The sequence below is a fragment of the Saccharopolyspora sp. NPDC050642 genome (assembly GCF_040654735.1).
GTDB lineage: Bacteria > Actinomycetota > Actinomycetes > Mycobacteriales > Pseudonocardiaceae > Saccharopolyspora > Saccharopolyspora elongata.
On sequence record NZ_JBFAIN010000002.1, the window covers coordinates 227,366 to 284,015 of the forward strand.

A 56,650-nucleotide genomic window follows, 5' to 3' on the forward strand; every position below is an offset into this window, starting at 1 on the left:
CGGCTCGCGCGGGCAAGCACCTGGTGCTGGAGAAGCCGCTGGCCGCGGATCCGGCCGGTGCCCGCGAGATCGCCGAGGCGGTGGACGAGGCCGGGGTGGCCGCACTGCTGATGCTCACCCGCCGGTTCGCGCCGGAGGTGCAGGAGTGGCTGGCCGGCGTGCACGGGCTCGATGGTGTGCAGGGCGGCACGGGGCGGTGGCTCGCGGGCGGGCTGCTGGCGGGCGACTACGCCGCGTCGGAGTGGCGCCAGCAGCAGGACGGCGCGCTGATCGACGCGGGGCCGCACGCGATCGACCTGCTCGACGCGGCGCTCGGCGAGATCGAGCAGGTGTACTTCGCGCACCGCAGCAGCGACGGCCTCTGGCAGCTCGTGTTCGGCCACGACGGCGACCTGACCAGCACGTTGACCCTGTCGCTGCGGATGCCGGTGCAGCCGGCGATGGTCGACTTCGCGGTGTACGGCGAGCACGGCCAGGCGCCGCTGCTCGGCCGCCGGACCGCCGCGCGCGAGTGCTACGCCCGGATGCTCGACGACCTCCTCGCGATGATCCGCGAGGAGCGCACGGAGCACCCCTGCGACGTCCGCCGGGGCCTGCACCTGCAGCAGATCCTCGCCGACGTCCTGGCGGCGGTGTAGCCGCGGGCCGCGGTTCGCTCACGACGTGGGCGATGACTGGTTCGGAGCGGCGTTCCTGCAGGTGGGCGGCCAGACAAAACGGCGCTCCTGGCGGTTGGCTAGGAGCGCTGCTGCTGGGGCGTGTAGGCCTGGTTGTTGGCCGGCGCCGCGCCGATCGGCGGGAAGCCACCGGTGCCGCCCGGCATGGTGGACGTCCAGCCCTCCTCGCCGTTGTTCGCCCCGTTCTGCCGCCGCGGCCCGCCGGAGCGGTCCTGCTCTCGCTGCGCGAGCTCCTCGTGCAGCTTGCGCAGCAGGTTGCGCTCCCGGTCGGTCAGCTTCGCGTCGACCGCCGGCGGCACCCGCATGGCGTTCGCCTCGGCTTGCGCCTCGGCGGCCTGCGCCAGCGCCGTCTCGTGCTCCGGCTGGCTCACCGGCTGCGCCGGCTGCGGGATCGAGCGCTCCGGCTCCGCCGGCCGCTCCTCCACCGCCCGCCGCTGCGGCTCCGCCGCGCGCTGCTGCTCCGCAGGGCGCTCGACCGGTCGTTCCTCCCGGGCCGGGCGCTCCACCGGCGGCGCGGGCGGTGCGTCGAGGCGGACGCGGTGCGCGGCCGCGAGGGCTTCCCGGTGGTATTCGGGCAGTTCGGCGCCGCTGTCGAAGACGTCGACGGAGCAGTTGATGCCGGCCCGGCGCAGGGCTTCGATCAGCTGGTAGGCCACCGCCGTGGTGGAGCCCTCCGGGCTGACCTCGGCGAGCAGGATGCGCCGGGGCACCGCGCCGTAGCTGACGCCGGCCGGCGTCGTCCGGGAGGCGCACCACAGCCCGCGCACGCCCTGGAGCCGGGCCGCGACCGGCGCGAGCGCCGCCACCAGGTCTCCGTCGTCCTCGGCCGGTTCGCCGAACCGGTGCGCGTCGACCGGCACCGAGTCGACCACGTTCACCCGGTCCGCGAGGACGTGCGTCGAGCGGGTCTCGTCGAGGACCCGGCGCAGGTGGTACTGCTCGCTGGAGCTCACCGGGATGCGGCCGGCCAGCAGGCAGCCGGTGAGGTATTCGGCCGCGGCGCCTGGCTGGCCGATGCCGAGCAGTTCGCGGGCCGAGTTGATCCCGTCGTCGTCCACCCGGCCTGTCATGGCCAGCAAGAGGTTGTGCAGCCGGTCCACCGGCCCGGCCCCCTCAGCCACGTCCACCACGCACGCCTCCTTCAGGATGTCGGCCGCTCAACCGCGGCGGCCGGCGAGTTCTTCGGCCCCCGTGCACACCAGCGCCGACTCGGCGAGCGCGGCGTGGTGGTACGCGGCGGGTTCCAGGTCGGGCGGGAGCACCTCGACGCAGGGTTCGGGTTCGCCGAGCGCCCGCAGAACGCGCTGGATCTCCCCTGTCAGGCCGACGACGTCGGCGGACGCGGTCACCAGCACGACCAGCTTCGCCGCGCCGCCGTCGGCGCGCCGCCAGCTGCTGCGCACCTCGCGGACGCCGGGGCGGCCGCGCAGCGTGGCGCCGAGCACCAGCACCGCGGAGTCGGTGGCGCTGTCCGCCGGCCGTTCGCCGCTGAAGGTGTACTGCGGGGCTTCGGCCGGATCGACCGGGAGGACCGCGTTGACCATCGCGGGGTCGGCGCCCAGCGGGGCCAGCGCGTTGGCCAGCAGCTGGTGTTCGGCGTCGTCGAGCGCGATGCGCTCCCGGACGAGCGTGCCCGGCAGCATCCGCGCGACCACGTCGGCGGCGTCCCCGGCCAGCCAGTCGCGGAAGCGCCACAGGTACCGGTCGGGCAGTCGGCCGGCGAGTCGGAGAAGTAGTTCGTGGCACAGCAGATCGGTTTCGCGCACCGCCACGTCGGCCCCTCCCAAGGCTCGTACTCCATCGACGCGGGTGTCGCTCGCCGCCCCCCGACCAGCTACACCCGTCCAGGTGAACTTTGGCCGCGATAACCGGATCAATCAAGCCCTTGAACGGTCTTTTCGCGACACACTGGAATCGATCTACCCCTATTCGGGTTACGCCAGATCTGACGAACCTGAGCAGGAGATGATCGCAGCGTACTGGTCGAAGGCGGCGCCGCGCGTCCGAGCCGCCGAAATCGGGGCCGGCGGTATTCGCCGACGACCCGCCGTGACGTGTACGAAACGCGGCGTCACCCGAAGTCGGGCAACGCCGCGCAAATGACGTGGCGAGCGGCCGCCTGGCCGCGCTCCGCCTATTCGACCTCGACGATCAGCTCCACCTCGACCGGGACGCCGAGCGGCAGTTCCGCGACGCCCACCGCCGAGCGGGCGTGCTGCCCGGCCTCGCCGAAGATCTCGCCGAGCAGTTCCGACGCGCCGTTGACCACCCCGGGCTGCCCGGTGAAGCCCTCGGCCGAGGCCACGAACCCGACGACCTTGACGATCCGCACCACCGAGTCCAGGCCGACCAGCGCGTCCACCGCGGCGAGCGCGTTGAGCGCGCAGATCGCGGCGTGCTGCTTGGCCTCCTCGGCGCTGATCTCCGCGCCGACCTTGCCGATCCCGGCGGGCTTGCCGGCGACCATCGGAACCTGGCCCGCCGTGTAGACCAGCGAGCCGGTGCGCACCGCGGGCACGTAGGCCGCGACCGGCGGCACCACCTCCGGCAGCGGGACGCCCAGCTCTGCGAGGCGATCCGTCCAGCGCCCCATGTCAGGCCCCCTTCGGCCGCTTCAGGTAGGCCACCATCTGCTCGCCGGTCGGGCCGGGCAGGACGGAGACCAGCTCCCAGCCGTCCTCGCCCCACTGGTCGAGGATCTGCTTGGTCGCGTGGATCAACAGCGGAACCGTCGCGTACTCCCACTTCTGCATGCGTGCAGCTTAGGAGACCGGCCGCCGGCCCTCCGCGCCGCCGCGCTCACGCTCCGGTCTTGACGGGCAAGCCCGCCTCGACCCAGTCCTGGATGCCTTCGCGGTACTTGCGGACGCCGGTGTAGCCGAGCCGCTCCAACCTCGTGGCGACGGCCTGGCTGTTGCCGCAGGCGGGGTTCGAGCAGTAGACGACGATGGCGGCGTCCTTGTCCGGCAGCAGCTCGCCCGCCTTCTCCTCGACGTGGTCCTCGGTCAGCGCGATGGCTCCGGGCAGGTGCTGCTGCTCGTAGTAGGACCCGCCGAGCGCATCGACGACGGTCACCTCCCCGGCGTCGATCCGCCGCTTGAGCTCGTCCCTGCTGATCAGCTCGGTCATGACAACCTCCTCGATTTATCCGGACCGCAGTCCGATTACCCCGCCGAAGCTACCGGACCACGGTCCGGTTGTCGAGTACGATTGCCGCCGTGAACGATGCGACCGACGAGCTGCACCAGATCGCGAGCCGGCCACCGCGGGAGCGCGCCGACGCCGCCCGCAACCGGCAGCGCGTGCTGTCCGCCGCCGCCGGCCTGTTCGCCGAGCACGGCGTGGACGGCGTGACGATGGACGCGGTCGCGCAGGCCGCGGGAGTCGGCAAGGGCACGGTCTTCCGCCGCTTCGGTGACAAGTCCGGGCTGGTGGCCGCGCTGCTCGACGAGCGGGAACGAGCGCTCCAGGACGCGGTGCTCACCGGACCGCCGCCGCTCGGGCCCGGGGCCGCCGACGCGGAACGCGTGCTGGCCTTCCTCGACGCCTACGTCGACTACCTGGCCGAGCACCTGGAACTGGTCCGGCTCTCGGAAACCGCCGCGCCGGGCGCCCGGTACCGCATCGGTTCCTACCGGTTCTGGCACCGGCACCTGACCCTCCACTGCGGCGCCGCAGCGGATCCGGAGTACCTCGCGCACGCGCTGCTGGCAGCGGTCGACGCGGACCTCAACTTCGCCCTGCGGGAGGCGGACTACAGCTGGGAGCGGCTGCGCGCGGGCGTCCGCGACCTGGCAGAGCACGCCCTGCGCTGATCGGCGCCGATCCCGAGGCGTGGCGGGAGTTCGCGGTCGGCAGACATCCGGGGAACGCGGCACTTACGCTGATCGTGTGACCGACTGGGACGGGGAACTGAATCACGCCCGACTGCACGTCGTCAGCGGCAAAGGCGGCACCGGCAAGACCACCGTCGCCGCCGCGTTGGCCCTCGCCCTGGCCACCGGCGGTCACAAGGTGCTGCTGATCGAGGTGGAAGGAAGGCAGGGCATCGCCCAGCTCTTCGACACCGCGCCGCTGCCCTACGCCGAGGAGTGGATCGCCGCGGCGCCCGGCGGCGGCGAGCTCCGCGCGCTGGCCATCGACGCCGAGGCGGCGCTGCTGGAGTACCTGTCGATGTTCTACAACCTCGGTTTCGCCGGTCGCACGCTGCGCAAGATGGGCGCGATCGAGTTCGCCACCACGCTCGCGCCGGGCCTGCGCGACGTGCTGTTCACCGGGAAGATCAAGGAATGCGTCGGCCGGACCGACGAGCGCGGCCGCTACGTCTACGACGCGGTCGTGGTCGACGCGCCGCCGACCGGCCGGGTGGTCAAGTTCCTCGACGTCACCCGCGCGATGGCCGACCTCGCCAAGGTCGGGCCGATCCGCGACCACAGCGACGGCGTGGTGCGCCTGCTGCACTCCAGCGACACCGTCGTGCACCTGGTGACGCTGCTGGAGGAGCTGCCGGTGCGGGAAACCCTGGAGGCGGTGGCCGAACTCGACACCGCCGACCTGCGACCGGGCGGCGTGGTGTGCAACCGGGTCCGGCCCAACCGGCTGCCGGCCCGCTCGGTCGCCGCGGCCGCGAGCGGCCGGGTGGACGCGGAGCGGGTGCGCGCCGGGCTGGCCGCCGCCGGGCTCAAGGTCGACGACGAGACGCTGGACGGGCTGGTGCACGAGACGGTCGAGCACGCCATCCGGACGCAGACCGAGGACGCCGCCCGCGCGCAGCTCGCCGACGCCGACCTGCCGACCGTCTCGCTGCCCGACCTCACCGGGATCGACGTCGCCGAGCTCTACGAACTCGCCGAGATACTCAACGAACACGGCATCCGGAGCCCACGATGAGCGAACCGCTGCGACCCGCGCAGGTCGACGTCGACGCGTTGCTGGACGACCCGAACACGAACATCGTCGTCTGCTGCGGGTCCGGCGGCGTGGGCAAGACGACCACCGCGGCGGCCCTCGCGGTGCGCGCCGCCGAGCGCGGCCGCAAGACCGTGGTGCTCACCATCGACCCCGCCAAGCGGCTGGCCCAGGCGCTCGGCCTGCGGGAACTCAGCAACCAGCCCAAGCAGGTGGTGCTGGAGGACTTCGAACCGGCAGGCGACCTCAACGCGATGATGCTGGACATGCGCCGCACCTTCGACGACATGGTGCTCGCGCACGCCGGCCGGGAACGCGCCGAGCAGATCCTGAACAACCCCTTCTACCAAACGATCTCCACGTCGTTCTCCGGCACGCAGGAGTACATGGCGATGGAGAAGCTCGGCCAGCTCTCCGCCACCGGCACCTGGGACCTCATCGTGGTGGACACCCCGCCGAGCCGGTCGGCGCTGGACTTCCTGGATGCGCCGCAGCGGCTGTCCACGGTGCTCGACGGGCGCCTGATCAAGATGCTGTCCAGCCCGGCGCGGGTCGGCGGCAAGGGCCTGCGCAAGATCGTCGGCGCGGGGTTCGGGCTGTTCGCGAAGGCCGTGTCGACCGTGATCGGCGGGCAGCTGCTGGCCGACGCCGCCGCGTTCGTGCAGGCCTTCGACTCGACCTTCGGCGGGTTCCGGGAGCGCGCCGACCAGACCTACCGGCTGCTGCGCTCCCCCGGCACCGCGTTCCTGGTGGTCGCCGCGCCGGAACCGGACGCGCTGCGGGAGGCCGCCTACTTCGTGGAGCGGCTGGCCGGGGAGGGGATGCCGCTGGTCGGCCTGGTCGCCAACCGAACCCACCCGGTGCTCGCCGGGCTCGCCGGACCCCGGGCGGCCAACGCCGCCGAAGAGGTGGAGCAGGCCGGCTCGACGCCGCTGGCCGCGGCGGTGCTGCGGGTGCACGCCGACCGCGTCGCGGTGGCCGAGCGGGAGAAGCGGATGCTCGCCCGGTTCACCCGGGCCCATCCGGAGGTGTCGCTGATCGGCGTCCCGGCGCTGCCGTCGGACGTGCACGACCTGGCCGGACTCCGGGAGATCGGCCGGCGACTGGCCGGTGAATAGCAGAAGTCGGTTCGGCCAATCCGCCGTGGCGAATTGGCCGAACCGACCTCGAACGGACTAGCTCACTTGGTACTCGGTGATATCGGCGTAATCCTGCCGGGCGGCTTCCAGCAATTCCCGCCAGTTCCGGACGTCGGGCCGGCGCCGCAACAACGCACGCCGCTCCCGCTCCGTCATTCCGCCCCACACACCGAATTCGATCTTGTTGTCTAGTGCCTCACTGAGGCACTCGGTACGGACCGGGCAGCCGAAGCAGACCATTCGCGCCTTGCGCTGCTCGGCGCCCCGGACGAACAATTGGTCCGGATTCTGGTCACGGCATGCGGCGTTGACCCGCCAGTCCCCCTGCTCGAACATAAAGTTCCCCCAGCTCCTCACTGGATCGTCGGCGACCGTTTTCGTCCGGAGCCCCCCGGCACCGGATGTTGTGCTCAGAACTGCTTCAACCACAACAGTGCTGTCGCTGGACGTAGACGGACTGTAGAGCCCGCTGGTTCCACAACCAACCAACGGTTGTCGCTCCGTTATCTTTCTTACTCATCACATCGGGCGGATCTACGCCGTGACACTCCGTCACGAAGCAACCCCGACTTACTCTGGCGAAGTGCGTGTCCGAGACGGCTTGTTGAAGTTGTTCGGCCTGTGTGTGCTGGCCGGGGTCCTGGTGGCCGGCCTGCTGTTCCCGGCGGCGGGGTCACTCGGAGTGGTCTCCAACCGCGCCAGCGACGCGGTCAACAGCATCTCCACCGACCTGATGACCAAGGAACCACCCCTTGTGACGACCGTCACAGACCGGGATGGGTTGCCCATCGCATACCTCTTCGACCAGAACCGGTCCCCGGCCCAGCCGGACCAGATCGCCGACACCATGAAGGCGGCGATCGTGGCGATCGAGGACCGGCGGTTCTTCGACCACCACGGCGTCGACTGGGCGGGCACCCTCCGCGCCGCGGTGACCAACCAGATGTCCGGCGCGATCGCTCAGGGCGGCTCGACGCTGACCCAGCAGTACGTGAAGAACTACATGGTCCACGTGGTCGCCGGCGGCGACCCGGTCAAGCAGGCCAAGGCCATCGAGCAGACCCCGGCGCGGAAGCTCCGCGAGATCCGGATCGCGCTGCAGCTGGAGAAGCAGCTCAGCAAGGAGGACGTGCTCACCCGGTACCTCAACGTGGTGCCCTACGGGAACCAGGCGTACGGGATCGCCTCCGCCTCGCGCACCTACTTCGACACCACGCCCGACAAGCTGACCATCGCGCAGGCCGCGCTGCTGGCCGGCATGGTCAACAGCCCGAGCGCGCTGAACCCGCAGAACAACCCCGGCGAAGCGCTCAACCGCCGCAACCTGGTGATCAAGGCGATGGAGGACCAGCGCCGGATCACGCCGCAGGCCGCGGAGGAGGCCCGCAACTCGCCGCTCGGCCTCGTGCAACCGCTGCGCAGCCCGCCCAACGGGTGCGTCGGCGCCGGGCCGTCGGACGGCTTCTTCTGCAAGTACGTGATCGACTACCTGGAGCGCGCCGGGTTCACCGAGGAGCAGCTCAAGCGCGGCGGCTACACCATTCGCACCACCCTCGACTCGCGCGCCACCGACGCGGCGAAGGCCGCGGCCGAGCGCGGCGTGCCGAAGACGACCAAGGGCGTCGCCAACGTGATGAGCGTGGTGGAGCCCGGCAAGGACAAGCACCGGGTCCGCGCGCTGGTCGCCAACCGCGACTTCGGGCTCGACGCATCCAAGGGCCAGACCGCGTACGCGCTGCCCAGCGGCGTGGTCAAGTTCGGCGCGGGCTCGATCTACAAGGTGTTCACCTCGGCGGCGGCGCTGGAGAAGGGGATGGGCATCTACAACACCATCCAGGCTCCGGGTTCCTACACGTCGTCGGTGTACAAGAACGGCACCGCGCCTTACACCGTCGGCAACGCCGAAGGCGTGCGGCCCGGCCCGCGCACCCTGCAGATGGCGCTGGCGACCTCGCCGAACACCGGTTTCGTGGCTTTGCAGGAACGCGTCGGGCTCGCGCAGACGGTGGACATGGCGGCGCGGCTCGGGATGCGCGAGACGCTGCTCAGCCACACCGCGGGCGGCGATCCGCTGGCGCCCGGCGGTGCCAACGGGCTGTCCCAGGCCGACCAGGTCAAGCAGCGCAACATCGGCGCCTTCACGCTCGGCTACGCGCCGACCAGTCCGCTGGAGCTCAGCAACGTCGCCGCCACGATCATGAGCGGCGGCGTGTGGTGCCCGCCGACCCCGATCGAGCAGATCCTGGACCGCAACGGCAACCCGGTGTCGATCACCGAAGACCCGTGCGAGCAGGCGGTGGACGAGGGCCTGGCGAACGCGATGGCCGTCGGGATGAGCCGCGACGACCAGCCGGGCGGCACCGCCTACGCAGCGGCCAACGGGGCCGGGTGGACCCGCCCGCTGGCCGCCAAGACCGGCACCACCGAGGCCCACCAGTCGGCCGGATTCCTGGGAGCCACCCCGCAGTTCGCGGGCGCGGTGCTGACCTTCAGCGACGGAACCTCGCCGCAGGGCATCTGCGACTCCGATCCGCCGCGGTTGTGCGGGGTCAACGGCGGGAACATCTACGGTGGCAAGGTGCCGGCGCGGACGTTCTTCGACGCGATGAAGGTCATCCACGAGGGCCTGCCCGTGCTGCCGCTGCCGCCGACGACCGGCCGGTACGAGAACGGCGGCGACGAGTTCCAGGTGCCCAACGTCGTCGGCATGGACCGCAAGCGGGCTTCGGAAACGCTGCAGAAGGCGGGCTACCAGGTCCAGGAGCGCTCGGTGAGCAGCACGCGCAAGCAGGGCACGGTGACCAGCCAGACGCCCCGCGGGTTCGCGCTGCCGGGCGAGATCGTGACGATCTCGGTGAGCACCGGGTACGTGCCGCCGCCGTCGCCGGAGAGGCCGCCGCCCGGCCAGCCGCAGCAACCACCGCCGCAGCCGCCGGGCGACCGGCCGCCGCAGCAGCCGGAACACCCCGTGCTGCCGCCGGGCATCTTCCCGCCGTGACCAGCTGCTCGTGACCGGCTGCTTCCGCCGTGACCGGCCGCAATTTCCATTGAAATTGGACCTTCGATTTCAATGGAACTTGCGGATCTCCGGCGTGTCGGGCCCCGACACGCCGGAGGCTGTGGACAACTCCCGCAGTTTCCATTGAAACCTCGGCCGGGGTTTCAATGGACACTCCCGGATCACGGTGCGCTGGGGTCCCGACGCACCGGGGTCCGACGCACCGGAGGTTCCCAGTTTCAATTGAAACTGCGGTCGCGCGATCGGCCGGACCGGCGGTTCTTAGACTCGGAGGCGTGACGAACACGCAGGCGAGCACCAGGCGCGCGCGATCCCGATACCGGTTGCTGGACGTGCGGTCGACCGAGCGCATCACGCCTCGGATGGTGCGCGTCACGCTCGGCGGCTCGGAGCTCTCGGACTTCGTCAGCAACGGCAGCGACCAGCGCATCAAGCTGTGCCTGCCGCAGCCCGGCCAGCCGATGCCGCTGGGCCGGACCCGCGCCGAGGTGTTCGCGCTGCCCCGCGAGCAGCAGCCCCGGCAGCGCACCTACACCGTCCGCTGGTTCGACCCGCAGCGGCAGGAGCTGGCGATCGACTTCGTCGTGCACGACCACGACGGGCCGGGCAGCGCGTGGGCGACGCAGGCCGCGCCGGGCGAGCAGATCGTCACCGTCGGCCCCAGCCCCGCGTACCGGCCGCAGCCGGACGCCGATCCGTTGGTGCTGGTCGGCGACGAGACGGCGCTGCCGGCGATCGCGGCGATCCTGGAGGAGCTGCCCGCCGAGGCCCGCGTGCAGGTGTTCACCGAGGTCGCCGATGCGGCGGAGGAGCAGTCGCTCGGTTCCGCCGCCGACGTCACCTGGCACTGGCTGCACCGCGACGGCGTTCCGGCGGCGGAGAGCACGCTGCTCGTGGATGTGCTGCGGTCCGCCGAGCTGGGCCCGGACCCGCACGTGTGGATCGGCGCGGAGGCGGACGTGGTGCAGCAGCTCCGCGAGCACTGCCAACGGGAACTCGGCCTGGACCGGCGCCGCCTCTACGCCCTCGCCTACTGGCGCCACAACGCCGCAGGCGACTGACGCTCGTCCGTGCTTCTGGGGTCCGCAGTTTCAATTGAAACTGCGGTCCCCGGTGCGGCGGGTGGCTGGCTAGCCTGGTTCGGTGATCGTGGAGTTGACCCTGTTGTCCCGGGTTTCCTTCCGGGGCCGGGAGATCACCGGTCCTCGGCTGCGCGGCCTGCTCGCTCTGCTGGCGAGTGATCTCCGCACCGGCTGCAGCACCGCTCGCCTGCTCGACGGGCTCTGGCCCGAGGAACAGCCGGAGAATCCGGCCAAGGCGCTGCAGGTCCTGGTGTCCCGTGCCCGCACGCAGCTGGGCTCCGAGGTGATCGCGCGGACTCCGACCGGGTACCGCCTGGCGATCGACGAGGACCAGGTCGACGCCTCAGCCGTCCGGCTCTGCGCCGCCGCCAGCGCCAGGCACTCCCGATCCGGCGATCACGCCGCGGCCCTCGCGCACGCCGAGGCCGGACTCGCGTTCTGGGACGAATCTCCGAGCGACGACGTGCAAGACGACCCTGTTTCGGCGCTTCGGGCCGAGCGGGCGTCGGTGCACCGGTCGCTGGCGCGCACCCGCGCTCTTGCCTTGTCGAGGCTGGGCCGCCACGCCGAGTCGGTCGAGCCGCTGGCCGAGCTGTTCCGCGCGAGGCCGAGGGACGAAGAGATCTTGCTGGAGCTGCTGCGCTGCGAGGCGGCGACGGCCGGGCCGCCCGCAGCGCTGTCCAGGTACGAGTCGTACCGCCGGTCGCTGCGCGACGAGCTCGGTTCCGATCCCGGCCCCGCGCTCCAGGAACTGCACCGGCAGCTGCTGCGCGGGCAGGCTCCCGTCGTCCGGCGCGGCGTGCGGCACGAGCCCAATCTGCTGCTGGGTCGCGCCGATGACATCGCCGCGGTGGAGAGCCTGCTGCGCTCGTCCCGGGTCGCCTCGATCGTGGGCACCGGCGGTCTCGGCAAGACGCGCTTGGCGCACGCGGTGAGCCGCCAGGCGCAGCAGCGCGTCGTGCACTTCGTCGCGCTCACCGGCATCACCGCCGATGACGACGTCGTCGGTGAGGTCGCGGCGGCGCTCGGTGTCGGGGCACGGGATGGGATCCTCGGGATCGCCGACACCTTGGACCGCGGTTCGGCGCTGCTGGTGCTGGACAACTGCGAGCACGTGATCGACGGCGTCGCGGAGCTGGTGGGGGCGCTGGTGGCGATGGCCGGGGACGTGCGGGTGCTCGTCACCAGCCGCGCCCCGCTCGGCCTGTCGTCGGAGTCCGTGCACCTGCTGCCGGAGTTGGACCTCCCGACGACCGTCGAGCTGTTCGAGCAGCGCGCGCGGGCGGCTCGCCCCGGCGTCGAGCTGCCGCGGGATGTCGTGGCCGCCTTGTGCCGCCGTCTCGACGGGCTTCCGCTCGCTGTGGAGCTGGCCGCGGCGCGGGTCCGGGCCATGTCGGTCGCCGAGATTGCCCGCCGCCTCGACGACCGCTTCGGCCTGCTGCGCGGCGGGGCGCGGGACGCTCCGCGCCGGCACCGAACGCTGCAAGCCGTGGTCGACTGGAGCTGGAGCCTCCTCGAACCTGCTGGGCAGGCCGCCATGCGCGCGTTGTCGGTGTTCCCCGGCGGATTCACCGCCGACGCCGCGCGGGCGCTGCTCGGCGAGCCCGACGTCCTGGCGGAACTGGTCGACCAGTCGCTGCTCAAGGTCACCGACACCGCTTCGGGCACGCGATTCCGGATGTTGGAGACGGTGCGCGAGTTCAGCGCGGCCCGGTGCGATGCGGCCGGCGAAACCGACCGCGTGATAGTCGATTTCCTCGCATGGGCACGCGATTTCGGTGCAACACAACATGATTCTCTGTTCGGTCCAGATCCGGTGCCGGTTGCCGAGCGGATCCGGGCGGAACGGGACAACCTGCTGCACGCCTTGCACCACGCCGTCGATCGGGTGGACGGGCGCACGGTCTCGGCGACCGCCGCCGTGCTCGCGGGGCTGTGGACCGTCGAATCCAACTACCCGCGGCTCGCCGCGCTGGCTGCGGAAACGGCCCGGGTGCTGTCGCGCTTCGAACCGGAATCCGAGCTCGTCGAGGCCACCCGGACCGCGACAGCTCTTTGCACCGCAAGCACATTCGCCATCGATGGGCCTCGCGCGACCCGCTCGCTGGTGGCGCTGCGCCGACTGCCGGCGGCGCCGCCGGACACCCCGATCCGGGCCCTCGCGGCGGTGTTGACCTCGGATGGCCCGGCGCTGCGCGGGTTGTGCGACAGCGACGAGCCGCTGCTGGCGGGAATGGCCAACGGCATCGCCACCTTCCGCTACGAGAACGAGAACGATCCGCACGGCGCGCTGGCCGCGGCCAACCGGATGATCACCGCGCTCGACGGCGGCAGCCACCCGTGGCTGCGGGCGCTCGCCCACGGCCGGGTCGGATCGCTTGCCATGCAGGTCGAACGGGGCGAGCAGGCGCGGCACCACCTGCGGGCCGCGCTGGGTGCGCTGGAGGAGCTCGGGGCGTGGTCCGACGTGACCCAGCTGCGCTGGGCGATGGTGCTGGCCAACCTGCAGCTCGGTGACGTCGACGAGGCCGAGCAGTGGCTGGCGCTGACCGAGCAGAACCGGGCGGACGACACCGTCGCCGAGCTGGTGCCGGACCTGGCCGGACGGGCGGAGATCTCGCTGGCCCGCGGCGACGTCGACGCGGGCCTGCGCCTGTGGCGGCGGGCCGCCGACCGGCTCCGGACGGCGGAGAGCCAGGTCTTCCGCGACGACCCGCGTGGCCTGCGGCCGTGGACCGTGGAGACCCGGGCCGTCGCGGTGATCGCCCACGCCCAGCACGGGCGGCTCGACCTCGTCGCGGACATCGCCGGGGAACTGCCGCGCACCCTGACCGCGATGCTCGCCGAGCCCCTCGCGAGGACGTCGCCGCACCTGGAGGACTTCCCGATCTGCGGCACGCTCCTGCTGGCCTTGGCCTGGGTGGACGTCACCGGCGATGCGCGGTCGGCCGAGTCCGGGGCTCGGCTGATCGCCCTGGCGGAGCGGTTCCGCTTCCTGCGGGGCTACCAGCCCACCATGTCGACCGCCGGAGTCCGCCGGGCGGTCGAGCTCGCCGGCGAGCCGGCATACGCCGAGGCGGTGTCCGCGTATGCCGGCCTGAGCCGCGACGACCTGCGCGCCGCAGCGCTGGCTGCGCTGCGGGCACGCGATCGGCTCAGCGCAACCGGCTGAGCAGATCCCGGGCCGCTTCGACCACGGCGTCCGGGCGGTCGGTGTGGAGCGTGCTGTGAGCGGCGCCTTCGAGCACGCGGTGCTCGCCGCGCGTGACCGAGTCGGCGAACGCCTGGAAGAGCTTCTGCTTGCTCTCGTTCAGCTCGCGCAGCTCCTCGTCGGACATGAACAGCGCCTGGCCGGGGTCGATCCCCACGCCGGTGAGCGCGATCAGCGGCACGTCCGGCCCGCCTCCCCCGGCCCGGATTTCCGCGGCGAGCTCGGGCACGTTGCTCCGCTGGTGGTTGTTGGAGTGCAGCCACTCGGTGGAGAGGTGGCGTTCGACGAGCAGTTCGCGGAGCTCGTCCGGCCACGTCGCGAACATCTGCGAAAAGTAGCCGCGGAACTGCTGGAGCTGCTCCTCGTCGAGGTCGGGCAGCGGCTGGGTCGAATTCGCCAGGTGCATCGACTCCGGCATGTGGACGTCCCAGTCCTCGTGCAGGCCCTCCAGCCAGAGCAGGCCCGCCACCTCGTCGGGGAACAGCTGCGAGAAGCGTCGGGCGTGGGTCCCGCCGAGCGAATGCGCGGCGAGCACGTAAGGCCCGGGGATCTCGGCGGCGCGCAGCAGATCCCGCAGCTCGGCGGCGGTTTCGGCGGCGGTGCGCGGGAGCGGGAGCGGGTCGCTCCAGCCGGTTCCGCCGCGGTCGTAGATCACGCTGGTGGTGAGCTCGGCGACCCGCTGGTGGACGTTCAGGTAGTCCAGGCCGACGGCGCCGGCGCCGGGCAGGAACACCACCGCGGGGCCGCCGGTGCCCGAGCGGTGCAGGAACAGCCGCCGCCCGTTGACCTCGTACCGGCGCCCCAGCGGTGGCGCGGCGCCCTCGTTCGGTTCGTGCTGCATCGTGACTCCTCTTCGCGTGGAATGGACCGAAGTCCATGACCACGCCGAGGATGCGGACGCGGGTTTCACCGCGGTATCACGACGGTTTCAGCAGGCACGGGGCCGTGAGTGTTCCGGGGCGTTATGCCACCCCGAAACACTCACGGCCCCGTGACCAGCGAAAACATGACCTCGGGAGTCAGTCGGCCAGCTGGGCCTTGACCAGGGCCGCGACCTTGCCGCCCTCGGCGCGGCCCGCCACCTTGGCGTTCGCCGCCTTCATGACCTGGCCCATCTGCTTCATGCCCGGACGCTCGCCGAGCTCGCCCTCGACCTCCGCGACCGCGTCCCGCACGAGCTGCGCCAGCTCGTCGTCGCCGAGCGGCTGCGGCAGGTAGCGCCGCAGGATCTCGGCCTCGCCGACCTCGGCGTCGGCCTGCTCCGCGCGACCGGCGCCGCGGAACGCCTCGGCGGCCTCGTCGCGCTTCTTCGCCTCCTTGTTCAGCACGCGCTGCACCTCTTCGTCGGTGAGCTCGCGCGCCTGCTTGCCCGCGACCTCCTCCTTGCCGACGGCGGCCAGCGCCATCCGCAGGACCCCGGTGACGACGGTGTCGCGTTGCTTCATCGCGGCGGAGAGGTCCGCCCGCAGCTTGTCCTTGAGCTCGGCCATGTGGTGATTATCCCGCTGACGGCCCGGCCGCCCGGCGTCAGGCCGAACGCCACCCGGGCCGGTGTCGTCGTAGGGTTGGTGGGGTGAACAAGTTCGGGCGGATTCTGCTCAGCACGGGCGCCCTCGGCGCCGCCGCGGTCACCTACTCGGCCGCGATCGAACGGCGCCACTGGACGCTCCGGCAGGCGACGCTGCCGGTGCTCGCCGAGGACGCGGCACCGCTTCGCGTGCTGCACATCTCCGACCTGCACATGACCCCGAACCAGCGGTCGAAGCAGCGGTGGGTGTCCGAGCTCGCCGAGCTGGACCCGGATCTGGTGGTCAACACCGGCGACAACCTGGCGCACCCGCAGGCGGTGCCCGCGGCCCTGCGCGCGATGGGCCCGCTGCTGGACAAGCCCGGCGTGTTCGTCTTCGGCAGCAACGACTACTACGGGCCGACCAAGAAGAACCCGGCCCGCTACCTGGTCCCGTCGTGGAAGGCTAAGCGGCTCCACGGGGAGCCGCTGCCGTGGCGCGACCTGCGGGCGGCGATGACCGAGCGCGGCTGGCTGGACGCGACGCACCGCCGGCACGAGATCGAGGTCGCCGGGATGCGGATCCACCTGGCCGGGCTCGACGACCCGCACCTGCACCTGGACCGCTACGACCTGATCGCCGGCCCGGTGCCGTCCGACGCCCACCTGCGCCTGGGCGTGACGCACTCCCCCGAGCCGCGGGTGCTGGACTCGTTCGCCGAGGACGGCTACGACCTGGTGATGGCCGGCCACACCCACGGCGGGCAGCTGCGGCTGCCGGGCTACGGGGCGCTGGTGACCAACTGCGAGCTGGACCGGTCGCGGGCGCGCGGCGCGTCCACCTGGGGCGAGCACATGCACCTGCACGTGTCGGCCGGACTGGGCACCTCGCCGTACGCGCCGCTGCGTTTCGCATGCCCGCCGGAGGCGACCTTGCTGACCCTGCTGCCCAGGGCCCAAAAACCGGCTCCTACCAGCAATGATTCCGCTAAGAGGACCCCGTTCGGAGCGGGTGAAAGCGTCCGCTAGACTATGATCCAGCGGTTGAACGAGCACCCGAGATGTTCACCGCTGGAAGATCGGGGTGTGGCGCAGCTTGGGAGCGCGCTTCGTTCGGGTCGAAGAGGTCGTGGGTTCAAATCCCGCCACCCCGACGCAGAAGAGGGCCTTGGCCGGAGTTTCCGGCCAAGGCCCTCTCTCGTTCTCGCCTACGACGGCCAGGCGGAGCGTCCGGTGATAAGTGCGCGGGCGGCTTCGCGGACGGCGGGCCGGTCGAAGCGCTCGGTCCGCCACATCGTCGACCGCAGGGCGCCGCGGTCGACGTAGGCGCGCATGATCCGCACGTGATCGGGACGTCCGACGAAGCGCCGCAGGGCTTCCTCGTCGCGCCACACCGAGACCGCACCTGAGCGCGGACGCCGGAGGCCGGGCGCCACCCACAGCCACACCCCGACCGCGCCGTCCAGATCCGGCCAGGACCTGCGCAGGACGACTCCCGCCATGCCCACGCCGATCATGGTCCACGGCCGGTGCGGCGCGAACTCGGTGATGCTCACGACGGCCGCACCGCCGGGCTCGGGGCCGGGTCGCCACGACGTGAACCAGATGCTGCCCATGAAGATCTCCTCCGAAGGCGTTGGTCGCGCCCTTCTCAAACAAATAGCACGGTCGTTCGTGCTTATTTACTACAACATCGAACGCACGGTCGTCCACTCTTCTCACTAAGCTCGGATGCGCCATCGACCGATCAGGAAGACGTGGGTACCGACGTGGCAGCACCGCACAACGACCGGCGAGTCGAGCGCGGGAACCGGACCCGCCAACTGGTCCTCCGCCGTGCCGTCGACGTGGCATCCGTCGACGGGCTCGAAGGACTGTCCCTGGGGCGGCTCGCGGGCGAGCTCGAACTCAGCAAGAGCGGCGTGTTCGCGCTGTTCGGCTCCAAGGAGGACCTGCAGCTCGCCGTGGTCCGCGCGGCCACCAAGATCTTCGTCGAGCACGTGATCGAGCCGGTTCGGGATCTCCCGCCCGGACTCGGCCGCCTGTGGCAGGTGTGCGCCGGCTGGCTCGGCTACTCCCGGGAGCGGGTCTTCCCGGGCGGCTGCTTCTTCTACTCCGCGTCGGCGGAATTCGACGCCCGCGAGGGCAAGGTCCACGATGCCCTCGCCGAGGCCCGCACCGGCTGGTTCGCCTTCCTCGAACAGATCGCGCGGGACGCGCAGCAGTCAGGCGGGATGGCCGCCGACGCCGACGTCCCGCAACTGGTCTTCGAGCTCGCCGCGTTCCTGGAGATGGCCAACGCCGAGTCCGTCCTGCACGACGAGATCACCTGCTACGACAAGGCGGCCAACGCCATCCTGAACCGCCTGCGCGGCGTGGCCACCGACCCATCCGCGCTGCCGACCGCGCCGTGACGGCGGCTTCCTGGATGAGGCGGCCGTTTCCCGCCAGATTCCGTCGCGGGCCGCGGCGACGATCGAGGTATGACCTTCCGCGTGTTGCCCATCGAACCTGACGTGCTCGACGAACTCCGCAAGCTCGATGACGCCGGGCGCGAACTTTCCGTCCGCATCGAAGACGCGAAGGACGGCGCTCCGCTGCGCTGCTGCCTGCGGCGCGCCCAGCCCGGCGAACGGATCGCACTCGTCTCCTACGCCCCGCTGCGGCGCTGGGCTCAGGAGACCGGGGCCGATCCGGGCGCTTACGACGAGGTCGGGCCCGTGTTCATCCACGCCGAGTCCTGCGACGGCCCGGCTTCGCCGGAGTGGCCCGAGGAACTGCGCGGCAGCCGACGCGTGCTGCGCGCCTACTCCGAGGACGGTCACATCCTCGGCGGCTGCCTGCTCGACCGGAACACCCAGCTCTCCGAGCGCACCGCCGAGGACCTCCTGATGGACCCGGAGATCGCGCTGGTGCACGTGCGGGCGGTGGAGTTCGGCTGCTTCTTCTTCGAGGTCCGGCGCTGAGCGCCTGCCTGCTCCGCAGTCGGCCGATCCATCGGGCAGTATCGGGGCGTGAGCACCTACCCCGAGGCGAAGATCCCAGAGAAGCTGTTCGACGACCCGGAGCGGGAGGCCCGCTGGCGGGCCCGGTTCAGCGCGCCCCGCGTGTCGCTACCCGACTGGGCGCGGGACGCCCCGCAACGCAGCCTGTACGTGTCGAACTTCAGCGGCACCTGGGAGATCTACACCTGGGACCGCGACGCGGACAAGCACCGCCAGGTCACTGACCGTCCACAGGGGACGTTCCACGGGACGTTGTCCGCCGACGGCGAGCAGATCTGGTGGTTCGACGACACCGACGGCGACGAGTTCGGCAGCTGGGTGGTCGAGCCCTTCGCCGCCGGCGAGTCCCGGCCCGCCCTGCCGGGCACGCACCCCGGCTACCCGGCAGGGCTGGAGCTCGGTTCGTCGGTGATCGGCATCGGGATGTCCACCGACGACGGCGTGACGGTGTGGGTGGCGCGCGACGGCGGGCGGCCGGAGGTGCTCTACGAGCACGAGCAGGACGGCGGGCTGTCCGCGATGTCCTGGGACGAGTCGATGGTGGTGATCTCGCACTCCGAGCACGGCGACAGCCGCCACCCCGCGCTGCGGGTGCTGCGCGTCGACGGTTCCGAGGTCGCCGAGAAGTGGGACGGCCCGGGCAAGGGCCTGGACGCGCTGGCGTTCGCGCCGGTCACCGGCGACCCGCGGCTGCTGGTGCTGCACGAGCGGCGCGGCAAGGAGGAGCTGCTGGTCTGGGACGTCGCCGAGGACACCGAGAGCGAGATCAAGCTCGACCTGCCCGGCGAGGTCTCCGCCGACTGGTACCCGGACGGCAAGGCGCTGCTGATCGCGCACACCCACCACGCGCGGACCACGATGCACCGCTACGACCTGGCCGCGGACACCCTCACCGAGCTGCCGACCCAGCCGGGCACGGTGGCCGGCGCGTCGGTGCGCCCGGACCACTCGGTGGAGTACGTGTGGTCGTCGGCGGCGACGCCGTCGCTGGTGCGCACGGTCTCGCGGGACGGCGACGACCGGGTGCTGCTGACGCCGCCCGGTGAGCGCCCGCCGGGTTCGGAGGCCGTCACCGACGTCTTCGTGGAGGTCCCGTACGGGCCGAACGAGACGGTGCACGCGCTGGTGGCGCGCCCGGCCGACGCCGGCGACGGGCCGCTGCCGACGGTGTTCAACCTGCACGGCGGCCCGCACGCGGCCGACGAGGACCGGTTCTCCGCCTACCGGGCGGCCTGGCTGGACGCCGGGTTCGCGGTCGTGGAGATCAACTACCGGGGCTCGACCGGGTACGGCTCGGCGTGGCGGGACGCCATCGAGGGCCGCCCGGGCCTGACCGAGCTGGCCGACGTCGCGCGGGTGCACGACTGGGCGATCGACGCGGGCCTGACCACGCCAGCGCTGAGCGTCGTCGCGGGCGCGTCGTGGGGCGGCTACCTGACGCTGCTGGCGCTGGGCACGCAGCCGGAGCGGTGGGCGGGCGGCGTCGCCGGGGTGCCGGTGGCCGACTACGTGTCGGCGTACGCCGACGAGATGGAGCCGCTGCGGGCCTACGACCGGGCGCTGTTCGGCGGGTCGCCGGAGGACGTCCCGGAGATCTACGAGAAGGCTTCGCCGATCACCTACGTGGACGAGGTGCGGGCGCCGGTGCTGGTGCTGGCCGGGGACAACGATCCGCGCTGCCCGATCCAGCAGATCCTGAACTACCTGGACCGGCTGGGTCGGCGGGAGATCCCGTTCGAGTTCTACCGCTACGACGCCGGGCACGGTTCCCTGGTGGTGTCGGAGACGCTGCGCCAGGTGGCGGCGGAGATCCACTTCGCCCGCCGCGCCGTCGGCCAGGGCTGACCCCTCCCCCGGCCATCCCACCCCCACTGCTCCCCGGGTCTCGGAGGTCCGCAATTTCAATGGAAATCAGAGGTCCGATTTCCATTGAAATTGCGGAAGTTGTCCACAGCCACCGGGAGTTCTCCACAGGTGTCGGTGTGTCGTGGTCTCGACACGCCGATGGTCCCCAGTTTCCATTGAAACTGGAGATCCGGTTCCAGACGGAGACCTGAGGTGCAGTTTCAATTGAAACCGCACCGGAACGGGACTCGGGTTCCGTGGAGGTGGGATGGCCGGTGAGGGTGACGTGGTGCTCGGGTCAGAGTCGTTCGGCCCGGACCACGTCGAGGTTGTGGAAGGTCGGCTCTTCGTCGCAGAGGTCCCTCATCTTGCGGGACAGCGCATCCGTTTCCGGTAGCCGGGAGTTGCGCATCGCCTCTTCGTAGGACGGGAATTCGACGAGCTCGTAGTAGCTGCCCGGGTGCTCGTGGTCCTGGGTGAGCACCGCTCGCTTCGCCGTGCGCTTGCCGCCGGTGGCTTCCTCCCATTCGTCCAGCAGCTCGTCGAGCTGGTCCAGCTTGCCGGTCTTGAACTCGATGAGCTGCACGAAGTTCATGCCGTCGGGCTCGCCGGCCGGGGTCTCGTCCTCCAGCAGTTCCCGGATCTGCTCGCGCAACTCCGGGGTGTCCTCGTGCCGGTGCACCGCCACCGCGTGTTCGGTGGCGGCGCGCAGCACCTCTTCCTCCTCGCCGCTGATGGTGAGCGAGCAGTCGCTCTCGCTCGGGTACTTGCGGCAGTCCGCTATCTTCCTGACCACGGCGGATCTCCTGGTTTGCGAATCGGATTGCGCAGCCACGCGAGTTCGCGCTCGTACTGCGGGTCCGGGCGGGTGGCGATGCCCTGCACCAGCGGCGCGCGCACGTGCGCGGACGGCCAGTACCAGTCGGCGCGGCGCACCACCAGGCCCGCCCGGTAGAGCTGCGGCATCACCTCGACGTTGAGGCGGCAGCGCCGGCAGCCGCGCAGCATCTCCTGCGCCCGGTCCTGCGCCTGCCCCACGACGCCGGGTGCACGGGTGTGCTCGAGGAACAGCAGTTGGCCGACCGGCCGCAGCACCCGGCCGATCTCGCTCAGCGCCGACTGCGGTTTCTCCGTGCTGCACAAGGCGAACCGGCAGACCACCACGTCGAAGGCGTCGTCCGGGAACGGCAGGTCCGCCGGATCGCCGTCGACGAACTCGGGGTCCAGGTCCGGGCGCTCGCTGCGCAGGTCCGGTTTGGCGCCGAGCATCGCGAGGTAGCAGATGTGGCGGTAGGCCAGCAGGTCTTCGAGGAGGAACGCGCCGATGTCCAGCACCCGCCCGGCGGCCCGCTTCCCGGTCAGCACCCGGAACCGCTCGATCATCTCGATCGGCGGTGCCACCCCGGCCCGCTTGTAGTGGCACACGGTGGCGGAGCGGACGGCGTCGCCCGACGTCATGTCCGCAGCATGGGCACTCGCGGGGACAGATCGCCAGGGGCTTCCGGCCCGTGGTCGCTGGTCCGATCCGGTTGCACCCCTGGCCTCTGGGTGCTCGAAGTTGCAAGAATCTAGGTCGTTTTGCGCAACATCGAAAAGGAGGCCGTGATGGGAAGCGTCAACCGGCGGGGATTCCTCGGCTCACTCGCGCTCGGCGGCCTCGCCCTCGGCATGGTGGGCACCAACCAAGTCGTCGCGCAGGCCCAGCAGCGGTCCGGGCTGACCGTGCGCGGCGACGAGTTCCTGCTCGACGGCGAGCCGTTCCGGATCGTGGCCGGCGAGATGCACTACTTCCGCACCCATCCCGACCACTGGCGCGACCGGCTGGCCCGGATGCGCGCGCTCGGGCTCAACAGCGTCGACACGTACGTGGCCTGGAACTTCCACGAGCCGCGGCGCGGCGCGATCGACTTCACCGGTTGGCGCGACATCGTCCGGTTCGTCGAGACCGCCGCCGAGGTCGGGCTGAAGGTCGTCGTCCGGCCCGGCCCGTACATCTGCGCGGAGTGGGACTTCGGCGGGCTGCCAGCCTGGCTGCTGGCCGACCCGGATCTGCCGCTGCGCTGCGACGAGCCGGCCTACCGCGACCTGGTCGACGAGTGGTTCGGCGAGCTGCTGCCGCGGCTGGCGCCGTTGCAGGCGACGCACGGCGGCCCGGTGCTCGCGTTCCAGGTGGAGAACGAGTACGGCAGCTACGGCAACGACCGGGCGCACCTGGACCACCTGCGGAACACCATGCGCGGCAACGGGATCGACAGCATGCTGTTCTGCTCGAACGGGCCGTCGGAGTGGATGCTGCGCGGCGGGAACCTGCCGGACGAGCTGGCGACGGTGAACTTCAGCGGCGATCCGACGGAGCCGTTCGCCGCGCTGCGCCGGTACCAGCCGAAGGGACCGTTGTGGTGCACGGAGTTCTGGGACGGCTGGTTCGACCACTGGGGCGAGCCGCACCACACCACCGATCCGGTCGAGACGGCCGCGGACGTCGAGAAGATGCTGGCCGCCGGGGCATCCGTGTCGCTGTACATGGCGGTGGGCGGCACGAACTTCGGCTGGTGGGCGGGCGCGAACTTCGATGATGCGAAGGCCGCCTACCAGCCGACGATCACCAGCTACGACTACGACTCGCCGATCGGCGAGGCCGGCGAGCTCACCGCGAAGTTCCACCGGATCCGCGAGGTCATCGCCCGGCACGAACCGGTCCCGGACGACCCGGTGCCGCCGCTTCCGCCACGACTCCCGGCGCAGCGCGTAAAGCCGGAAGCGACCGCCGGGCTGCTGGAGTCGCTCGACGTGCTCGGCGAGCCGGTCCACCGGTCCGCCCCGATGCACATGGAGGCGCTGGGCCAGCCGTACGGGTTGATCCACTACCGGACGCGCGTGCAGGGCCCGCGCGAGACGGCCGGGCTCCGGGTGCGCGGGCTGGCCGATCGGGCGCTGGTCTTCGCCGACGGCGAGCAGATCGGCACGCTCGACCGCAACGATCCGCAGGGTTCGGTGGAGGTGCCGGTGCCGCGCGAGTCGGTGCAGCTGGATCTGCTCGTCGACACCGGGGGCCGGATCAACTACGGCCATCGCCTCAACGACCCCAAGGGCATCACCGACCGCGTCCTGCACGGCTCGCAGGCGCTGTTCGACTGGGAGATCCGGCCGCTGCCGCTGGACGACCTGTCCGGCCTGCGGTTCCGGCCCGGCACCGCGAGCGGGCCCGCCTTCCACCGCGCGACGCTGCGGATCGGCGAGCCCGCCGATGGCTTCCTGGCGCTGCCCGGCTGGGAGAAGGGCATGGTGTGGCTGAACGGTTTCCTGCTCGGCCGCTACTGGTCGATCGGCCCGCAGCGCACGCTCTACGCCCCGAGTCCACTGTGGAGGGCCGGGGAGAACGAGCTCGTCGTGCTGGAGCTGCACCAGCCCGGCGGTTCGATCGAGCTCCGCCCGGAACCCGACCTGGGCTGATCAGGGCCGTGAGGCATTCGGGTCGTTGCAGGGGCCGTGCTTGTCCAACTCGCCGGTGCACCCTGCAGCAGTGGCGGCGATTTCGCACGAAATCGCCGCCCCGACGTCAGTCGGGGCGTTGCCCGGGGAGCACTTCGCCGCGCAGGATCCAGGCGTCGCCGCGGCGGATCCAGTGCAGCGGCTCCGGTTGCGGCGGCCAGGCCAGCAGGTAGCGGTCGTACAGGTCGTTCATCGTCCGCACGTGCTCGACCACCGCGCGCAGCCAGGTTCTGGTCCGCATGGCCGTCACCCCAGTTCGAGGTCGTACCTCAGCTCTTCGAGCCGGTGACCCCACTGCCGGACGGGATTTCGTTCGGTGCAGCGGAATCCCGCATCCAGGTACAGCCGGGCGGCCGATTCCAGCGAGCCGACCGTCCACAGCTTCACGTGCTCGAAGCCCTGGTCGCGCGCGTGATCGAGCAGGGCGTGCAGCAACTTCCGGCCGACCCCGGCGCCTCGCGCGGCCGGTGCGACCAAGAACCAGCGGAGCTGCGCGACGCCGTCGCCCTCGTCGGTCAGCGCGACCGTGCCGACTACCTCGCCGCCGCGCTCGGCGACCCACAGCCGGCCGGGTTCGGTGCCCGGCTCGTCCCGGGCTTCGCCCAGGGCGGCGGCGAAGGCGGCGAGCCCGTGCGCGACGTGCGCCTCGAAGCGTTCGTCGAAGCCGTGCTCGCGCGCGTAGAGCTCGCCGTGCATGGCGAGCACGGCGCCCAGATCGCCGGGGCGCGGGCCGATCCGGATGGTGATGTCGGGCATGCGGAGCTCCAGCCGAGTGAAACAATCGTTTCAGTCGTAGGCTAGCAGCCTGACCAGGAACGGAACAGAGGGCGACGATGACCCAGCAGGACGACGGCCGCCGCGGCGAACTGCTCGCGAAGCTCCTGGACTACTCCGCGACGCACGGGCTCTCCGAGGTGTCGCTGCGGCCGCTGGCGGCGGCGGTCGGCTCCAGCCCGCGGATGCTGCTGTACTTCTTCGGCTCCAAGGAAGAACTGGTGCGGGAAGTCCACCGGCACGCCCGCGACGTCCAGCTCCGGCTCCTCGCCGACACCATCGGCGACTGCGCGGACCGGGCCGAGGTGCTGCGCGCCCTGTGGCGGTGGCTCAGCGATCCGGCGCACCACAACATCATCCGGTTCTTCTTCGAGAGCTACGCGCGCTCTCTGCACTCCCGCGGCGGCGCGTGGGACGGCTTCGGCGAGGCGAGCGTCCGCGAGTGGCTCCCGCGGCTCCGACAGGCGCTCGGCGGCTCCGACACCGAGGCGACGCTGGCGCTCGCGGCGCTGCGCGGCCTGCTGCTCGACCTGCTCGCCACCGGCGACACCGACCGCGTCGAGGCGGCTTTCGAGGATCTGCTGCGCGCGCTCTGAGCGCCCGGATCGTGAGATGGCCGGAGCCTCGGAATACCTCGTTCCGCCAGGGCGTCAAAGCTGGTCGTGAGCCATCTCTTCGAACCGATCAAGCTTCGCGACGTCGTCGTCCGCAACCGCGTGTGGGTCGCGCCGATGTGCCAGTACTCGGCCGCCGACGGCCTGCCCGACGACTGGCACCTGGTGCACCTCGGCCAGTTCGCCACCGGCGGGGCCGGGCTGATCATCACCGAGGCGACCGCGGTGGTCCCGGAAGGCCGGATCAGCCCGCGGGACACCGGGCTGTGGAACGACGACCAGGTCGCGGCGTGGCGGCGGATCAACGACTTCCTGCACGCGCAGGGCGCGGCGACCGGTGTGCAGCTCGCGCACGCCGGGCGCAAGGCGTCCACGACCCCGCCGTGGGAGGGCAGCAATGCGGTGCCGGCGTCCGAAGGCGGCTGGGAGACGGTCAGCTCGACCGGCAACGCCTTCGGCAACCTGCCCGCGCCGCGCGCGCTGACCGAGGCCGAGATCGCCGAGCTGCCCGAGCAGTTCGCCGCGGCCGCGCGCCGTGCCGAAGCGGCGGACTTCGACGTGATCGAACTGCACTTCGCGCACGGCTACCTGGCGCACCAGTTCTACTCGCCGCTGGTCAACGACCGGACCGACCGCTACGGCGGCGACTTCGAGAACCGGGTGCGGGTGCTGCTGGAGATCACCGAAGCGGTGCGCGCGGCCTGGCCCGCGGACCGGCCGCTGCTCGCCCGCCTCTCCGCGACCGACTGGGTCGAGGGCGGCTGGACCGGCGAGGACTCGGTCCGGCTGGCCGGGCTGCTGGCGGAGCGCGGGGTGGACCTCGTCGACACGTCGACCGGCGGCGCGGTGCCGAAGGCGGACATCCCGATCGGCGCGGGCTACCAGGTGCGATTCGCCCGGCAGGTCCGCGCGGAGGCGAACGTCCCGACGGCGGCGGTCGGCCTGATCACCTCGCCGGAGCAGGCGGAGGAGATCGTCTCGTCGGGGTCGGCGGACGCGGTCCTGCTCGGCCGCGAGCTCCTGCGCGACCCGCACTGGCCGCTGCGCGCGGCCGACGCGCTGCACGCGGACAACATCTGGCCGAAGCAGTACGAACGAGCCCGCCGGGTCTGACCCACCGCGGAAGAACCGGTGACCGGGCGCGTGGGTCGCGCCCGGTCACCGGGGTGGGCCGGTGGGGGAATCACCGCACCGGCCCTGCTCGGCCGTTACGTGCGCGGGTGGCGGTCACTCCGTGGCGATCGCCTTCAGGACGTCGGTCCTGGCCGCTCGGCGGGCGGGCCACATCGCCGCCAGCACCGCGCAGATCGCGATGGTCACCAGGGACGCCGCGATGACTTCGGTCGGCATCGTGAAGTCCCCCAGGCGCTGGCCGAACATCGCGTGCTGCATCACCGCCCCCACCGGGACGCCCACCAGCACCCCGAGCAGCGCGCCGAAGATCGACACCACCGTGCTCTCCACCCGGATCGTCCGGCGCACCAGCAGCCGCGTCGCGCCCACCGCGCGGAACACGCCGATCTCGCGGGTGCGCTCCGCGACCGAGAGCATCAGCGTGTTCACGACGCCGAACAGCGCGATGACGATCGCGACGCCGAACATGGCGTACATCAGGGCGAAGGCGAACGCCTGCTGGTCGACGCCGTCCTGGACCATCGACTCGCGGTCGCCGATGGTCACGTCCGGCCGGTCGCGGAAGGCGTCCTCGATGCTCTGCCGCGCGGCGGCGGGATCGGGCCCGGAGGCGTACACCGTCGTGACCTGCTTGCGCAGGGATTCGGGCGCCAGGCCGACGTCCAGGAAGAGGCTGGCGCCCAGTTCCGTCGCGTCGTAGACGCCCACCACGCGCTGCGTGACCGAGGTCTTGGCGTCCAGTTCCAGGGTGACCTCGTCGTTCATCCGCAGGCCCAGCATGTCGGCCTGGTTCTGCGAAACGACCACGCCGCGCGAGAGATCCGCGCTGCCCGCGGTCAGCTTCGGCGTGAGCACTGTGCCCAGGGCGGCGGGTTCGATCGCGGAGATCCGCCGCACCGTCTCGCCGCCCGGGTACGCGAGCTCGATGAGCACGTCGCGGCTCCCCGCCACCTCGGTGACGCCCGGCAGGCCGCTGGCTTTGCGCAGCTCGGCCGGGGTGAGCGCGGATTCGCCGCCGGCGGCGGACTGCAGGACCGTCGTCCGGTCCGGCAGATTCGCGCGGGTCGTCGAGGCGATCAGCGCGGCGAACGTCGAACTGATCGTCGCGAACGAGCACACCAGGGCCAATCCGATGGTGATCGCCGTCGCCGTGCCCGCGGTGCGCCGCGGATCGCCCGCCGCGTTGCGCAGCCCGAGCCGAACGGCCGGCCCCGATCTCGCGAAGGTCCGCGCGAGCGGGCGCAGCACCAGCTCGGCGAGCTGCGGCGCGAGCACGATCACCCCGATCACCCCGACGACCGCACCCACCAGCGCGATGATCCGCGCGGCGTTCGACGAGCTGGGATCCGCCGTGGCGGTGATCATCCCGGCTGCGATGAGGAGAAAGCCGATACCGAGGAAGTTCCTGCTGCGCTTGACTCCTCGCGGCACGACCGCGTCCATGCGCAGTGCCGCGACGGGTGGCACGGCGGCCGCACGCCGCGCGGAGCCGTTGGCGGCCAGCACCGTCACCAGCACTGCGACGGCGTAGCCGAGCAGGACGGCGAACGGGGTGACGGTGAACGCGACCTCGTCGTCCGGGCGCAGCGCCGAGAGCAGCAGCGGGGCGATCGCCACCCCGGCCAGCGTGCCGATCGTGCCGCCCGCCACGCCGAGCGCCACGGCTTCGGCCGCGATTCCCACCCTGACCTGCCGCTTCCGGGCGCCGACGGCGCGCAGCAGCGCGAACTGGCGGGTCCGCTGGGTCACCAGCACCGCGAAGGTGTTGGCGATGACGAACATGCCGACCAGCAGCACGACCGCCGCGAACGGCAGCATCGTCATCCGGAGGTCCTGCACGTCGGAGGCCGACTGCTCGGCGAGCGCGTCGGCCAGGGCGCGACCGGTCGTCACGTGGTGGTCGTCCGGGACCAGCGCGCGCACGGCGTCCGCGATCGCGCCGGGATCCGCGCCGGTCAGCTCGATCCGGTGGAAGCGATCGCCGAGCAGGCTCGCCGCGGTCGCCGACTCGTAGGCCACGACCGGCACCGCATCCGAGGGATCATTCGAGTCCACTATGGACTCGGGTCCTAGCTGGCGGTAGCCGAACAGCCCGGTCACCATGGCCTCGTCGACCTTCCCCTCGGACAGCAGGATCCGCGCGGTATCGCCCACGGCGAGCCCGGCGGTCCGCGCATCCGACGCGTTCAGCGCGACCTGCCCCGGCCCGGTCGGCGGACGGCCCGCCACCAGTTCGAAGCGCTCGTCGCCGCTCCAGTTCGTGGCCGCCCGGTCCAGGACCGTGCCGGTCTGGACGAGCTTGCCGTCGCGGCCGACGATCCCCGCCCGGCCGACGATCACGCCCTCGGCCCGCGCCACCCCGGGCACCGCGGCCAGCCGGTCCCGGTCCGCGGGCGCGAGCACCGGCTCCTTGCCGGGGCTTTGCACGGAAACGCCGACGTCGTGGCGGATTTCGCGGGCGGCGAGGGTGGCCGCGATGGAATCGGTGACCACCCAGCTCCCGACCGTCGCGGCCACGCCGAGCGCGATGGCGAACAGCGTCATCGCCAACCGCGCCCGGTGCGCGAGCAGGTCGCGCAGCATGGTCCTCAGCATCGGGATGCGGTCCTCTCCATCGACTTCATGCGCTCCAGCACGCTGTCGGACGTCGGCGCGGAGATCTCGTCCACGATCCGGCCGTCCTTGAGGAACAGCACGCGGTCGGCGTGCGCGGCGACGCTCGGCTCGTGGGTCACCAGCACGACCGCCTGCCCGAGCTCGTCGACGCTGCGGCGCAGGAAGCCGAGCAGCTCCGCGGCGGTCGCGGAATCCAGGGCACCGGTCGGTTCGTCGGCGAAGACCACCTCGGGCCGGGTCACCAGGGCTCGCGCGCAGGCCACCCGCTGCTGCTGGCCGCCGGAGAGCTGGCTGGGCCGGTGGTGCAGCCGGTCCTGCAGGTCGACCGCCTCGACGACCTTCCGCAGCACGTCCGGGTCGGGCTTGCGACCGGCGAGGTCGAAGGGCAGCGTGATGTTCTCCAGCGCGGTGAGCGCGGGCAGCAGGTTGTAGGCCTGGAACACGAATCCCACGCGGTCCCGGCGGAGCCTGGTCAGCTCGTCGTCGCGCAGGCCGGTGAGTTCGGTGGCGCCGATCCACACCTGGCCCTCGTCGGGCTCGTCCAGGCCCGCGACGCAGTGCAGCAGGGTCGACTTGCCGGAGCCGGACGGCCCCATGATCGCGGTGAGCTCGCCGTGCCGGAACGCCACGTCGACGCCCGCGAGCGCGGTCACCTGCGAACCTCCCGCGCCGTAGTGCTTCGCCAGGCCCGTTGCCCGGACGGCCGATTTCGATGTCATGGCACGGAATCGTGCGCGCCCGGGCCGCTCCCGCGCGTCACCGGAAAGGCCACGGCCGGCGCTAACTTTGGTTACACCGGAGCTGAACTTCGGTGGGACGCCGGAGCGGGCCGGCCCGGCTACGGTCGTGGTGTGGCGAAGCGCATGCAGGTGGTGCTGCTGGCGGCGGTGGTCGCGGCGGGGACGTTCGTGCCGGTCAGCGGCGGACCGATCCCGTACCCGCTGGCGGTTTCCGGCGCGCCGCCGATCTTCGGCGTCCTGCTGTCCGCCGTGCTGGCGGCCGCATCGGTGATCTGCGTTCTGCTGCTGCCGCGCACGCCCTGGCCGATGATCGTGGCCGGGCTGGTGGCCTGGCTGCTGATCTCGGCCTGGGTGCCGCTGTGCGTCAGCTCGTACCTCGCCGCCCGCACGATCCGCGAACAGCGACGGCTGATCGGCTGCTTCGCGGTGGCGAGCGCGGCGGTGCTCCTGCCGACCGCGATCGGTCTGGCCTTCGGCCGAGCGGGCCTGGCGCTGGGCGACATGTTGGCCGCGCTCGGCGGCGTCGGCTTGTTCGTCGCGCTGCCGTTCGTGCTCGGCCTGTGGAACCGCTCCCGCCACGACGTGCTGGACGGCCTCCGCGAGCGCAGCGCGCAGCTGGAGCGCGAGCAGGCCGCCCGCGCGGAGCAGGCGCGGATGCAGGAGCGGGCGCGGATCGCCCGGGACATGCACGACGTCGTCGCCCACCGGGTGTCGCTGATGGTGCTGCACGCGGGCGCGCTGGAGGTCAACGCCGCGGACCCGGGCACCGCCGCGACCGCGGAGCTCATCCGCACCACCGGCCGGGAAGCCTTGGCGCAGCTCAGGGATTCCATCGGCGTCCTCAAGAGCGCGACCTCGGACGCCCGCCTCGGGCCACGACCGACGCTGGTGGATCTCGACGGCCTGCTCGACCGGTCCCGGGAAGCCGGAATCCCGGTGCACCGGCACGACGAAGGGACGCCGCAGCCGCTGCCCATCCTGGTGGAGCAGGCGGCGTACCGCGTCGTGCAGGAGGCGCTCACCAACGTCCACAAGCACGCCGGGACGGCTCGCACCGATGTCGAATTGCGTTACGTGGACTCGGTTCTGGAGGTCGACGTGATCAACGAAGCGCCGCGGGCACCGGTCGAGCCGCTGCCCGGCAGCGGCATGGGGCTCGTCGGCCTGCGGGAACGCGTCGAGCTGCTCGCCGGCTCGTTCGCGGCCGAACCGCGCGCCGACGGCGGGTTTCGGGTGTCCGCCCGGTTCCCGCTGGAGGAGCGCGCGTGATCCGGGTCCTGGTGGTCGACGACGAGGCGCTGGTCCGGGCCGGGCTGCGGATGATCCTGGAACCGGCGGCGGACATCGAGGTGGTCGGCGAGGCGGGCGACGGCGGCGAAGCGATCACCGCCGTCGCGAAGCACCGGCCGGACGTGGTGCTGATGGACGTCCGCATGCCGGGCGTGGACGGGCTGACCGCGCTGCGGGAGCTGCGGCGTTCCCCCGCCCCGCCCCGGGTGATCATGCTGACGACGTTCGACCTGGACGACTACGTGCACACCGCGCTGCGCAACGGCGCGGCGGGATTCCTGCTCAAGGACACGTCGCCGCGCGACCTGGCCAACGCCGTCCGGATCATCGCCGAAGGCAGCGCCATGCTCACCCCGAGCATCACCAAGCGGCTGCTCGACACCTTCGCGGAGCTGGAGTCGCCGGCGGCCGCGGAGGCGCGGCAGCGGCTGGCGGCGCTGACCGAGCGGGAGGGCGCCGTGGTGCGCGCGGTGGCCAGGGGCCTGTCGAACGCCGAGGTCGGGGCCGAGCTGGCGATGAGCGAGGGGACGGTGAAGGTCCACGTCAGCCGGGCGCTGGCGAAGCTGAACCTGTCGAACCGGGTCCAGCTCGCGCTCCTGGTCCGCGACGCGGGCCGTTGAACGCGGCCGCAAAAAGCCCGTGCGCACTTTGCAAAGTACGCACGGGCTCTGAACTGCGGAGATGTGACTATTCGGCGAGCTGGGCCTGCCACATCCAGTGCGACTTCTCCAGTTCCGCGGCGATGCCGATCAGCAGGTCCTGGGTGACGAGGTCGGTCTTGTCGGTCTCGTCGATGCGGGCCCGCAGCCGGCGGATCAGCTCCGCCAGCGCGGCCACGATCGCCGCGACCACCTCGCGGTCGCTGCGCCAGTCCGAGTCGAACTTCGGCACGCCGGAGCCGTCGGCGACGGTCGCGGCACGCCCGTCGGGCGAGACGCCGATGGCGGCGGCGCGCTCGGCGACGTCGTCGGCGAAGCCGCGCGCGGTGGTGACCAGTTCGTCCAGGTGGAGGTGCACGTCGTGGAACAGCCTGCCGACGACGTTCCAGTGCGCCTGCTTCGCCACCAGGTGCAGGTCGATGAGGTCCAGCAGGGTGCCTTGCAGCACCTTGCCGGTGATCTCCCGGTCCTGGTCGGCCAGCGGGCTGGAGATGGGGTCCTTCTTGACGGTCTTCTGGGCCATGAGCTGGGCTACCTCCTCGAACGCGAGCAGACCCCTCGAGGGTCCTGCCTCGGCGGTGCCCTCGCACTTCGAAGCGGTGTGACCTGCCGTGGGATCAGTCCCCACGGCAGTTTCAATTGAAACTGGGGTTCATCAGTTTCAATTGAAACTGGTGACCTCCGCGCCTGGCGGAGCGTGGTGCGGACGGCCGGGAGCAGGGGTCAGGTGCGGTTGGCGAAGTCGACGACCTGGTGGCCGATGGTGCGCAGGACGTTCGCCACCTTCTCGTCGGTGCACTCGCCGCCGGCCTCGAACTGCGTTTCGGCCGAGTTCACCGCTCCGCCCAGCGGCGTCGGCCAGCCGCGCAGGGCGTGCACCACCGAGCGGAGCGCCTGAAGCGTCGTCACCGTCGCCTGCCAGCCGTAGGCGATGCCGATGCAGCCCACCGCCCGGCCGTCCAGGTAGGGGCGCTCGTCGCCGCGCAGGTCCTCGGCGTAGTCCAGGGCGTTCTTGATCAGCCCGGAGATCGTGCCGTGGTAACCGGGCGAGGCGAGGATCACGCCGTCCGCCGAGCGCAGGGCGTCGACCAGCTCCAGCGCGTTGTCGGTGCGCTCGGTCAGGTGCGGGTCGTAGAACGGCATCGCCAGGCTGCTGCCGGTGATCGCGTGGACCTTGGCCCCGGCCTCTCGAGCTCCGGCGAGCGCCGCGTGCAGCACCCGCTCGGATTGCGAGTCCGGTCGCACCGATCCGCCGATTCCCACCACGGTCACCGTCATGCGTTCGATCCTTTCACCCGCTGCCCGCGTCTGTCCCCCCTCCTGCGGGGCTGCTCGCCACGCTAGAACTTCGAGCGCGCTGGAGGTCAAAGCCACCCGGCCGTGTCCCGGGCCACAGCTACCTGCGGGTAACCTCAGCACCACTTGTCGCCTTCCGGGGAGGTCAACGCCGATGTCGAAGGTCCTCGAACTGGTGCAGCCGACGCTGGAGGCCGCGGTCGTACGCGGCGTTTTCGCGCTCCCCAAACCCGCGCGGCGGCTCCTAGCGGGGCGCGCGATTCGACTGGACGACCAGGAACTCGCGCTCGATGCTCAACTGCTGCTCAAGTTGATGCGGCTGGCCGGCCACGAGCAACTGTCGGCGGCCACGCCCGAGATCGCCCGCGCCGGGATACGGCGGTCGACCAAGATCACCGCCGGCCAGGTGCCCGGCGTGGTGGTGGCGGACCGCCGGATCCCGACCGCGTCGGGCGACCTGACGGCGCGGCTGTACCGGCCGCGCGAGCTCTCCGAGCCCGGTCCGCTGCTGGTCTTCTTCCACGGCGGCGGTTGGGTCATCGGCGACCTGGACAGCCACGACGACCTGTGCCGGTTCCTCGCCAAGCACGCCGGCATCCGGGTGCTGTCGGTGGGCTACCGGCTCGCGCCGGAGTTCCCGTACCCGGCCGCCCTGGACGACGCCATCGACGCCTACCGGTTCGCCGTCGAGAACGCCGCCGAGCTGGGCACCAGCCCCGACGCGATCGCGGTCGGCGGGGACAGCGCGGGCGGCAACCTGGCCGCCTCGGTCGCCCTGCACGCCACCCGGTCCGGGGCCGCGAAGCCGGTGTTCCAGCTGCTGATCTACCCCGCCGTCGACGCCACCACGCGCCGCCGGTCGCGCGAGCTGTTCGCCAACGGATTCCTGCTCACCGACGGCGACATGGACTGGTTCATGAACCACTACGCGCCGGAGGAGGACGTCCGCGGCGACCCGCGGCTGTCGGTGCTGCTCGCCGAGGACCTCAGCGGGCTGCCGACGGCGCACGTCGTCACGGCGGGCTTCGACCCGCTGCGCGACGAGGGCGAGGAGTACGCGCGGCGGCTGGCGGAGGCCGGGGTGCCGGTGATCGCGCGGCGGTTCCCGGACCTGATCCACGGCTTCGCCAACCTCCGCCCGATCGGCGACCGCTTCCAGGAGGCGTTGTTCGAGATCGTCGGCACCCTCCGGGCCGGGCTGGAACTCCAGAAGGCCTGACCGCAGGGCCCGTGGACGCCAAGATGCGGTTAGCGGACCGCCTGTCAGCCAATCAGGCGAAGGCGCCGTTTTCGCGCGAAACCGCCGCCGACCCGGGATCCGGGCCGGGTCGTCACTGGCCCAGTAGTTCGCGGAGGCGGTTGAGGAGGTCTTCCCGGTTGGCGCAGCCCAGGCGTTGCTTTATGCGGCTTATGTGGTGCTCCACCGTCTTCGCCGAGATGAACAGGCGCTTGCCGACCTGCTTGTAGGTCAGTCCGGCCAGCACCAGCTCGGCGACCTCCTTCTCCCGCTCGCTGAGCAGGTCGGTGTCGCCGCCGCGCACCGCCCGCGGCCGCGGCGGCTTGCCCTGCAGGGCCCGCGCGCATTCCAGCAGCGCGAGCATCGCGCGCCGGTCCTTCGTATGGATCGCCGCCTGCCCCGCCAGCCGCGCCCCGTCCCAGGCCAGCCCGGCCGAGTGCAGCCCTCGCGACGCCTGTTCCACCTCGTCCTGGTCCACCTGGCCGGTGAGGATCTGCAGCCACACGCGGGCGGCTTCGGCCATCGCCGCGGCCAGCGGGTTGTGGTGCGCCATGCCGTCCAGGTCCGCCGCGAGATGCCGCGCGTCGTCCAGATCTTCCAGCACGATCGCGGCCTGCAGGCGCTTCCAGGTGAGCATTGACGTCCACAGTGGAGGATTGCCGAGCCGTTCCAGCAGGCTGCGCGCCTCCGCCAGGTACGGCGCGATCCAGTCCTGGTCGCGTAGTCGCGCCGCCGCGACCACGAGTTCGCCCAGCGGCAGCAGGGCGAACAGGTCCACCGAGTGCTCGGCGACGGCCTGCCTCGCCTGGCCGCGGGCGGCGGCGAGGGCCCCCATGTCGTTGTCCCGGCTCGCGATGCCCGCCTCGATCGCGGTGGCCAGCAGCCGATCGCGCGCCGCCGGACCGGCCGCGGCCTGGAGCTTCACGCGGGCCGTCACCGTGTCGCCGCGCACGAGGGGCAGCCACGCCGCCAGCAGCCGGTGCCGGTGGTGCAGCAGCGGACCGCCCGCGCTCGCACCGATCGCCCTGTCCAAGGTGGACTGCGCGACGTCCAGCTCACCGCAGTGCAGCGCGACCAGGGCGGCGATCGCAGCCGGGCTGTCCGGCACCAAGATGCCGCGGCCCACCGGCTCCGAAAGCGAGGCCGATCGCACCAATGTGGACAGTGCCGCCGCGGCCGAGCCGACGACCGATTCCCGCACTCCGGCGGCGAGTTGCGCGGCAGCGCCGGTGATCGACGTCGGCGGTCCGGCGTCGTCGGAGGAGCTGAGCAGCTCGTCGGCCTCGCCCAGCCGGCCGGAACCGATCAGGCCCAGCGCGGCGAACGCGCGGTCGCCGGGCCAGCGCAGCTTCCCCACCGACCACCGGCACAGCTCGGCCGAACGCTCCAGCAGCCCGCGGTGCGCCAGGACGCTCGCCGCGACCTGCACGCCGAGTTCCTTGTCCGGCACCTCGTCGTCGACGATCACCTGGTCCGCCAGGCGCAACGCCTCGTCGAGATCGCCGGCCACGGCGGCGGCGCGCGCCTGCCGCGCGGCCACCGACACCACCGGAGTCCCCGCCGACACCGCCGCGGCGAACAGCGGCCGCGCCAGGTGCGGGGCATCGCGCAGGGCCTCGTCGCCCGCCTTCTCGAACGCCGCGGCCAGGGTCGCTTCCGGCAGCAACGCGATGTCGGCCCCGAGCAGCGGAGCAACCAGCGGCAACACCGAACCGCCGCGGGCCAGTTGGGTTTCGACGAGGCGACGGGTCACCCGGAGCCGCCGTTCCCACGGCGCCAGCCGCAGCGCCGCCGCGCGGACGATCGGCAGCAGCACGTCGTCGGCGCCGACCAGGCCGGCGGCTCGCACCACGAGCAGCGCGGAGCCGACCTCCGCCGGGTCGAGGTCGAGCAGCGCGGCGAGCAGATCGGGGTGCGGGGTCGCACCGATCGCCATCGCCATCACGCATTCCCGGCCCGCCTCGCCGAGCTGGTCCAGGTCGTGCTGGAACTGGTCGAGAGCGCGCGCCGGCAGCTCCGCCGCGCCCGGCTCGGCCGCCGCGAGCACCCGGCTCACGTAGCGCGGCACGCCGCCGGTTTGCGCCTGCAGCCAGCCGATCCACTCCGGCGCGACCGCCCCGGCCTGCGCCGCGATCTCGTCCCGCCCGAGCGCGGCGAGCAGCACCGGTGCGCCGAGCTCGCCGATCAGCTCCGCCAGCGCCGCGGGCCGCGGCCCCGGCCGGTAGGCGACGACCAGCCGCGCGCCGGGCCGCCGGGCGACCTCGCGGAGCTCGCCGAGCACCGCCTCGTCGAGCCGGTGGGCATCGTCGACCAGCACCGCCCCGTCGCCGGCCCGGTCGAGCGCGTTCGCGCCGAACACCGGGATCCCGGCGTCGTGGTAGGTGCGGGCGAGCTGCTCCAGCAGCGCCGTCTTCCCGTATCCGCCCGCACCTTGCACTCCGGCGACGAGCGACGCGGCCGGATCGGCGGCGATCACCGACCGCAGCCCGGCCGCGTGCCCGTCCGGCAGCAGGGCGGGACGGGATGTCGTCGAGTGGTTCACGCCTGGAGTCCTTGTCATCCGGGTCACTGGCGCATGTGCTGGATCGCGCTGAGGACGCCGCCGAGCGGCGCGTTGTTGGGCAGGAAGTAGGTGAGCAGCAGCCCGCCGATGATCAGCACGGCGGCGATCGACAGTTTAATGATCTTGATCCGCCGGGCCCGGTCCTCGTCCGGCGGTTCCAGCGGCAGCGGCTCCACGTCGACCGGCGGGCGCGGCGCCTCCACCGGTTCCGCGTCGTCGTCGAACGACTCCTCGGGGCCCTCGATGCGCATCAGCACGCTGGTCTCGGCCACCGAACCCTGGTCGGTGTCGGTGGAAAGCACCTGCACCGCCGCCAGCGCCGCCCCGCCGGCCGCGGCCAGCTCGGGCGCGACGTCGACCTGCGGCGGCAGCTGCAACCGCTCGGCCACCAGCTGCTTCAGCAGCGGCGTGCGCGCGGTTCCGCCCGCCAGCACGACGGAATCGAGGTCGTCCGGCGACAGCGTCGCCGACTGCACCGCCTGCAGGATCAGCTCGGGAACCCGTTCCAGGTGCGGCCGGGCGAGCTGCTCGTACCGCGAGCGGGACAATGCGAATTCCGTGCGCAGACCGGGCAATTCCACTCGCAGCTGCACGCCGGACTGGTGCGACAGCGCTTCCTTCGCCCGGACGCACTCCGCGCGCAGGTGCGCGAGGGCGGCCCGCTGGTTGAGATCGGCGAGGTCCAGCGCGTCCAGCCGGTCGCCGAACTCGGCGCGCACGGCGGCGAAGATCTCGTCGTCCAGGTCCTGGCCGCTGGGGTGGTCGGCGTTCAGCGGCGACCCGACCACCTCGAACCCGTGCTCGCGCCGCCGCAGCACCGTGGCGTCGAAGCCGCTGCCGCCGACGTTGGCGATGACGATCGGCTCGTGCTCGGCGACCCGCTGCTTGGCGGCGTAGTCCAGGGCGACGGCCATCGGCTCGGCCACCAGCGTCACGTCGGTCAGCCCGAGCTGGACCAGCGCCTGGTGGACGAGCCGGGTGCGGTGCGGACCCCAGGTGGCGCTGTGCGCGATGGCGATGTGCTCGGCGGGATGCCCCTGCCGGTGGGCGACCGCGTCGGCCACCCACTCGACCATCGTCGCGACCAGCCGCTGCGCCGGGATGAACTCGCTGCCCACCAGCAGCGGCAGGTCGTCCCCGAGCCGCCCGGTGAAGCCGCGGGCGACCCATTCGTGGTGGGTGATCTCCTGCCGTTGGGCGGCTTCACCAGCCACGAACGAGCCGTCCTGCACCTTGCACAGCACCGTCGGCACCACCGGCCCGGCCGCCAGCGGGACCGGCACGGCCGCCGCCCACCGGCTGCCGTCCCGGCGGGCGATGGCGGCCGTGGTCGCCGTCGCGCCTAGATGAATGCCCAGGACGTAAGGCATGCAATCCCTTCGTGTTACCGAATCGGCCACCATCGGGCGATGCCCGCGTGGCGCGGAGTGGACACAATTTAGCGCGTACTCGGTTACTCACAGGTGTCAGATGCCCCAACCTACCCCCCAATGGGCCACCCATCGGATCCCCTAATAGAGGTTCGAATAACTAGGAGTCGTACCCGATGGCTAGGGGGCCCCGTCGCCCTAACGTGTTCGGCAGGAAGTGAGGACCGCGCGACCTCACTCGGACACCCAGCCGAGTAACCGCTGAGCATCGGGAGGCCCAACGATGGTGAACCCTCAGCACGCGGCCGAGTCCTCCACTCCCGACCCGGGGACGCACTCCACCACCGGCCCGTCGGACGAGCCGACGCTGCACGAGTTCCTCACGCGCCTCGTCAGCGACCCGGCAGCCCGATCGGCCTTCGACTCTGATCCGCAAGCCACGCTGGATCAGGCCGGCCTCGGGGGCATGACCGCGACGGACGTACTGCAAGCCACGTCACTGGTCCTCGACTACGCGCCGGTCGAGGTCGTGACCGAGTACGACCGCTCACTCCAGAGCAGCGTCGAGAAATTCGCTGCGAGCACCCAACACGTCGCGATCAACCAACTGCATCCCGCACATCCGAACGAGCAGGAAGATCTGAGCATGCTGAAGAACCCCGCCCCCGCCGAAGACTTCGGTAAGAACGGCGACGTCGAGCCCACCATCCCGGCCGTCCCGGCGACCCCGGCTCCGTCGAACAACGTCGACATCGACGTGCGTCACAACGACACGGACTCGCACAACTTCATCAGCATCCACGACATCGCCAGCGGCAACGACATCGCCAACGGCAACATCGTCGGCAGCGTCGTGGGCAACACCGTCGGCCAGGTCGGCGACAGCCTCGACCTGAGCAGCGTCACCAACACCATCGACAACAGCGTCAGCGAGGTCAACCAGACCGCGACGCACGTCTTCGACACCAGCGTCGACCTGACCGCGGGTGCCGCCACCGTCGTGCACGGCGACGTCACCAACGTGGTCGACAACTCGACCAACATCGACGTCCTCAACGTCGTGAACGAGGCCCCGGTCGTCGGCGACATCGCCAACAACGTCACCAACGTGCTGGGCGACGTGACCACCAACGTGAGCAACGGCGACCTGACCTCGGTCGTCACCAACGCTCCGGTCGTGGGCAACGTGGTCGGCGACGTCACCTCGGTCGCCACCAACATCCCGGTCGCCGGTGACCTGGTGTCCAACGTCGCCGGTGGCGACATCACCAACGTGACCGACAACGTGACCGGTGTCCTGGGCGACGTCCCGGTCGTCGGCGGCGTGGTCGACACCGTGGGTGGCATCGCCGGCGGCGCTGGCGACGTCTCCGCCCTGCCGGTCGACGACGTGACCTCGGCCCTGCCGGTCGACGACGTGACCTCGGCCCTGCCGCTGCCGGCCCCGCAGGACCTGCCGGTCGTCGGCGACGTCGCCGGTGGCGCTCTCGACACCGTGACGAGCGCCCTGCCGCTGGACGGCGTGCTCTGAACGCAGTGAGCAACTGAATGCCGGGATCCGTGATTCGCGGATCCCGGCATTCTTCGCCTTTCGCTCGGAAAACTTGCACTTTTGGTACTCCCAGTGCACGCCTGAGATGTGAGTTCAGCCGTTTGGGTTTCTCTATTCGCCGCGGCACGCCACAATCGACGCCGTGATCGAGACGGCGTTGGTGGAACTGATCGATCGCGCGACTGCGGAATGTGCCGAGCAGCAACGCGCTGATCTGCACGGAAGGCTGCGGCAGATCCGCACCCGCGTGCTCGACCCGACGCAGCTCGTGCTGGTCGTCGGTGAGTCGAAGCAGGGCAAGAGCGCCCTGGTCAACGCCATCGTGAACGCGTCCGTGTGCGCCTCCGGCGACGACGTCACCACCGTCGTGCCCACCCTGGTCCGGTACTCCGACGAGCCGTCCGCCCTGCTCATCGAGCACGAGGCGACGCGCGGCCCCGCCGCCCTGGATCGCGTGCCGGTGCCGATAGAACAGGTCGGCGAGCAGCTGGAACGCGCCCTCGCGCTCGGGCGCCCGGTCACCCGCGGCGAGGTCGGCATCCCCCGCGCCGTGCTGCAGAACGGCCTCGCGCTGATGGACACGCCCGGCGTCGGCAGCGTGTCCTCGTCGCTGACGGCCACCACGCTCTCCGTCGTCGCCGAGGCCGACGCGCTGCTGATGGTCTCCGACGCCACCCAGGAACTGACCACCAACGAGCTGACGTTCCTCAAGCAGGCCACCGCGTTGTGCCCGAACGTCGCGCTGGTGCTGCCGAAGATCGACCGCACGCCGCACTGGCGGAAAGTCCTCGAAGTCAACCGGAAACACCTGGAGAACGCCGGGATAGCGGCCAAGATCTTCCCGGTTTCGGCCAACATCCGGATGCACGCGATGCAGGCCAGGGACGCCAACCTCAACGCCGAATCCGGATTCCCGCCGCTGCTGGAATTCCTCAAGGAGATGGCGGGCAAGCACGACAACATGACCAGGCGCCTGGTGGCGCACAACGTTTCCGAGGCGCTGACCCAGGTCAACGAAGCGCTGCGCGCCGAGCTGGCGGCGCAGAACCCGCGCACCGCGGCCGAAACCCTGATCGAGCTGGAGACCGCGCAGCACCGCGCCGAAGACCTCCGGCGCGTCTCGGCCCGTTGGCAGAAGGCGCTCAACGACGGCGTTTCCGAGCTGTACACCGACATCGAGTTCGACTTCCGGGAACGCAGCTGGGCGGTGTTGCACCAGGTCAACGAGGCCTTCGAAACCGCGGACCCGCTGGAGGTCTGGGACGAGTTCCTCGACTGGCTCGAGGCGCGGCTCACCGACGCGATCGTCGAAACCTTCGAGTGGCTGGACCTCCGGCAGGCCCGGCTCGCCGAGCAGGTCGCCAACGAGATGCTCGCCGAACACGGGCGCAACCTGCCCGACCTGACGGAGCTCCAGCAGCCGGAACCGCTGGGCGATGTTCCCGAGCCGAAGCTGCCGCCCGGCTCGGAGTACAAGCGCTTCGACCAGTTCCTCACCGGTCTTCGCGGCTCCTACGGCGGCGTGCTGATGTTCGGCCTGATCACCTCGGCGTTCCTGCCGCTGATCAACGTGGTGTCGATCTCGGCGGGCGTGCTGCTGGGCCTCAAGAGCCTCGGCGAGGACAAGGACCTGCGGCTGCGCCGCCGCCAGGCCGAGGCCAAGGCCGCCGTGCAGCGCTACGTGGAGCAGGTCATCTTCCACGTGAACAAGGAGGCCAGGGACGCCATCCGCGGCGTTCACCGGGGCCTGCACGCGCACTACATGCAGATCACCGAAGATGCCCAGATGGAGATCAGCCGGGCCATCCAGGAGATCAAGCGATCGGCGGAGCGCAGCGCGGTCGACCGCGACCAGCGCGCCAGGGAGATCCGGCAGAAGCTGGAAGAACTCGCGGTGCTGCAGCGACGCGCGACGATGCTGACGCAGAACCGGATCACCGCGGCATGAGCGGCGATCCCCTGCTGGAACGCGCCCGGGCGCTGCTGATCCGCACCATGACCTTCTACCGGGACGATCCGCGCACCTCGACGTGGCTGCGCGGCCGGCTGGAGAGGCTGGACCAGCCGCTGCGCATCGCCGTCGGCGGGCGGGTGAAGGCGGGCAAGTCGACGCTGATCAACGCGCTGGTCGGCGCGGAGCTCGCGCCCACCGACGCCGAGGAGCGCACCCAGGTCAGCACCTTCTACCAGTACGGGCCGGAACCGAAGATCCTGGTGCACACCCCGCACGGCGCGGTGCAGAACGTGCCGGTGACCACTTTGGACACCGGCACCATCCGCGACCTGCAGCACTGGCGGCCGGACGAGGTGTCCCGGCTGGTCATCGAGTCGCCGACGCCGGGGCTGCAGGCGATCACGCTGATCGAAACGCCGGGCGTCGCGTCCGCGGCGGTGCAGGAGACGGGCCGCTCCGCGCTCGCGCAGATCCTGTCCGAGGCGGACGCGGTGCTGTACCTGACGCGGTACCCGCGGCAGACGGACCTGCAGTTCCTCCAGTCCGTCAACGAATTGCAGACCGCCCGGTGCGTGCCGATCAACACGATCGTCGCGTTCTCGCGCGCCGACGAGACGGGCAGCGGCGGCGCGGAGGCGCTCGAAGCCGCCGAGCGGATCGCCGACCGCTACCGCAACGACCCCACGCTGCGTTCGTTCGCGCAGTACCTGATCCCCGTGGTCGGGCTGCTCGGGCAGGCCGTGGCGACGATGACCGACGACGACTTCATGGCGCTGCACAACGTTGCGCGACTCCCCCAGAACGACCAGGACGCGCTGCTGCTTTCGGCGGATCGATTCATCAACAGCACCATGGAATCGACGCCGGGACCGGCCCGGCAGCGCCTCCTCGAACGGTTCGGCCACTACGGCGTTGTGCGGGCGTTGACGCTGATCCGCAGCGGCGTGACGGAGCGGAAGAAGCTGCAGTCGGCGCTGCTCGACGAGAGCGGCCTGAATCTGCTGCAGGAGACCGTGCACCAGCAGTTCGTGGAGCGGCAGGACGCGTTGCGCGCGCGGTCGGCGTTGCTGGCCGTCGACATGGTGCTGCGTGCGAATCCCCGTCCCGGCGTGCAGCAGTTGCGCGGCGAATTCGAGCGGATGCTGGCGAACGCGCACGAATGGAACGAGCTGCGGCTGCTGTCGGCGCTGGATTCCGGGCAGGTGCGGTTCGCCCGTCCGCTGCAGGCGGAAGCGAAGCGGCTGCTGGGAGCGTTCGGCAGCGCGCCGCACGCGCGGCTCGGCCGGGACGAGACGGCCCTGGCCGTGGATCTGGCCGACGAAGCGGCCGCGGCGCTGTCGCGCTGGCGGGAGCAGGCGGTGAACCCGCTGCACGACCGGCCGCACCGCGATGCGGTCCGCACCGTACTGCGCAGCTGCGAACGTCTGATCCTCCACCAGACCCACGGTCCGCAGCAGCCGCAAACCCCGCAGCAGCCGCAGAGCTCGCAGCACCAGCAGAATCCTCAACGCCAGCAATCCGCCCACGGTCAGCATGGCTCTTCGGGTCAGCACGGCCCCTCGGGCCAGCAGGGTTCCACTGGCGCGCACGGCACTTCGGCACAGCGCGGCGCTCACTCGCAACCGGGCCCTCAGAGCCCGCAGCAAGGGCACCCGCAGCGGCACCACCATCCGCAACCCGGCCAGCCCCAGAACGCCCAGGGAGCCCACGCCCGCGATTGACCACGATCCATTGTGGACATGGTGCACGCACCGGTTTTCGCGATGTCCAGATTTCCTCGGACCACGGGACGATCTGTCGCGAGCCGTCCGAGCCGCCCTGCTCGCCCCACCACGGAGCCTTCCCGTGTCGCAGGCGGCTGCGCCTGGCGATGCCGCTGGCCGCATCAAGCGTGAACCAGATGTCGATTCCGTGCGGATAACGAGGTGTACCTGATCGGATCGAGGAGGACGGTCGATGGCCTCGCCGGCGCGTTCGGCCAGCGGAGTCTCGACCTGCCAAATCGATCGGGTCGCGAAACACCAGATGACTCGCAGACCTCTTTGGGGGCAGTTCATGACGGAATTCGACGAGACGCAGCCGACCCGCGAACTCGCACCGGCACACGACCACCTGGCCGCCGCGGAACGATCCGGCGACGCACCCGCCGTGGCGCGACAGCGCCGACCGCTGCGACGGATGGCGTGGCCGGGCGCGGTCGCGGTTGGTCTCGCCGCCGCGATCTCCGGCGTGCTCACGCTCGCTCCGTTCGGGGAGAGCGACGGGGGCACCCCGACGGCGAACGCCGAATCGGCGCTGGTCACCGCGGCGCCGGATCTCCCCGACCACCCGCCGCGGCCCGATCAGTTCGTCTACACGAAGTCCCAGAGCGCCGCCGGAATCCGCGAGACGTGGCTGTCCGCGGACGGGACGCGTGACGGCCTCATCGTGCAGTACGGCGGGGAAACCGAGCTGGAGGTGCCCCGCTGCGGGGACAGCAAGACCTACACCCCCGCAACCGATGAGACCGGATACTGCTCGCCGGTCCCCGGGCACATCTACGTCCTGCCGACCGACGCCGCCGGAATGCTGGACTACCTGAAGGAGCGCAGCTCCGACCCCGGCAGCGCGTGGCTCATCGGCGAGGAGATCCGCGACATCGTCGCCGAGTCGTACGTGCGACCGGAGTCGAGGGCGGCCGTGTTCGAGGCTGCGACCAAGGTCCCCGGCATCTCCGTGGTCAAGGACGCGAAGGACGCGATCGGCAGGACCGGTGTCGGCATCTCGTTCCCGAAGCCCGACGGCGAGAACATCCGCGAGGAGATCCTGGTCTTCGATCCGACCACCTACGCCTACCTCGGCTCGACGTTCTCGGCCGAAGTCGAGACCGCGTTCGTGGACGAGGTCCGCCAGCGCCCCTGATCGGCACGAGGCGGTTCGGGGATCCGCATCGGCGCCAGACAACGCCGGCGCAGGCGCTCGGCCCTGAGCCTCGGTGACCCATGGCAGTTTCAATTGAAACTGCCGGAACACCCCGAGGGCCCACGCCCGCGGATCATCACCATCCATTGTGGATTAATCATGGCCTCGGCCGCGGTGGCCGATTTCAACTGAAGCGACAGGGCGGTCCGGCGCGATCATCGGCCCGGATGGGCGAAGACCCGGGAGACGGGGGCTCCCGGGTCTTCGCTCGTGGTGGTTGCCGCAGTCAGCAGCGGCGGGCCGACGTCGTCGGCCCTTGACCTCGGCGGCGATCTCATCGCCAGTGCGGCCCAGCTCGCTCGCCGCGGGTCATGACGGGTTCCAGTATGCCACCAGAAAACTGGAACTAGTCAAGAAAATAGCCCGCCGTGTTCGGACTCACCCGATCGCCCGCACCCGCACGTCCCACTCAGGCCCTGCGGCGCCCAGAAACCCAAGCCACGCAGCGGCGCGTGCGAGCCAAATCCTCGTCCCGGTCGGATCACTCGTGAACCCGATCCGGGCCCGATGTGGAGAACAGGACGTACGAGGCCTGAGCAAGAAGGGCATTCATGAGCCCACCAGCGCTGGACGGCGAAGTCGAGGACGACGCCGCGATACCGGAAAGCGCGAAGACCCGGGGCACGCTTGGGTTCTAGGAGTCGTCGCAACACTCCAGTTCAGGGGATGCGATGGAGTTTCAGATCCGGGCGGAGCTCCTGGGCCTTCGCGACGTCGTTGACCGCAGGGACGCACGTCATGCAGGGTTCATGATCGTTCCTCGTCGTGGCGGCCGGACTCCTCGGGCGCGGTCGCCGAGGAGCGGCAGTCCGGGCAGTAGCCCCAGAACACGACTTCCGCTTCGTCCACCTCGTAGCCCGACGTGGACGACGGCGTCAGGCACGGGGCCTCGCCGTGGACGCAGTCCACGTCCTCGGTTCGGCCGCAGTTGCGGCACACCAGGTGGTGGTGGTTGTCGGCGGTCCGGGTCTCGAAGCGCGCCGGGTGACCGGCGGGCTCGATCCTCCGCAGCAGCCCGGCGTTGCTGCACGCGTTGAGCACGTCGTAGACGGCCTGCGTGGACACCGAACCCAGCTGCCGGCGCACCGCGGTCGCCACCTGGTCGGCCGTCGCGTGCGGGTGGCCGACCAGCCACCGCAGCACGGCGAGCCGCGGCTTGGTGACCCGGAGTCCGGCGGCGCGCAACCGCTCGCGCGGGTCGTCCGCGCTGGTGGCGTGGTTGCTCTGGGCCGCGCTGAGGGTCATAGCGAGGCCCAGTATGCCACCGAAAAATTGGTCTGAACCAGAACTGGACCCGGTTGGCGCTCCGGATTGCTGCACCCGGTCCACCGGTTGCGACCAGTTGGCTCAACCGATCGGCGGATCCGACCGGCGCCGGTCAGAGCGCGAAGTCGCGCAGCGTCGCGTGCAGCTGCTCCACCAGCGGTCGGCGGCGGGCCATCTCCCGGGCCGCCGCCGGGTCCGGCGAGACCTTGCCCTCCGGCGTCACCAGCTCGGCGGCGCGCTCCAGCGAGTCGAACTCGCCGAGCGCCCGCCAGCCCAGCAGCACCGCGCCGAGCCCGGACCCGCCGCTGCCCTCCGCCAGTTCCAGGTCGATGTCGAGCGCCGCAGCGATGGCATCGGCCCACAACGCGCTGCGGAAGCCGCCGCCGGTGGCCCGCACCGCACGCACCTCGGCCCCGGAATCGACCACCGCGTCCCGCACCAGCGCGAGCTGCTGCGCGACGCCCTCGACGACGGCGCGCGTCATCTCGGCACGGCCGTGCGAGTGCCGCAGCCCGACGAACGAGCCGGTCAGGCCCGGCTCCCACCACGGGGCCCGCTCGCCGAGCAGGTACGGCAGGGCCATCAGCCCGTTCGCCCCCGCCGGCACCGCGGCGGCCTCGTCGAGCAGGTCCGCGACGTCGACCCCGAAGGTCTCCGAGGCCCACTGGGCGACCACCGCGCCGTTGCTCACGGCACCGCCGATCACCCAGAGCCCGTCGCCCATCGCGTAGCTGAACGTCCGGCACCGGTCGTCGACGCCCGGCCGGTCGCGCGTCACCCGCAGCGCCCCGCTGGTGCCGAGCGACAGCGCGGCGACACCGGGGCTGACCGCCCCGACTCCGAGGTTCGCCAGCGGACCGTCCCCGCCGCCGAGCACCACCGGCAGCCCCTCCGGCAGGCCGACGGCCTTGGCCACCTGCGGCTTCAGCGGCAGCGCGTCGGTCGGCGCGTGGATCTCCGGCAGCTGGTCGGCGCGGACGCCCGCGACCTCCAGCGCCGGCTCGTGCCACCGCAGCGTCGTCATGTCCTGCAGGCCGCTGCCCGAGCTCAGCGAGTACTCGGTGACGAACTCGCCCACGAAACCGGCGACGACGAAGTCCTTCAGCGCGCACCACCGCACCACGTCACGCGTCAGGTCGGGGCGACTTCCGGTCAGCCAAGCCAGCTTCACCATGACCGACTGGGTGTGCACCGGCGTCCCGGTGGCCCGGTGCAGGGCCGACGAGGCGTCCCAGTCGGACCGCAGCCGCGCCGCCACCCCGGCCGCCTGGGTGTCGGCCCAGTTGAACGACGGCGTGGCCGGTTCGCCGGCCGAGTCGAGCCCGACGACCGTGTGCATCGAGGTGCTGAACGACAGCGCCGCGACCGGGTGGCCGTGCTCCTTCACCCAGGCCACGCACTCGGCCAGCGCCTCGATCGCCGCGTCCCGGACCTGGACGGCGTCCTGCGTCGCCTCCCCGGGCTCCTCGGTGCGCAGCGGATACCCGAGCTCGGTCTGGTGCAGCACGTGAGCGTCGCTGCCCGCCGCGACGACCTTCGTCGCGGTGGTACCGAGATCGATTCCGAGGACGACCGGAGCATGACTCATGTCCCCAACCTAACCGCCGGATGCCGAAACCAAGCCGCTCAGGTCGCGGCCCCGCGCGCACATGAGCCCAGCGCATCGAGCCCGATACGCACAGCCACCTATCCGCACTCCTTGCAGCAGGTTCGTAGTGGCGCGAATTGTCCTCCGGTAGCGCCGTGAATTCGTCCAGGGTCAGCAGGTGATCGGGCCAGGAAATGATGTTCATGGGCCCACTGTGGCGGGCGCCGGTTCCCGCGTTCAAGGAGAATTGGACACAAACACACGTTCGAATGAACCCGTATCACAAAAGGGCGCCCTCCCCCGTCTACCAGGGGGAAGGCGCCCTTTTCGAACCCGTGGGGGCTTACTTCGCGAGGGTTTCGGCGATCTCGTAGGTGTTGAGCGCCGCGCCCTTGCGGAGGTTGTCGCCGCAGACGAAGAAGTCCAGCGTGTTCGGGAAGTCCAGCGCCTGCCGGACCCGGCCCACGTACGTCGGGTCGCCGCCGACCACGCCGGCCGGGGTCGGGAACACGCCGTTGTCGTGGTCGTCCTGCAGGACGATCGTCGGCTGCGCCTCGAACACGCGGTGCGCCTGCTCGACGGTCACCTCGCGCTCGAAGGTGGCGTGCACCGCCAGCGAGTGCGTGGTCACCACCGGCACGCGGACGCAGGTCGCGGAGACCTTCAGGTCCGAGATGCCGAGGATCTTGCGGGACTCGTTGCGGACCTTCAGCTCCTCGGAGGTCCAGCCGTCGTCCTTGCGCGAACCGGCCCACGGCACCACGTTGAGCGCCAGCGGCGCCTTGAACGGCGTCTCCTCCGGCAGCCCGGCCGCGGCCAGCGCCTCGGCGACGTCGCCGGCCCGCTGGCCGACGCCCTTGCCCGCCACCGCCGCGATCTCCGCGTACAGCCGGTCGATGCCTTCCTGACCGGCACCGGAGGCGGCCTGGTAGGAGGAGACGACCAGTTCGCGGAGGCCGAACTCGCGGTGCAGCGCGCCCAGCGCGGCCATCATCGACAGCGTCGTGCAGTTGGGGTTCGCGATGATCCCCTTCGGGCGCTCGTGCACCTTCTCGGCATTGACCTCGGGCACCACCAGCGGCACGTCGGGGTCCATCCGGAACGCGCCGGAGTTGTCCACCGCGACGGCGCCGCGCTCGGCGGCAACCGGGGCCCACTGCGCGGATACCTCGTCCGGCACGTCGAACAGCGCGATGTCCACGCCGTCGAACGCCTCCGGCGCGAGCTCCACGACGGTGAGCTCCCGGCCGCGCACGGTGATCTTCTTGCCCGCGGACCGGGCCGAGGCGATCAGCCGGATCTCGCCCCACGGCACCGACTCGCGGTTGTTGATGATGCCGATCATGACGGTGCCGACCGCGCCGGTGGCACCCACGATTGCCAGCGTCGGTGCCATCAGCGACCACTCCCCGCGTAAACGACGGCTTCCTCGTCGCTGCCGAGCTCGAACGCGTCGTGCAGGGCGCGCACCGCGTCGTCGAGCTGGGTGTCGCGGATCAGCACCGAGATCCGGATCTCCGAGGTGTTGATGATGTCGATGTTCACCCCGGCGTTGGACAGCGCCTCGCAGAAGGTCGCGGTGACGCCCGGGTGCGACCGCATCCCGGCGCCGACCAGCGAGACCTTGCCGACCTTGTCGTCGTAGACGACCTGCTCGAAGCCGACCTCGTCCTTGATCTTCTCCAGCTCGGTGACGGCCACCTCACCGTTGCTGCGCGCCACCGTGAAGGTGATGTCGGTCAGGCCGGAAGAGGTGCTGGAGACGTTCTGCAGCACCATGTCGATGTCGATCTCGGCGTCCGCGACCACGCGGAAGATCCGGCCCGCGACGCCCGGGTTGTCGGGCACCCCGCGCACGGTGACCTTGGCCTCCGACCGGTCGTGCGAGACGCCGGTGATCATCGCCTGTTCCACGGAAAGGTCCTCCACTGAGCCGGACACGATCGTTCCGGGCTTGGGTGAGTAGGAAGAGCGGACGTGCAACGGCACGCCGTAGCGGCGGGCGTACTCGACGGCGCGCAGGTGCAGCACCTTCGCGCCGGTCGCCGCCATCTCCAGCATCTCCTCGTAGGTGATCCGCTCGAGGTGCTGGGCGTCGGGCACGATGCGCGGGTCCGCCGTGTACACGCCGTCGACGTCGGTGTAGATCTCGCAGACGTCGGCGTTCATCGCGGCGGCCACCGCGACCGCCGTGGTGTCCGAGCCGCCGCGGCCGAGCGTCGTGATGTCCTTGGTGTCCTGGGAGACGCCCTGGAAACCGGCGATCAGGACGACCTGGCCCTGCTCCAGCGCCTCTTGCACCCGACCCGGGGTGACGTCGATGATCCGCGCGTTCTGGTGCGCCGAGGTCGTGATCACGCCGGCTTGGGAGCCGGAGAACGAGCGTGCCTCCGCGCCGAGCGACTCGATCGCCATCGCGACGAGCGCGTTGGAGATCCGCTCACCGGCGGTCAGCAGCATGTCGAGTTCCCGCTCCGGCGGAGCCGGGTTGACCTGCTTGGCGAGGTCGAGCAGCTCATCGGTGGTGTCGCCCATCGCAGAGCACACGACGACCACGTCGTGGCCCGCCTTGCGGGTTTCCACGATGCGTTCGGCTACCCGTTTGATGCGATCAGCACTTTCGAGTGAGGAACCGCCGTACTTCTGGACGACGAGCGCCACGTGAAACAAACCTCCTCGACCGTGCGGTCGTCCCGGGCGCGGGTTGTCCCCGCACTGACACCGAGTGGACGAAGGAGCACCCCGGCACACCGCGTGGCGGGCCGGAGGGCCCCGCGACCGGGCAGGTGACAGCGTCGGCCCACCGGGCCGAAACGGCCTCCTACCAGGTCGCTCCGCTGCCGGACTAGCCTACCGAACCGGTACCGCCCGACCCCAATCCCAAATGCCGCCACTACCCTGTGGGACGCGATTGTCGACAAGAGCGGAGGACCGGGTTGTCCACCCCTCCAGGAGCGATCGATCCACCTCTGAGTGATGTTGGAAACACCGCGGCTACGCTGCGGAAACAACCGGACTCAGGGTTGCCCGAGTGGCCGCGCCGGGGCTCGCCGCGGCAGCGCCGGATGATCGTCGCTTTCGCCCCTGCTGTGGTTTACCTCGCAATCCGGCTGGTCGGACTGCTGGTGCTGGCGTGGCTGTCGGCCGCGAACGACGAGGCGTTGGTCGACAACCTGCAGGCCTGGGACGGCCACTGGTACCTGGAGATCGCGGCGAACGGGTACGCCGGCGTCGACCCGAGCATGGTCGACGGTTTCGGGAACCGCTACCCCGAGACGCCGATGGCGTTCTTCCCCGGCTATCCGTGGCTGATCACGGCGTTGTCGCTGGTCCCGGGCGTCAGCGTCGTCGGTGCGGCGATCACCGCGAGCCTGGCCTGCGGCGTGGTGGCCGCGTACGGGCTGGCCCGGCTGGGGCGCCTGGTCGGCGGCTCGCACCTCGCCGGGTTGCTGCTGGTCGTGCTGTTCGCGGCGGCCCCGATGTCCGTGGTGCTGTCGATGGCGTACTCCGAGGCGCTGTTCTGCGCGTTGGCGATCTGGGCGATGGTCGGGGTCGTCGAGCGGAACTGGCTGCTGGCCGGGCTGTGCTGCGCCGGCGCCGGGCTGGTTCGGCCGACGGCCGCGGCGCTGATCGGCGTCGTCGGGTTGGCCGCGCTGGTGGCGATCGTGCGCCGCCGGGACACCTGGCGCCCGTGGCTGGCGATCGTGCTGGCGCCGGCCGGGATGCTGGCCTACATCGGCTGGGTGGGGCTGCAGACGGGCAGCCTCACCGGTTACTTCGCGCTCCAGCAGCGGGGCTGGTCGTCGGCGTTCGACGGCGGGCAGGCCACGTTCAAGTTCATGATCGAGGCGCTGACCACGGACAAGTCGGTGCTCGAGACGTTCACGGTGTGGATCGTGCTGGCCGCGCTGGTGCTGCTGGTGCTGTGCGTGCGGCAGCGGATGCCGTGGCCGCTGGTGGCGTTCGCGGCCGCCGTGGTGGTGCTGGACCTGGGTTCGGACGGCTTGATGTACTCCAAGGTCCGCCTGATGCTGCCGGCGTTCCCGCTGCTCATCCCGGTCGCGATCGGGTTGGCGCGGCGCCGGACGACGACGGCGGTGACCACCGCGGTGCTGCTGGTGTTCTTCGGGTCGTGGTTCGGCGCCTACTCGCTGACGGCGTGGCAGTACGCGATCTGATGGACATCGGCGCGGGCGGCGGACAGACTCGCCACCAGCGATCCAGGAGGTGCCCGTGACTGCCGAGGAATACACCGCCGAGGTTCCGGCGAGCAAGCCCGCCGAGACGTCGGTGCCGCTGCACCCGCTGCTGGCCGAGCGGTGGAGCCCGCGCGCGCTGGACCCGGCCACGACGATCAGCGACCGGCAGTTCACGGCGTTGTTCGAGGCGGCCAGGTGGGCGCCGTCGTGGGGCAACACGCAGCCCGCGCGGTTCATCGCGGCGCGCCGGGGCGAGGCGACCTTCGACCGGATCCACGGCACGTTGTCGCGCGGCAACAAGGGGTGGACCGCCAATGCGGCGGCGCTGGCGATCGGCGTCGCGCGGGTGGTCGACGAGGATGGCGAGCCGATGCCCTACGGCGAGTACGGGCTGGCGCTGGCGGCCCAGAACCTCGTGCTGCAGGCCGTCGCCGAGAGGCTTTACGCGCACCAGATGGCCGGGATGGACCGGGACGCCGCGCGCGCCGAGTTCGGCGTGCCCGCCGAGTTCGAGCCGGTGGTCGCGATCGCGGTCGGCGGCCTGGGCACCTTGACCGGCATGCCGGAGCGGCTGCAGGAGAAGGAACTGCGCCCGCGCATCCGCAAGCCGCTGTCCGAGCTGGTCTTCACCGACACCTGGGGCGAGCCGCTGTTCTGAGCCGCCCTTCGCGCCCCATCTGCCGCGAACTCGACTGCCCTGCCGGGCGTCGGACTGAAGCCGTTTTCGCGCGAAACCGGCGCGGCACGAGTTCCCGATCCGCGGCGCCTCACCGGCGGAGGTGGTCGGCGAGCCAGTCGGCCGTGTCGGGGAGCCACTTCCAGCGGGTGGTCTCCAGCAGGTGGTTGCCCTCCGGGATCAGGAGGTACTCGGCGTTCGGGGCGTGGCGCGCCAGGGGTTCGGCCTTGGCGACTCCCGGGATCACGTCGAGGCCGCCGTCGATGACCCGCATCGGCTGGACGATGCTCGGGGCGATCTCGGCGGCGTTGATCCCGCTGGCGAAGTCGCGGCCCGCCGCGACGCTGCCCGTGCGCAGCGCGAAGGTGTCCGTCACGTAGGGCGCCAGCCGGTCCCAGTGCAGGGCCGAGGGGCCGCTGACGCTGACCAGCGCGCGGATGCGCGGCTCGTGCGCCGCAGCGAGGGCGCCGAGGTAGCCGCCCATGCTCAGCGCCATCGCCGCGACCCGCTGTCCGTCCACATCGGACCGATCGGCGATGGCGTCGAGCACCCGGTGGACCACCTTCTGGTACTCGGGTTCCCAGTGGCTCCGCGTCGCGAGCTCGCCCTGGCCCGGCCCGTCGACGGCGAGGACCGCGACGCCGCGCCGGAGCAGGCTGTCCGCGATCGGCATGAACTCGACCTTTCCGGAGTTCATGCCCGGGATCAGCACGACGACTGGCGCGCGGGGGCCCGCCGGGCGCCGCAGGATTCCGGTGAAGTCGGGGCCGGCGATGTGCTCGGCGGCCGGGTCGGCGCGGCGTTGCGCGTCAGCGGATGCCTTGGCGGATTCGGCGTGCGCGTCGAGGTCCGGGTTCGGCAGCACGGTGGCGAAGTGGAACCACAGCGCGGCGTCTCGGTAGGCCTCCGCCGCCGTAGCGCTCAGGCCCTGCTCATCGGCCTGCTCGGCACGGGCGAGGTGTTCGCGGCCGACGCGGACGAACGCCGTCGGCCAGTCCCGGATCGACGTGAGCTCGGCGGTCACGGCGTCGTACTGGAACGGGTCGATGCCCGCCGCGATGGCTCGCGGGCGGTTGGCGTCGGCGAAGCCGGGGAGGAGATCCGGCTGGTCGAAGAAGGTGTGCACGTCGGCTCCGTCTGGAAGTTCTGCTGCGCCCCAAGCAGACATCGGCCGACGCACGGCGGTCCAACAGCGATCCGTACGCTGTGACAACCGATGGTTGTCGTTCGAGGTGAGAGCGTGGATCTTGATCTGGCGCAGGTTCGGGCGTTCGTCGCGGCCGCCCGGGAATCGCACTTCGGGCGAGCCGCCGCGCAGCTCTTCGTCAGCCAGCAGGCGTTGTCGAAGCGGATCGCCCGCCTGGAACGCCAGTTGGGCGTCCGGCTGTTCGACCGCGACAAGCACGGCGTGGCGCTGACCGAGGCCGGACGCCGCTTCCTCGAACCGGCACAGCAGACCCTTGCCGCCGCCGACTTCGCCGTGGCCGAGACCCGCCGCGAGCAGCGATCGTTGCGAGTCGATGTCTGGGGCCATCTGTACGCCCCGATGCGCACGATCGGGCTCGTCGTCGAGAACGGTCTCGGCGCCGAGCTAGGGCTCAGCCGCGATCTGATGGCTGCGACGACGGCATTGGCGCGCGGCGAGATCGACGCCGGGTTCGGCCGGGTTCCTCCGCTCGGCGAGGAGTTCGAGCACCAGGTGGTGCGCCTCGAACCGGTCGACGCCATCGTCGGCCCGGCCCATCCCCTGGCGGGCTCGGCGGAGCTCCGGCCCGCCGACCTGCACGGCAGCACGATCTGGTGCCCTGCCGCGCTGGATCGCCTGGACTTCCTCGACCGCTTCACCGTCCACTTCGGACTCGATGCGGAGGCGGCCGGGGTCAACCTGGGGCTGGACCACTTCCTCGACCAGGTCTGCGCGAAACCGGAGCGCGTAGCGATCCTGCCCAGCGGCGTCCCGCTGCCGGAGAACGCGCCGCTGAGCCGGGTCCGCCTCACCCGGCCCACGCCGCTTTACGCCTGGTCCCTGCTCTGGCGACGGGGAAACCCGAGCCGCTCCCTCGACGTGCTTCGCCGCTCCTGCGCCGAAACCGCGACCCGGCGCGGCTGGCTCGACTACGACGCAGCCCACCACTGGCTCCCCGACGCCGACCGCGCCGCGCTCCGCTGAGCGAGGCGCTCCACTCGTCAGCGCTGGTGGACGACGGAGATTCGACGCAGGGCGAGGAGGCCGCCGATGCCCGGGATGACCGCGAGCCATCGGGCGCTCGGCGGGGCCGGGACGAGGAAGGTCGCCGCGATGGTGACGAGGTAGGCCATGCCGTGGACCGGTCCGCCGAGCGACGTGATCGCGGACAGGTGCGCGGTGAACAGGTTGAGCAGCAGGATCACCAGCGAGGCCGCCTCGACGCCGGCCGCGATTCGCAGCGTCAGCACGGCCGTCACGCTCCCGTCGTCGAGCCGGGGCGGACGATCATGAGCACGACGACGATCACCCAGAGCACGTTGAAGATGCCGGTGAGCATGGCCAGCCGGGTCGCCGTGGCGCTCAGGTCGTCGGCCGAGCCGAGCATGCGCCGCTGGGCCGGGAGGATCGCCATCACCAGGATGGCCGCGGCGATCGCCGTCAGCACGATCGAGATGATCAGCCAGGGGTCGGCGAGGACGCCGAGCTGGGCGCCGGTCGCGAGGCCGAAGACCGGCACCGCGATGCCCGCGACGGCGTAGCCGCGGCAGATCCGGTGCAGCAGCTTGGCGATTCCGGCAGCTCGGTCGGAGTCGGGCGCCTGCTTGGCGTATCGCGGGAAGATCGAGGCGGCCACGGTGATCGGGCCGATCACCAGCATCGCCGCGAGGACGTGGATGGACAGCAGCAGCTTGGTCACCGCAGACTCCCAAATATGTAGCCTGTCGACATGTTGATTGGCAATATATACACGCCTGTGTAGGCTGCCAACTCATGAGGGTCGATGCGGTGCGAGGGCATCTGGACGGGCTGCTGCTGGCCGTGCTGGAGCACGGACCGCTGCACGGCTACGCGATCATCACCGAGGTCCAGCAGCGCAGCGGCGGCGCGCTGGAGCTGCGCACCGGGACGATCTACCCGGCCCTGAACCGGCTGGAACGGCTCGGATTGCTGCGCAGCAGCTGGGAATCCATCGGCGAGCGGCGCCGCCGCTGCTACCGGCTCACCGACGCCGGGCGGGGCAACCTGACCAAGGCGCGCAAGGCCTGGGACGAGTTCACGGCCACCATCGGCGCGGTGCTCAACCCATCGCGGGGTACCGCATGAGCGCCGATCCGATCGAGGACTACGCGGCCGAGTTGACGAACACCCTGCACGGCCCGGCGCGGGCGAAATCCCGGCTGGTCGGCGAGATCCGCGACGGCTTGGTCGACGCGGTGGCGGCGCAGACCGCCGAAGGACTGCCGTACCGGGAGGCCGTCGAGCAGGCGGTGCGGGAGTTCGGGACGCCCGGCGAGCTCGCGCCGAGCTGCCAGCAGGAGCTGACCATCGCCCAGACCCGGCACACCGCCCGGGCGCTCATCGTCACCGTCGGATTCCTGATCGTCTGCTGGTACGCGATCTGGACGGCCAGCCACATCCAGGGCTGGCAGCTGCCGCACGCGGTCCAGCTGCTGACCGCGGTCGCGGCGGCCGCCGGGGTGCTCGCGGCGGCGACCCTGGCCGCGACCGGGCCGCTCACCCGCTGGCTGCCCGTGCCGGACCGGCTTCCGCTGCTGGTCGGCTGGGCGGGCACCACCGCCAGCGTGGCCATGCCGTTCGCCGGGATCGCGCTCGCCATCGCCTTGCCGCTGGCGACCGCGTGGCCGCTGATCCTGCTCGCGGGCGGGTTCACGGTCGCATCGCACGCGGTGCTGGCGGCGTCGGCCCGGGCCTGCCGCGAGTGCGCCCGCCTGCCGATCGGCTGACGGTCTCGCAATGTCCTTGCCCCACCTCCGCCAAGGGCGGGGTGGCCGGTCGGTGCGGGGGGAGGGGGCGCACCGACCGGCCCGCAGAGGCCCGGCGCCGTGGGGTTGGGGGCGCGTCGGCTTCCGGGCCCGTGGCCTCGGGGTGTCAGAGGCGATGGAGGGCTTCGAGGATCCTTCGCTGGATCTCCTGCGGTGGAGCCACGATCTCGGTGTCCGATGTGGAGCGTTGATCCTCGTCGTCGGGCGCCGGCTCACGGAGGCGATGGCGTCCTGGTTGGGAACGTTGTTGCCGTTCGGCTTCGACGTCGGCTATCAGCTGCCAGACCGTCAAGGCGCCTTCGCC

The 56,650-nt window shown here is 71.4% G+C and carries 53 protein-coding genes and 1 tRNA gene (2 of these 54 cut by a window edge); 27 read left to right on the forward strand and 27 right to left on the reverse strand.

The features are described from left to right. A protein-coding gene (locus tag AB0H93_RS04770) for a Gfo/Idh/MocA family oxidoreductase (protein ID WP_358567452.1) crosses the window boundary here: on the forward strand, window positions 1-638 show its 3' portion. 250 nt of this gene lie to the left of the window's left edge; the window shows 638 of its 888 coding nt (coding positions 251-888); its start codon lies off the left edge, out of view; the stop codon is at window positions 636-638. A gap of 98 nt (window positions 639-736) precedes the next feature. On the opposite strand, the gene AB0H93_RS04775 is transcribed toward AB0H93_RS04770, so the two are convergent. The 5 genes from AB0H93_RS04775 to AB0H93_RS04795 all read right to left on the reverse strand — a co-directional run bounded on the left by AB0H93_RS04775 (window position 737) and on the right by AB0H93_RS04795 (window position 3,806). Continuing rightward, window positions 737-1,807: a hypothetical protein gene (locus AB0H93_RS04775; RefSeq protein WP_358567455.1), complete on the reverse strand. Its 1,071-nt coding sequence runs from the start codon at window positions 1,805-1,807 to the stop codon at window positions 737-739. Window positions 1,808-1,834: 27 nt separating this feature from the next. Continuing rightward, window positions 1,835-2,449, reverse strand: coding sequence for a hypothetical protein (locus AB0H93_RS04780; RefSeq protein WP_358567458.1), 615 nt, complete (start codon window positions 2,447-2,449; stop codon window positions 1,835-1,837). A gap of 362 nt (window positions 2,450-2,811) precedes the next feature. Further along, complete coding sequence (locus AB0H93_RS04785) at window positions 2,812-3,270, reverse strand: RidA family protein (RefSeq protein WP_358567460.1); 459 nt, start codon at window positions 3,268-3,270, stop codon at window positions 2,812-2,814. 1 nt (window position 3,271) lies between these two features. Next, entirely contained in the window at window positions 3,272-3,430 is a 159-nt protein-coding gene (locus AB0H93_RS04790; RefSeq protein ID WP_093267385.1) for a DUF4177 domain-containing protein, read from the reverse strand. A 46-nt stretch (window positions 3,431-3,476) separates the two neighbouring features. Next, the gene (locus AB0H93_RS04795; RefSeq protein WP_358567463.1) at window positions 3,477-3,806 is read right to left on the reverse strand and encodes a rhodanese-like domain-containing protein; all 330 of its coding nucleotides are present in this window, start codon (window positions 3,804-3,806) and stop codon (window positions 3,477-3,479) included. An 89-nt stretch (window positions 3,807-3,895) separates the two neighbouring features. Between AB0H93_RS04795 and AB0H93_RS04800 the strand changes: the two genes are divergently transcribed. From AB0H93_RS04800 to AB0H93_RS04810, 3 genes are all read left to right on the forward strand, one after another. Beyond that, entirely contained in the window at window positions 3,896-4,492 is a 597-nt protein-coding gene (locus AB0H93_RS04800; protein ID WP_358567466.1) for a helix-turn-helix domain-containing protein, read from the forward strand. Between the two features lie 76 nt (window positions 4,493-4,568). Continuing rightward, window positions 4,569-5,567: an ArsA-related P-loop ATPase gene (locus AB0H93_RS04805; RefSeq protein ID WP_358567469.1), complete on the forward strand. Its 999-nt coding sequence runs from the start codon at window positions 4,569-4,571 to the stop codon at window positions 5,565-5,567. Next, the gene (locus tag AB0H93_RS04810; RefSeq protein WP_358567471.1) at window positions 5,564-6,703 is read left to right on the forward strand and encodes an ArsA-related P-loop ATPase; all 1,140 of its coding nucleotides are present in this window, start codon (window positions 5,564-5,566) and stop codon (window positions 6,701-6,703) included. Before AB0H93_RS04805 ends, AB0H93_RS04810 begins: the two co-directional genes overlap by 4 nt. A 57-nt stretch (window positions 6,704-6,760) precedes the next feature. On the opposite strand, the gene AB0H93_RS04815 is transcribed toward AB0H93_RS04810, so the two are convergent. Continuing rightward, entirely contained in the window at window positions 6,761-7,060 is a 300-nt protein-coding gene (locus tag AB0H93_RS04815; protein ID WP_093267379.1) for a WhiB family transcriptional regulator, read from the reverse strand. A 247-nt stretch (window positions 7,061-7,307) separates the two neighbouring features. Here AB0H93_RS04815 and AB0H93_RS04820 point away from each other — a divergent pair, with 247 nt between their 5' ends. The 3 genes from AB0H93_RS04820 (at window position 7,308) to AB0H93_RS04830 (ending at window position 13,997) form a co-directional block, all read left to right on the forward strand. Further along, window positions 7,308-9,722 carry a transglycosylase domain-containing protein gene (locus tag AB0H93_RS04820; RefSeq protein ID WP_358567474.1) on the forward strand — a complete coding sequence of 805 codons (2,415 nt, stop codon included), beginning with the start codon at window positions 7,308-7,310 and terminating at the stop codon, window positions 9,720-9,722. A gap of 296 nt (window positions 9,723-10,018) precedes the next feature. Next, window positions 10,019-10,804, forward strand: coding sequence for a siderophore-interacting protein (locus tag AB0H93_RS04825; protein WP_358567477.1), 786 nt, complete (start codon window positions 10,019-10,021; stop codon window positions 10,802-10,804). An 82-nt stretch (window positions 10,805-10,886) separates the two neighbouring features. Next, window positions 10,887-13,997, forward strand: a complete 3,111-nt coding sequence (locus tag AB0H93_RS04830; RefSeq protein ID WP_358567480.1) for a BTAD domain-containing putative transcriptional regulator — start codon at window positions 10,887-10,889, stop codon at window positions 13,995-13,997. On the opposite strand, the gene AB0H93_RS04835 is transcribed toward AB0H93_RS04830, so the two are convergent. Then, entirely contained in the window at window positions 13,981-14,877 is an 897-nt protein-coding gene (locus tag AB0H93_RS04835; protein WP_358567483.1) for an alpha/beta hydrolase, read from the reverse strand. The genes AB0H93_RS04830 and AB0H93_RS04835 overlap by 17 nt on opposite strands. Before the next feature lie 178 nt (window positions 14,878-15,055). After that, entirely contained in the window at window positions 15,056-15,526 is a 471-nt protein-coding gene (locus AB0H93_RS04840; protein WP_358567486.1) for a GatB/YqeY domain-containing protein, read from the reverse strand. Between the two features lie 83 nt (window positions 15,527-15,609). On the opposite strand from AB0H93_RS04840, the gene AB0H93_RS04845 reads away from it, so the two are divergent. Together AB0H93_RS04845 and AB0H93_RS04850 are read left to right on the forward strand one after the other, a co-directional pair. Then, window positions 15,610-16,572 (forward strand): metallophosphoesterase, encoded by a 963-nt coding sequence (locus tag AB0H93_RS04845; protein ID WP_358567489.1) that lies wholly within the window; start codon window positions 15,610-15,612, stop codon window positions 16,570-16,572. A 51-nt stretch (window positions 16,573-16,623) separates the two neighbouring features. Beyond that, window positions 16,624-16,697, forward strand: a tRNA-Pro gene (locus AB0H93_RS04850). Window positions 16,698-16,751: 54 nt separating this feature from the next. Here AB0H93_RS04850 and AB0H93_RS04855 read toward each other — a convergent pair. Continuing rightward, entirely contained in the window at window positions 16,752-17,159 is a 408-nt protein-coding gene (locus tag AB0H93_RS04855; protein ID WP_358567492.1) for a hypothetical protein, read from the reverse strand. A gap of 141 nt (window positions 17,160-17,300) precedes the next feature. On the opposite strand from AB0H93_RS04855, the gene AB0H93_RS04860 reads away from it, so the two are divergent. From AB0H93_RS04860 to AB0H93_RS04870, 3 genes are all read left to right on the forward strand, one after another. Next, on the forward strand, window positions 17,301-17,957 hold the full coding sequence (locus AB0H93_RS04860; RefSeq protein WP_358567496.1) for a TetR/AcrR family transcriptional regulator: 657 nt from the start codon (window positions 17,301-17,303) through the stop codon (window positions 17,955-17,957). Between the two features lie 69 nt (window positions 17,958-18,026). Then, window positions 18,027-18,509: a DUF1203 domain-containing protein gene (locus tag AB0H93_RS04865; RefSeq protein WP_358567499.1), complete on the forward strand. Its 483-nt coding sequence runs from the start codon at window positions 18,027-18,029 to the stop codon at window positions 18,507-18,509. Between the two features lie 48 nt (window positions 18,510-18,557). Further along, window positions 18,558-20,393 (forward strand): prolyl oligopeptidase family serine peptidase, encoded by a 1,836-nt coding sequence (locus AB0H93_RS04870; RefSeq protein WP_358567502.1) that lies wholly within the window; start codon window positions 18,558-18,560, stop codon window positions 20,391-20,393. Window positions 20,394-20,691: 298 nt separating this feature from the next. Here AB0H93_RS04870 and AB0H93_RS04875 read toward each other — a convergent pair whose 3' ends face one another. Together AB0H93_RS04875 and AB0H93_RS04880 are read right to left on the reverse strand one after the other, a co-directional pair. Continuing rightward, complete coding sequence (locus AB0H93_RS04875) at window positions 20,692-21,189, reverse strand: DUF1059 domain-containing protein (RefSeq protein ID WP_358567505.1); 498 nt, start codon at window positions 21,187-21,189, stop codon at window positions 20,692-20,694. Continuing rightward, entirely contained in the window at window positions 21,174-21,851 is a 678-nt protein-coding gene (locus AB0H93_RS04880; protein WP_358567508.1) for a class I SAM-dependent methyltransferase, read from the reverse strand. Before AB0H93_RS04880 ends, AB0H93_RS04875 begins: the two co-directional genes overlap by 16 nt. Window positions 21,852-21,998: 147 nt before the next feature. Here AB0H93_RS04880 and AB0H93_RS04885 point away from each other — a divergent pair, with 147 nt between their 5' ends. Next, complete coding sequence (locus AB0H93_RS04885; protein WP_358567511.1) at window positions 21,999-23,846, forward strand: beta-galactosidase family protein; 1,848 nt, start codon at window positions 21,999-22,001, stop codon at window positions 23,844-23,846. Between the two features lie 106 nt (window positions 23,847-23,952). Here the strand turns inward: AB0H93_RS04885 and AB0H93_RS04890 are convergent, their stop codons facing one another. Both AB0H93_RS04890 and AB0H93_RS04895 read right to left on the reverse strand, forming a co-directional pair. Further along, complete coding sequence (locus AB0H93_RS04890; RefSeq protein ID WP_358567514.1) at window positions 23,953-24,126, reverse strand: hypothetical protein; 174 nt, start codon at window positions 24,124-24,126, stop codon at window positions 23,953-23,955. Window positions 24,127-24,131: 5 nt separating this feature from the next. Then, entirely contained in the window at window positions 24,132-24,641 is a 510-nt protein-coding gene (locus AB0H93_RS04895; RefSeq protein ID WP_358567517.1) for a GNAT family N-acetyltransferase, read from the reverse strand. A 77-nt stretch (window positions 24,642-24,718) separates the two neighbouring features. Between AB0H93_RS04895 and AB0H93_RS04900 the strand changes: the two genes are divergently transcribed. Both AB0H93_RS04900 and AB0H93_RS04905 read left to right on the forward strand, forming a co-directional pair. Then, entirely contained in the window at window positions 24,719-25,255 is a 537-nt protein-coding gene (locus AB0H93_RS04900) for a TetR/AcrR family transcriptional regulator (protein ID WP_358567520.1), read from the forward strand. Window positions 25,256-25,321: 66 nt separating this feature from the next. Continuing rightward, window positions 25,322-26,386, forward strand: a complete 1,065-nt coding sequence (locus AB0H93_RS04905; RefSeq protein ID WP_358567523.1) for an NADH:flavin oxidoreductase/NADH oxidase — start codon at window positions 25,322-25,324, stop codon at window positions 26,384-26,386. 114 nt (window positions 26,387-26,500) lie between these two features. Here the strand turns inward: AB0H93_RS04905 and AB0H93_RS04910 are convergent, their stop codons facing one another. Next, a complete protein-coding gene (locus AB0H93_RS04910) occupies window positions 26,501-29,002 on the reverse strand; it encodes an ABC transporter permease (RefSeq protein WP_358567526.1) in 2,502 nt (833 codons plus the stop codon). Next, window positions 28,996-29,742 (reverse strand): ABC transporter ATP-binding protein, encoded by a 747-nt coding sequence (locus tag AB0H93_RS04915; protein ID WP_358567529.1) that lies wholly within the window; start codon window positions 29,740-29,742, stop codon window positions 28,996-28,998. Before AB0H93_RS04915 ends, AB0H93_RS04910 begins: the two co-directional genes overlap by 7 nt. A gap of 132 nt (window positions 29,743-29,874) precedes the next feature. Here AB0H93_RS04915 and AB0H93_RS04920 point away from each other — a divergent pair, with 132 nt between their 5' ends. Both AB0H93_RS04920 and AB0H93_RS04925 read left to right on the forward strand, forming a co-directional pair. Continuing rightward, window positions 29,875-31,032, forward strand: coding sequence for a sensor histidine kinase (locus tag AB0H93_RS04920; RefSeq protein ID WP_358567532.1), 1,158 nt, complete (start codon window positions 29,875-29,877; stop codon window positions 31,030-31,032). After that, entirely contained in the window at window positions 31,029-31,673 is a 645-nt protein-coding gene (locus AB0H93_RS04925; RefSeq protein ID WP_132491774.1) for a response regulator transcription factor, read from the forward strand. The genes AB0H93_RS04920 and AB0H93_RS04925 overlap by 4 nt, the downstream gene beginning before the upstream one ends. Before the next feature lie 67 nt (window positions 31,674-31,740). Here the strand turns inward: AB0H93_RS04925 and AB0H93_RS04930 are convergent, their stop codons facing one another. Further along, the gene (locus AB0H93_RS04930) at window positions 31,741-32,235 is read right to left on the reverse strand and encodes a DNA starvation/stationary phase protection protein (protein ID WP_358567537.1); all 495 of its coding nucleotides are present in this window, start codon (window positions 32,233-32,235) and stop codon (window positions 31,741-31,743) included. Between the two features lie 200 nt (window positions 32,236-32,435). Continuing rightward, window positions 32,436-32,990: an NAD(P)H-dependent oxidoreductase gene (locus AB0H93_RS04935; protein WP_132491770.1), complete on the reverse strand. Its 555-nt coding sequence runs from the start codon at window positions 32,988-32,990 to the stop codon at window positions 32,436-32,438. A 172-nt stretch (window positions 32,991-33,162) separates the two neighbouring features. Here AB0H93_RS04935 and AB0H93_RS04940 point away from each other — a divergent pair, with 172 nt between their 5' ends. After that, window positions 33,163-34,227 (forward strand): alpha/beta hydrolase, encoded by a 1,065-nt coding sequence (locus tag AB0H93_RS04940; protein ID WP_358567540.1) that lies wholly within the window; start codon window positions 33,163-33,165, stop codon window positions 34,225-34,227. A 112-nt stretch (window positions 34,228-34,339) separates the two neighbouring features. Here the strand turns inward: AB0H93_RS04940 and AB0H93_RS04945 are convergent, their stop codons facing one another. Together AB0H93_RS04945 and AB0H93_RS04950 are read right to left on the reverse strand one after the other, a co-directional pair. Then, the gene (locus AB0H93_RS04945) at window positions 34,340-36,787 is read right to left on the reverse strand and encodes a LuxR C-terminal-related transcriptional regulator (protein WP_358567543.1); all 2,448 of its coding nucleotides are present in this window, start codon (window positions 36,785-36,787) and stop codon (window positions 34,340-34,342) included. A gap of 23 nt (window positions 36,788-36,810) precedes the next feature. Continuing rightward, on the reverse strand, window positions 36,811-38,178 hold the full coding sequence (locus AB0H93_RS04950; RefSeq protein ID WP_358567546.1) for an Hsp70 family protein: 1,368 nt from the start codon (window positions 38,176-38,178) through the stop codon (window positions 36,811-36,813). A 283-nt stretch (window positions 38,179-38,461) separates the two neighbouring features. Between AB0H93_RS04950 and AB0H93_RS04955 the strand changes: the two genes are divergently transcribed. The 4 genes from AB0H93_RS04955 to AB0H93_RS04970 all read left to right on the forward strand — a co-directional run bounded on the left by AB0H93_RS04955 (window position 38,462) and on the right by AB0H93_RS04970 (window position 44,585). Beyond that, window positions 38,462-39,709 (forward strand): IniB N-terminal domain-containing protein, encoded by a 1,248-nt coding sequence (locus tag AB0H93_RS04955; RefSeq protein WP_358567549.1) that lies wholly within the window; start codon window positions 38,462-38,464, stop codon window positions 39,707-39,709. Window positions 39,710-39,872: 163 nt separating this feature from the next. Further along, entirely contained in the window at window positions 39,873-41,678 is a 1,806-nt protein-coding gene (locus AB0H93_RS04960) for a dynamin family protein (protein ID WP_358567552.1), read from the forward strand. Next, on the forward strand, window positions 41,675-43,405 hold the full coding sequence (locus AB0H93_RS04965; protein WP_358567556.1) for a dynamin family protein: 1,731 nt from the start codon (window positions 41,675-41,677) through the stop codon (window positions 43,403-43,405). The genes AB0H93_RS04960 and AB0H93_RS04965 overlap by 4 nt, the downstream gene beginning before the upstream one ends. Window positions 43,406-43,739: 334 nt before the next feature. Next, window positions 43,740-44,585: a CU044_5270 family protein gene (locus AB0H93_RS04970; RefSeq protein ID WP_358567559.1), complete on the forward strand. Its 846-nt coding sequence runs from the start codon at window positions 43,740-43,742 to the stop codon at window positions 44,583-44,585. Between the two features lie 807 nt (window positions 44,586-45,392). Here AB0H93_RS04970 and AB0H93_RS04975 read toward each other — a convergent pair. The 4 genes from AB0H93_RS04975 to AB0H93_RS04990 form a co-directional block, all read right to left on the reverse strand. After that, on the reverse strand, window positions 45,393-45,890 hold the full coding sequence (locus tag AB0H93_RS04975; protein WP_358567562.1) for a Fur family transcriptional regulator: 498 nt from the start codon (window positions 45,888-45,890) through the stop codon (window positions 45,393-45,395). Window positions 45,891-46,023: 133 nt separating this feature from the next. Continuing rightward, window positions 46,024-47,499, reverse strand: a complete 1,476-nt coding sequence (locus tag AB0H93_RS04980; protein ID WP_358567565.1) for a gluconokinase — start codon at window positions 47,497-47,499, stop codon at window positions 46,024-46,026. Between the two features lie 343 nt (window positions 47,500-47,842). After that, window positions 47,843-48,895 carry an aspartate-semialdehyde dehydrogenase gene (locus AB0H93_RS04985; protein WP_358567568.1) on the reverse strand — a complete coding sequence of 351 codons (1,053 nt, stop codon included), beginning with the start codon at window positions 48,893-48,895 and terminating at the stop codon, window positions 47,843-47,845. Next, window positions 48,895-50,160: an aspartate kinase gene (locus AB0H93_RS04990; RefSeq protein WP_093267339.1), complete on the reverse strand. Its 1,266-nt coding sequence runs from the start codon at window positions 50,158-50,160 to the stop codon at window positions 48,895-48,897. Before AB0H93_RS04990 ends, AB0H93_RS04985 begins: the two co-directional genes overlap by 1 nt. Before the next feature lie 428 nt (window positions 50,161-50,588). Between AB0H93_RS04990 and AB0H93_RS04995 the strand changes: the two genes are divergently transcribed. Continuing rightward, window positions 50,589-51,677 carry a mannosyltransferase family protein gene (locus tag AB0H93_RS04995; protein ID WP_358567571.1) on the forward strand — a complete coding sequence of 363 codons (1,089 nt, stop codon included), beginning with the start codon at window positions 50,589-50,591 and terminating at the stop codon, window positions 51,675-51,677. A 55-nt stretch (window positions 51,678-51,732) separates the two neighbouring features. Continuing rightward, window positions 51,733-52,356, forward strand: coding sequence for a nitroreductase family protein (locus AB0H93_RS05000; RefSeq protein WP_358567574.1), 624 nt, complete (start codon window positions 51,733-51,735; stop codon window positions 52,354-52,356). Between the two features lie 109 nt (window positions 52,357-52,465). Here AB0H93_RS05000 and AB0H93_RS05005 read toward each other — a convergent pair whose 3' ends face one another. Beyond that, complete coding sequence (locus AB0H93_RS05005) at window positions 52,466-53,500, reverse strand: alpha/beta fold hydrolase (RefSeq protein ID WP_358567577.1); 1,035 nt, start codon at window positions 53,498-53,500, stop codon at window positions 52,466-52,468. A gap of 114 nt (window positions 53,501-53,614) precedes the next feature. Between AB0H93_RS05005 and AB0H93_RS05010 the strand changes: the two genes are divergently transcribed. Next, window positions 53,615-54,544 (forward strand): LysR family transcriptional regulator, encoded by a 930-nt coding sequence (locus AB0H93_RS05010; protein WP_358567580.1) that lies wholly within the window; start codon window positions 53,615-53,617, stop codon window positions 54,542-54,544. A 17-nt stretch (window positions 54,545-54,561) separates the two neighbouring features. On the opposite strand, the gene AB0H93_RS05015 is transcribed toward AB0H93_RS05010, so the two are convergent. After that, the gene (locus AB0H93_RS05015) at window positions 54,562-54,810 is read right to left on the reverse strand and encodes a hypothetical protein (RefSeq protein ID WP_358567582.1); all 249 of its coding nucleotides are present in this window, start codon (window positions 54,808-54,810) and stop codon (window positions 54,562-54,564) included. A gap of 5 nt (window positions 54,811-54,815) precedes the next feature. Further along, window positions 54,816-55,259 carry a hypothetical protein gene (locus AB0H93_RS05020; RefSeq protein WP_358567585.1) on the reverse strand — a complete coding sequence of 148 codons (444 nt, stop codon included), beginning with the start codon at window positions 55,257-55,259 and terminating at the stop codon, window positions 54,816-54,818. A gap of 74 nt (window positions 55,260-55,333) precedes the next feature. On the opposite strand from AB0H93_RS05020, the gene AB0H93_RS05025 reads away from it, so the two are divergent. Next, window positions 55,334-55,666, forward strand: a complete 333-nt coding sequence (locus tag AB0H93_RS05025; RefSeq protein ID WP_132479018.1) for a helix-turn-helix transcriptional regulator — start codon at window positions 55,334-55,336, stop codon at window positions 55,664-55,666. After that, complete coding sequence (locus AB0H93_RS05030; RefSeq protein ID WP_358567589.1) at window positions 55,663-56,307, forward strand: permease prefix domain 1-containing protein; 645 nt, start codon at window positions 55,663-55,665, stop codon at window positions 56,305-56,307. Before AB0H93_RS05025 ends, AB0H93_RS05030 begins: the two co-directional genes overlap by 4 nt. A 145-nt stretch (window positions 56,308-56,452) precedes the next feature. On the opposite strand, the gene AB0H93_RS05035 is transcribed toward AB0H93_RS05030, so the two are convergent. Next, window positions 56,453-56,650, reverse strand: the 3' portion of a protein-coding gene (locus AB0H93_RS05035) for a hypothetical protein (protein WP_358567592.1). Its footprint extends 93 nt past the window's final position; only the last 198 of its 291 coding nucleotides appear in the window; the start codon falls outside the window, past its right edge — the gene reads right to left on this strand; its stop codon occupies window positions 56,453-56,455.

Coding starts and splice junctions, on each gene's coding strand:
- AB0H93_RS04785 (WP_358567460.1), bottom strand. CDS start 3,270: ATGGGGCGCTGGACGGATCGCCTCGCAGAGCTGGGCGTCCCGCTGCCG.
- AB0H93_RS04790 (WP_093267385.1), bottom strand. CDS start 3,430: ATGCAGAAGTGGGAGTACGCGACGGTTCCGCTGTTGATCCACGCGACC.
- AB0H93_RS04795 (WP_358567463.1), bottom strand. CDS start 3,806: ATGACCGAGCTGATCAGCAGGGACGAGCTCAAGCGGCGGATCGACGCC.
- AB0H93_RS04810 (WP_358567471.1), top strand. CDS start 5,564: ATGAGCGAACCGCTGCGACCCGCGCAGGTCGACGTCGACGCGTTGCTG.
- AB0H93_RS04815 (WP_093267379.1), bottom strand. CDS start 7,060: ATGTTCGAGCAGGGGGACTGGCGGGTCAACGCCGCATGCCGTGACCAG.
- AB0H93_RS04835 (WP_358567483.1), bottom strand. CDS start 14,877: ATGCAGCACGAACCGAACGAGGGCGCCGCGCCACCGCTGGGGCGCCGG.
- AB0H93_RS04840 (WP_358567486.1), bottom strand. CDS start 15,526: ATGGCCGAGCTCAAGGACAAGCTGCGGGCGGACCTCTCCGCCGCGATG.
- AB0H93_RS04855 (WP_358567492.1), bottom strand. CDS start 17,159: ATGGGCAGCATCTGGTTCACGTCGTGGCGACCCGGCCCCGAGCCCGGC.
- AB0H93_RS04865 (WP_358567499.1), top strand. CDS start 18,027: ATGACCTTCCGCGTGTTGCCCATCGAACCTGACGTGCTCGACGAACTC.
- AB0H93_RS04880 (WP_358567508.1), bottom strand. CDS start 21,851: ATGACGTCGGGCGACGCCGTCCGCTCCGCCACCGTGTGCCACTACAAG.
- AB0H93_RS04885 (WP_358567511.1), top strand. CDS start 21,999: ATGGGAAGCGTCAACCGGCGGGGATTCCTCGGCTCACTCGCGCTCGGC.
- AB0H93_RS04890 (WP_358567514.1), bottom strand. CDS start 24,126: ATGCGGACCAGAACCTGGCTGCGCGCGGTGGTCGAGCACGTGCGGACG.
- AB0H93_RS04895 (WP_358567517.1), bottom strand. CDS start 24,641: ATGCCCGACATCACCATCCGGATCGGCCCGCGCCCCGGCGATCTGGGC.
- AB0H93_RS04900 (WP_358567520.1), top strand. CDS start 24,719: ATGACCCAGCAGGACGACGGCCGCCGCGGCGAACTGCTCGCGAAGCTC.
- AB0H93_RS04910 (WP_358567526.1), bottom strand. CDS start 29,002: ATGCTGAGGACCATGCTGCGCGACCTGCTCGCGCACCGGGCGCGGTTG.
- AB0H93_RS04915 (WP_358567529.1), bottom strand. CDS start 29,742: ATGACATCGAAATCGGCCGTCCGGGCAACGGGCCTGGCGAAGCACTAC.
- AB0H93_RS04930 (WP_358567537.1), bottom strand. CDS start 32,235: ATGGCCCAGAAGACCGTCAAGAAGGACCCCATCTCCAGCCCGCTGGCC.
- AB0H93_RS04935 (WP_132491770.1), bottom strand. CDS start 32,990: ATGACGGTGACCGTGGTGGGAATCGGCGGATCGGTGCGACCGGACTCG.
- AB0H93_RS04940 (WP_358567540.1), top strand. CDS start 33,163: ATGTCGAAGGTCCTCGAACTGGTGCAGCCGACGCTGGAGGCCGCGGTC.
- AB0H93_RS04950 (WP_358567546.1), bottom strand. CDS start 38,178: ATGCCTTACGTCCTGGGCATTCATCTAGGCGCGACGGCGACCACGGCC.
- AB0H93_RS04955 (WP_358567549.1), top strand. CDS start 38,462: ATGGTGAACCCTCAGCACGCGGCCGAGTCCTCCACTCCCGACCCGGGG.
- AB0H93_RS04965 (WP_358567556.1), top strand. CDS start 41,675: ATGAGCGGCGATCCCCTGCTGGAACGCGCCCGGGCGCTGCTGATCCGC.
- AB0H93_RS04970 (WP_358567559.1), top strand. CDS start 43,740: ATGACGGAATTCGACGAGACGCAGCCGACCCGCGAACTCGCACCGGCA.
- AB0H93_RS04975 (WP_358567562.1), bottom strand. CDS start 45,890: ATGACCCTCAGCGCGGCCCAGAGCAACCACGCCACCAGCGCGGACGAC.
- AB0H93_RS04980 (WP_358567565.1), bottom strand. CDS start 47,499: ATGAGTCATGCTCCGGTCGTCCTCGGAATCGATCTCGGTACCACCGCG.
- AB0H93_RS04985 (WP_358567568.1), bottom strand. CDS start 48,895: ATGGCACCGACGCTGGCAATCGTGGGTGCCACCGGCGCGGTCGGCACC.
- AB0H93_RS05025 (WP_132479018.1), top strand. CDS start 55,334: ATGAGGGTCGATGCGGTGCGAGGGCATCTGGACGGGCTGCTGCTGGCC.
- AB0H93_RS05030 (WP_358567589.1), top strand. CDS start 55,663: ATGAGCGCCGATCCGATCGAGGACTACGCGGCCGAGTTGACGAACACC.